Annotated in this window: 55 protein-coding genes; 31 read left to right on the top strand and 24 right to left on the bottom strand. The window is 64.0% G+C overall.

The genetic code is table 11. From position 1 onward, the window contains the following. The first annotated feature begins 128 nt into the window (after window positions 1-128). The 6 genes from gcvT (at window position 129) to NUH86_RS10315 (ending at window position 6,263) form a co-directional block, all read left to right on the top strand. Entirely contained in the window at window positions 129-1,280 is a 1,152-nt protein-coding gene (gcvT, locus tag NUH86_RS10340; protein ID WP_267249425.1) for a glycine cleavage system aminomethyltransferase GcvT, read from the top strand. Between the two features lie 21 nt (window positions 1,281-1,301). Then, window positions 1,302-1,673, top strand: a complete 372-nt coding sequence (gene gcvH / locus NUH86_RS10335; RefSeq protein WP_267249424.1) for a glycine cleavage system protein GcvH — start codon at window positions 1,302-1,304, stop codon at window positions 1,671-1,673. Window positions 1,674-1,719: 46 nt separating this feature from the next. After that, entirely contained in the window at window positions 1,720-3,078 is a 1,359-nt protein-coding gene (gene gcvPA / locus NUH86_RS10330; protein WP_267249423.1) for an aminomethyl-transferring glycine dehydrogenase subunit GcvPA, read from the top strand. Then, window positions 3,075-4,646, top strand: a complete 1,572-nt coding sequence (gene gcvPB / locus NUH86_RS10325; RefSeq protein WP_267249422.1) for an aminomethyl-transferring glycine dehydrogenase subunit GcvPB — start codon at window positions 3,075-3,077, stop codon at window positions 4,644-4,646. Before gcvPA ends, gcvPB begins: the two co-directional genes overlap by 4 nt. Continuing rightward, window positions 4,643-5,287: a DUF938 domain-containing protein gene (locus NUH86_RS10320; protein ID WP_267249421.1), complete on the top strand. Its 645-nt coding sequence runs from the start codon at window positions 4,643-4,645 to the stop codon at window positions 5,285-5,287. Before gcvPB ends, NUH86_RS10320 begins: the two co-directional genes overlap by 4 nt. Before the next feature lie 94 nt (window positions 5,288-5,381). Then, a complete protein-coding gene (locus NUH86_RS10315) occupies window positions 5,382-6,263 on the top strand; it encodes a hypothetical protein (protein WP_267249420.1) in 882 nt (293 codons plus the stop codon). Here the strand turns inward: NUH86_RS10315 and NUH86_RS10310 are convergent. The 3 genes from NUH86_RS10310 to NUH86_RS10300 form a co-directional block, all read right to left on the bottom strand. Then, window positions 6,220-8,211: an ATP-binding protein gene (locus tag NUH86_RS10310; RefSeq protein WP_267249419.1), complete on the bottom strand. Its 1,992-nt coding sequence runs from the start codon at window positions 8,209-8,211 to the stop codon at window positions 6,220-6,222. The two genes, NUH86_RS10315 and NUH86_RS10310, sit on opposite strands and share 44 nt — an antisense overlap. 122 nt (window positions 8,212-8,333) lie before the next feature. Beyond that, complete coding sequence (gene spt, locus NUH86_RS10305) at window positions 8,334-9,557, bottom strand: serine palmitoyltransferase (protein ID WP_267249418.1); 1,224 nt, start codon at window positions 9,555-9,557, stop codon at window positions 8,334-8,336. A gap of 144 nt (window positions 9,558-9,701) precedes the next feature. Then, window positions 9,702-9,944: an acyl carrier protein gene (locus tag NUH86_RS10300; protein WP_013847355.1), complete on the bottom strand. Its 243-nt coding sequence runs from the start codon at window positions 9,942-9,944 to the stop codon at window positions 9,702-9,704. Window positions 9,945-10,057: 113 nt separating this feature from the next. Here NUH86_RS10300 and NUH86_RS10295 point away from each other — a divergent pair, with 113 nt between their 5' ends. After that, complete coding sequence (locus NUH86_RS10295; protein ID WP_267249417.1) at window positions 10,058-10,579, top strand: Pycsar system effector family protein; 522 nt, start codon at window positions 10,058-10,060, stop codon at window positions 10,577-10,579. A 90-nt stretch (window positions 10,580-10,669) separates the two neighbouring features. On the opposite strand, the gene NUH86_RS10290 is transcribed toward NUH86_RS10295, so the two are convergent. Genes NUH86_RS10290 through NUH86_RS10275 form a run of 4 tightly spaced genes read right to left on the bottom strand, consistent with a single transcriptional unit; the run spans window position 10,670 to window position 15,372 of the window. Next, a complete protein-coding gene (locus tag NUH86_RS10290) occupies window positions 10,670-10,948 on the bottom strand; it encodes an ETC complex I subunit (protein WP_013847353.1) in 279 nt (92 codons plus the stop codon). A gap of 58 nt (window positions 10,949-11,006) precedes the next feature. Further along, entirely contained in the window at window positions 11,007-13,466 is a 2,460-nt protein-coding gene (gene hrpB / locus NUH86_RS10285) for an ATP-dependent helicase HrpB (protein WP_267249416.1), read from the bottom strand. 39 nt (window positions 13,467-13,505) lie between these two features. Continuing rightward, window positions 13,506-14,285: a TSUP family transporter gene (locus tag NUH86_RS10280; RefSeq protein ID WP_267249415.1), complete on the bottom strand. Its 780-nt coding sequence runs from the start codon at window positions 14,283-14,285 to the stop codon at window positions 13,506-13,508. 58 nt (window positions 14,286-14,343) lie between these two features. Further along, complete coding sequence (locus NUH86_RS10275) at window positions 14,344-15,372, bottom strand: polyprenyl synthetase family protein (protein ID WP_267249414.1); 1,029 nt, start codon at window positions 15,370-15,372, stop codon at window positions 14,344-14,346. A gap of 103 nt (window positions 15,373-15,475) precedes the next feature. On the opposite strand from NUH86_RS10275, the gene NUH86_RS10270 reads away from it, so the two are divergent. Next, window positions 15,476-15,754, top strand: coding sequence for a chorismate mutase (locus tag NUH86_RS10270; protein ID WP_267249413.1), 279 nt, complete (start codon window positions 15,476-15,478; stop codon window positions 15,752-15,754). Between the two features lie 3 nt (window positions 15,755-15,757). On the opposite strand, the gene NUH86_RS10265 is transcribed toward NUH86_RS10270, so the two are convergent. Further along, complete coding sequence (locus NUH86_RS10265) at window positions 15,758-16,654, bottom strand: DMT family transporter (RefSeq protein WP_267249412.1); 897 nt, start codon at window positions 16,652-16,654, stop codon at window positions 15,758-15,760. A gap of 52 nt (window positions 16,655-16,706) precedes the next feature. Continuing rightward, entirely contained in the window at window positions 16,707-17,075 is a 369-nt protein-coding gene (locus tag NUH86_RS10260; protein ID WP_267249411.1) for a YciI family protein, read from the bottom strand. Window positions 17,076-17,514: 439 nt separating this feature from the next. On the opposite strand from NUH86_RS10260, the gene NUH86_RS10255 reads away from it, so the two are divergent. The 6 genes from NUH86_RS10255 to NUH86_RS10230 all read left to right on the top strand — a co-directional run bounded on the left by NUH86_RS10255 (window position 17,515) and on the right by NUH86_RS10230 (window position 23,083). Then, the gene (locus NUH86_RS10255) at window positions 17,515-18,288 is read left to right on the top strand and encodes an SDR family NAD(P)-dependent oxidoreductase (protein ID WP_267249410.1); all 774 of its coding nucleotides are present in this window, start codon (window positions 17,515-17,517) and stop codon (window positions 18,286-18,288) included. 28 nt (window positions 18,289-18,316) lie between these two features. Further along, on the top strand, window positions 18,317-19,078 hold the full coding sequence (locus NUH86_RS10250; protein WP_267249409.1) for an SDR family NAD(P)-dependent oxidoreductase: 762 nt from the start codon (window positions 18,317-18,319) through the stop codon (window positions 19,076-19,078). Next, window positions 19,075-20,250: an acyl-CoA dehydrogenase family protein gene (locus NUH86_RS10245; protein ID WP_267249408.1), complete on the top strand. Its 1,176-nt coding sequence runs from the start codon at window positions 19,075-19,077 to the stop codon at window positions 20,248-20,250. Before NUH86_RS10250 ends, NUH86_RS10245 begins: the two co-directional genes overlap by 4 nt. Beyond that, window positions 20,199-21,317, top strand: coding sequence for a phosphotransferase (locus tag NUH86_RS10240; RefSeq protein ID WP_267249407.1), 1,119 nt, complete (start codon window positions 20,199-20,201; stop codon window positions 21,315-21,317). The genes NUH86_RS10245 and NUH86_RS10240 overlap by 52 nt, the downstream gene beginning before the upstream one ends. 2 nt (window positions 21,318-21,319) lie before the next feature. Next, window positions 21,320-22,474 (top strand): acetyl-CoA C-acetyltransferase, encoded by a 1,155-nt coding sequence (locus NUH86_RS10235; protein ID WP_267249406.1) that lies wholly within the window; start codon window positions 21,320-21,322, stop codon window positions 22,472-22,474. Between the two features lie 189 nt (window positions 22,475-22,663). Next, a complete protein-coding gene (locus NUH86_RS10230) occupies window positions 22,664-23,083 on the top strand; it encodes a GFA family protein (RefSeq protein WP_267249405.1) in 420 nt (139 codons plus the stop codon). Between the two features lie 181 nt (window positions 23,084-23,264). Here NUH86_RS10230 and NUH86_RS10225 read toward each other — a convergent pair whose 3' ends face one another. Next, a complete protein-coding gene (locus NUH86_RS10225) occupies window positions 23,265-24,380 on the bottom strand; it encodes an NAD(P)-dependent alcohol dehydrogenase (RefSeq protein ID WP_267249404.1) in 1,116 nt (371 codons plus the stop codon). A 130-nt stretch (window positions 24,381-24,510) separates the two neighbouring features. Between NUH86_RS10225 and NUH86_RS10220 the strand changes: the two genes are divergently transcribed. Both NUH86_RS10220 and NUH86_RS10215 read left to right on the top strand, forming a co-directional pair. Beyond that, window positions 24,511-25,158 (top strand): TetR family transcriptional regulator, encoded by a 648-nt coding sequence (locus NUH86_RS10220; protein ID WP_267249403.1) that lies wholly within the window; start codon window positions 24,511-24,513, stop codon window positions 25,156-25,158. A 23-nt stretch (window positions 25,159-25,181) separates the two neighbouring features. Further along, on the top strand, window positions 25,182-27,737 hold the full coding sequence (locus NUH86_RS10215) for a LuxR C-terminal-related transcriptional regulator (RefSeq protein ID WP_267249402.1): 2,556 nt from the start codon (window positions 25,182-25,184) through the stop codon (window positions 27,735-27,737). A 3-nt stretch (window positions 27,738-27,740) separates the two neighbouring features. Here the strand turns inward: NUH86_RS10215 and NUH86_RS10210 are convergent, their stop codons facing one another. The 5 genes from NUH86_RS10210 to NUH86_RS10190 are packed head-to-tail and all read right to left on the bottom strand — an operon-like array spanning window position 27,741 to window position 35,028. Further along, window positions 27,741-29,162, bottom strand: a complete 1,422-nt coding sequence (locus tag NUH86_RS10210; RefSeq protein WP_416365318.1) for an aldehyde dehydrogenase family protein — start codon at window positions 29,160-29,162, stop codon at window positions 27,741-27,743. Between the two features lie 12 nt (window positions 29,163-29,174). Beyond that, complete coding sequence (locus tag NUH86_RS10205; protein WP_267249400.1) at window positions 29,175-29,948, bottom strand: enoyl-CoA hydratase-related protein; 774 nt, start codon at window positions 29,946-29,948, stop codon at window positions 29,175-29,177. After that, window positions 29,945-31,426, bottom strand: a complete 1,482-nt coding sequence (locus NUH86_RS10200) for an acetyl-CoA acetyltransferase (protein WP_267249399.1) — start codon at window positions 31,424-31,426, stop codon at window positions 29,945-29,947. The genes NUH86_RS10205 and NUH86_RS10200 overlap by 4 nt, the downstream gene beginning before the upstream one ends. Further along, complete coding sequence (locus tag NUH86_RS10195) at window positions 31,423-32,640, bottom strand: CaiB/BaiF CoA transferase family protein (protein WP_267249398.1); 1,218 nt, start codon at window positions 32,638-32,640, stop codon at window positions 31,423-31,425. The genes NUH86_RS10200 and NUH86_RS10195 overlap by 4 nt, the downstream gene beginning before the upstream one ends. Before the next feature lie 15 nt (window positions 32,641-32,655). Beyond that, complete coding sequence (locus tag NUH86_RS10190; RefSeq protein WP_267252098.1) at window positions 32,656-35,028, bottom strand: TonB-dependent receptor; 2,373 nt, start codon at window positions 35,026-35,028, stop codon at window positions 32,656-32,658. Between the two features lie 255 nt (window positions 35,029-35,283). On the opposite strand from NUH86_RS10190, the gene NUH86_RS10185 reads away from it, so the two are divergent. Genes NUH86_RS10185 through NUH86_RS10175 form a run of 3 tightly spaced genes read left to right on the top strand, consistent with a single transcriptional unit; the run spans window position 35,284 to window position 39,031 of the window. Then, window positions 35,284-37,137, top strand: a complete 1,854-nt coding sequence (locus NUH86_RS10185; RefSeq protein WP_267249397.1) for an AMP-binding protein — start codon at window positions 35,284-35,286, stop codon at window positions 37,135-37,137. Further along, window positions 37,134-38,393 (top strand): cytochrome P450, encoded by a 1,260-nt coding sequence (locus tag NUH86_RS10180; protein ID WP_323748983.1) that lies wholly within the window; start codon window positions 37,134-37,136, stop codon window positions 38,391-38,393. The genes NUH86_RS10185 and NUH86_RS10180 overlap by 4 nt, the downstream gene beginning before the upstream one ends. Further along, on the top strand, window positions 38,393-39,031 hold the full coding sequence (locus tag NUH86_RS10175; RefSeq protein WP_267249396.1) for a glutathione S-transferase family protein: 639 nt from the start codon (window positions 38,393-38,395) through the stop codon (window positions 39,029-39,031). Before NUH86_RS10180 ends, NUH86_RS10175 begins: the two co-directional genes overlap by 1 nt. 190 nt (window positions 39,032-39,221) lie before the next feature. Here NUH86_RS10175 and NUH86_RS10170 read toward each other — a convergent pair whose 3' ends face one another. The 7 genes from NUH86_RS10170 to NUH86_RS10140 form a co-directional block, all read right to left on the bottom strand. Then, on the bottom strand, window positions 39,222-39,416 hold the full coding sequence (locus tag NUH86_RS10170; protein WP_267249395.1) for a hypothetical protein: 195 nt from the start codon (window positions 39,414-39,416) through the stop codon (window positions 39,222-39,224). Window positions 39,417-39,618: 202 nt separating this feature from the next. Further along, window positions 39,619-40,632 carry a tyrosine-type recombinase/integrase gene (locus tag NUH86_RS10165; protein ID WP_267249394.1) on the bottom strand — a complete coding sequence of 338 codons (1,014 nt, stop codon included), beginning with the start codon at window positions 40,630-40,632 and terminating at the stop codon, window positions 39,619-39,621. 118 nt (window positions 40,633-40,750) lie between these two features. Continuing rightward, a complete protein-coding gene (gene trmB / locus NUH86_RS10160; RefSeq protein WP_267249393.1) occupies window positions 40,751-41,482 on the bottom strand; it encodes a tRNA (guanine(46)-N(7))-methyltransferase TrmB in 732 nt (243 codons plus the stop codon). A 45-nt stretch (window positions 41,483-41,527) separates the two neighbouring features. Continuing rightward, window positions 41,528-42,031, bottom strand: coding sequence for a hypothetical protein (locus tag NUH86_RS10155; RefSeq protein ID WP_267249392.1), 504 nt, complete (start codon window positions 42,029-42,031; stop codon window positions 41,528-41,530). Between the two features lie 19 nt (window positions 42,032-42,050). After that, window positions 42,051-43,259 (bottom strand): methionine adenosyltransferase, encoded by a 1,209-nt coding sequence (metK, locus tag NUH86_RS10150; protein ID WP_267249391.1) that lies wholly within the window; start codon window positions 43,257-43,259, stop codon window positions 42,051-42,053. A gap of 58 nt (window positions 43,260-43,317) precedes the next feature. Then, window positions 43,318-44,925, bottom strand: coding sequence for an apolipoprotein N-acyltransferase (gene lnt / locus NUH86_RS10145; protein ID WP_267252095.1), 1,608 nt, complete (start codon window positions 44,923-44,925; stop codon window positions 43,318-43,320). An 11-nt stretch (window positions 44,926-44,936) separates the two neighbouring features. Further along, the gene (locus NUH86_RS10140) at window positions 44,937-45,572 is read right to left on the bottom strand and encodes a YqaA family protein (protein ID WP_267249390.1); all 636 of its coding nucleotides are present in this window, start codon (window positions 45,570-45,572) and stop codon (window positions 44,937-44,939) included. Between the two features lie 131 nt (window positions 45,573-45,703). Here NUH86_RS10140 and NUH86_RS10135 point away from each other — a divergent pair, with 131 nt between their 5' ends. The 3 genes from NUH86_RS10135 to NUH86_RS10125 all read left to right on the top strand — a co-directional run bounded on the left by NUH86_RS10135 (window position 45,704) and on the right by NUH86_RS10125 (window position 47,513). Next, entirely contained in the window at window positions 45,704-45,946 is a 243-nt protein-coding gene (locus NUH86_RS10135) for a hypothetical protein (RefSeq protein WP_267249389.1), read from the top strand. 69 nt (window positions 45,947-46,015) lie between these two features. Next, the gene (locus tag NUH86_RS10130) at window positions 46,016-46,780 is read left to right on the top strand and encodes a hypothetical protein (RefSeq protein WP_267249388.1); all 765 of its coding nucleotides are present in this window, start codon (window positions 46,016-46,018) and stop codon (window positions 46,778-46,780) included. 160 nt (window positions 46,781-46,940) lie between these two features. Then, on the top strand, window positions 46,941-47,513 hold the full coding sequence (locus NUH86_RS10125; protein ID WP_267249387.1) for a hypothetical protein: 573 nt from the start codon (window positions 46,941-46,943) through the stop codon (window positions 47,511-47,513). A gap of 455 nt (window positions 47,514-47,968) precedes the next feature. Here NUH86_RS10125 and NUH86_RS10120 read toward each other — a convergent pair whose 3' ends face one another. Further along, on the bottom strand, window positions 47,969-48,415 hold the full coding sequence (locus tag NUH86_RS10120) for an acetyltransferase (RefSeq protein ID WP_267249386.1): 447 nt from the start codon (window positions 48,413-48,415) through the stop codon (window positions 47,969-47,971). Between the two features lie 99 nt (window positions 48,416-48,514). Between NUH86_RS10120 and NUH86_RS10115 the strand changes: the two genes are divergently transcribed. From NUH86_RS10115 to gp17, 9 genes are all read left to right on the top strand, one after another. Continuing rightward, the gene (locus tag NUH86_RS10115) at window positions 48,515-49,795 is read left to right on the top strand and encodes a DNA-packaging protein (protein WP_267252094.1); all 1,281 of its coding nucleotides are present in this window, start codon (window positions 48,515-48,517) and stop codon (window positions 49,793-49,795) included. 354 nt (window positions 49,796-50,149) lie between these two features. After that, window positions 50,150-50,488, top strand: a complete 339-nt coding sequence (locus tag NUH86_RS10110) for a hypothetical protein (RefSeq protein ID WP_267249385.1) — start codon at window positions 50,150-50,152, stop codon at window positions 50,486-50,488. Window positions 50,489-50,597: 109 nt separating this feature from the next. Continuing rightward, window positions 50,598-51,725 (top strand): phage portal protein, encoded by a 1,128-nt coding sequence (locus NUH86_RS10105; protein WP_267249384.1) that lies wholly within the window; start codon window positions 50,598-50,600, stop codon window positions 51,723-51,725. Between the two features lie 2 nt (window positions 51,726-51,727). Then, window positions 51,728-52,048 (top strand): DUF6127 family protein, encoded by a 321-nt coding sequence (locus tag NUH86_RS10100; protein ID WP_267249383.1) that lies wholly within the window; start codon window positions 51,728-51,730, stop codon window positions 52,046-52,048. Further along, window positions 52,041-52,466: an HK97 family phage prohead protease gene (locus tag NUH86_RS10095; protein ID WP_267249382.1), complete on the top strand. Its 426-nt coding sequence runs from the start codon at window positions 52,041-52,043 to the stop codon at window positions 52,464-52,466. The genes NUH86_RS10100 and NUH86_RS10095 overlap by 8 nt, the downstream gene beginning before the upstream one ends. Before the next feature lie 96 nt (window positions 52,467-52,562). Further along, complete coding sequence (locus NUH86_RS10090) at window positions 52,563-53,675, top strand: phage major capsid protein (RefSeq protein ID WP_267249381.1); 1,113 nt, start codon at window positions 52,563-52,565, stop codon at window positions 53,673-53,675. A gap of 123 nt (window positions 53,676-53,798) precedes the next feature. Beyond that, on the top strand, window positions 53,799-54,284 hold the full coding sequence (locus NUH86_RS10085) for a head-tail connector protein (RefSeq protein WP_267249380.1): 486 nt from the start codon (window positions 53,799-53,801) through the stop codon (window positions 54,282-54,284). After that, window positions 54,281-54,487 (top strand): hypothetical protein, encoded by a 207-nt coding sequence (locus tag NUH86_RS10080; RefSeq protein ID WP_267249379.1) that lies wholly within the window; start codon window positions 54,281-54,283, stop codon window positions 54,485-54,487. Before NUH86_RS10085 ends, NUH86_RS10080 begins: the two co-directional genes overlap by 4 nt. Continuing rightward, entirely contained in the window at window positions 54,484-54,879 is a 396-nt protein-coding gene (gp17, locus tag NUH86_RS10075; protein ID WP_267249378.1) for a tail completion protein gp17, read from the top strand. Before NUH86_RS10080 ends, gp17 begins: the two co-directional genes overlap by 4 nt. 142 nt (window positions 54,880-55,021) lie before the next feature. Here gp17 and NUH86_RS10070 read toward each other — a convergent pair whose 3' ends face one another. Next, window positions 55,022-55,345 carry a hypothetical protein gene (locus tag NUH86_RS10070; protein ID WP_267249377.1) on the bottom strand — a complete coding sequence of 108 codons (324 nt, stop codon included), beginning with the start codon at window positions 55,343-55,345 and terminating at the stop codon, window positions 55,022-55,024.

Genomic DNA, 55,345 nt, shown 5'->3' with positions numbered 1-55,345 from the left:
GCCATCCGGTCGCTGGCCGGTGGTCAAAGCTCTCAGGTTCCGTGACAGAGGGGGTGGCAGATGCACTGGGTCCGGCTTCGGATGCGTGTGCCTGTGTCGCCTATCACTCGCACGGAAAGGCCGCCCCAATGTCCGGCACTGACGACATCGCCCATATCGAAGAAGAATTGCCGTTGCTGGCGCTGCCGCTGGACGCCTGGCATCGCGTCAGGGGCGCGCGCATGGTCGGCTTTGCGGGCTATCACATGCCGATCCAATATGAAGGCATCATGGCCGAACATAGCTGGACCCGCGAGCATGCCGGGCTGTTCGACGTCAGCCATATGGGCCAGCTCGCCTTCTCCGGCGAGGGCGTGGACGAGGCGCTGGAACATCTGCTGCCAAGCGACATCAAGGGGCTGAAGCCCTTCCGCCAGCGCTATTCGATGCTGCTGGACGAAGAGGGCGGCATATTGGACGATCTGATGGTGTCGCGCCTGGGCGATGGGGCCTTTGACGGCGCGGACATCTACATGGTGGTCAACGGCGCGACCAAATATGACGATATGGGCTGGATGATCGAGCATCTGCCCGATGAAGTCGTGATGAATCACATGGATGAGCAGGCGCTGCTGGCCCTGCAAGGTCCGGAAGCGGGCGAGGCGCTGGCGGCGCTCATCCCCCAAACCGCCGAACTGATCTTCATGCAATCGGGTCTCTTCACCTGGCGCGGCGCGGCGTTGTGGATCAGCCGTTCGGGCTATACCGGCGAGGATGGCTTTGAAATCAGCGTTCCCGCCGATCATGCGACGCTGCTGGCCGATGCGCTGTGCGACCTGCCGCAGGTGAAGCCGATCGGCCTTGGCGCGCGCGATTCGCTGCGGCTGGAGGCGGGGCTGCCGCTCTATGGACATGATCTGACGCCCGCCGTCAGCACTATCGGCGCGGACCTGGGCTTCGCCATCCAGAAGCGCCGCCGGGAGGAAGGCGGCTTCATCGGCCATGCGCGGGTGATGAAGGAACTGGCCGACGGGCCAGGGTCGAAGCGCGTCGGCCTGAAGATCGAAGGGCGCTTGCCCGCCCGCGAAGGCGCGGCCATCTATGCGGGCGACGTGCTGGTGGGGGAGGTCACTTCGGGCGGTTTCGCGCCGACCGTGGGCGCACCCATTGCCATGGGCTGGGTCAGCCTGCCTCATGCCGCGCTGGGCGAAGCGCTCGAAATCGAGGTGCGCGGCAAGCGCATCGCAGCCACGATTGCGCCGATGCCGTTCGTGCAGCACCGTTACCGCCGTAAAGCGTAATTTTCCGAGGGGAGTATCATCATGAGCCGTTATTTCACCGACGAACATGAATGGATCGATGTCGAGGGCGAAATCGCCACCGTCGGCATCACCGACTATGCGCAGGAGCAGTTGGGCGACATCGTGTTCGTCGAACTGCCCGCCGAAGGCGTCAGCTTCGAAAAGGGCGACGACGCCGCCGTCGTGGAGTCGGTCAAGGCCGCTTCGGACGTCTATGCGCCGATCTCCGGCGAAGTCGTCGAAAGCAACAGCGCGCTGGAGGACGAACCCGCGCTGGTGAACAGCGATGCGGAGGAGGACGGCTGGTTCTTCAAGCTGCGCATCGCGGACCCCAGCGAGCTGGAAGGCCTGATGAACGAAGCCGCCTACAAGAAGTTCGTGGCCTCGCTTTGATCAAATAATAAGCCCCTCCCTTCCAGGGAGGGGGGAGTTCTGGAAAATGCGCTACCTGCCCCTTACCGACACCGACCGCCAGGACATGCTGTCCGTCATCGGCGCATCGTCGGTCGACGACCTGTTCGTGGACGTTCCCGCCGAAGCGCGGCTTTCCGGCAAGATCGACGGCCTGCCCGACCATGCCAGCGAACTGGCTGTCGAGCGACATATGGCCAATCTCGCGCGGAAGAACCTATCGGCGGGTGAAGCGCCCTTCTTCCTGGGCGCAGGCGCCTACAAGCATCATGTTCCCGCCAGCGTCGATCATCTGATCCAGCGCGGCGAGTTTCTGACCGCCTACACGCCCTATCAGCCGGAAATCGCGCAGGGCACGCTCCAGGTGCTGTTCGAATTCCAGACCCAGGTCGCCCGCCTGCTCGGCTGCGACGTGGCCAACGCCTCCATGTATGACGGCTCGACCGCCTGCTGGGAGGCGATCGGCATGGCCCGCCGCATCACCAAGCGCGGCAAGGCGATCCTGTCCTCCGGCCTGCACCCGCATTATGTCTCGGTCGCCAACACCATGGCGAAATTCACCGGCGACGCGCTGGTGCATGAAGCGCCGACGCTGGACGCAGCGACCGACATCGACGCGCTGATCGCAGGCATCGACAAGGATACGAGCTGCGTCGTCGTCCAATATCCCGACATTCTCGGCCGCATCGCGGACCTGACCCCGCTGGCCGACGCCGCCCATGCCGCGGGCGCGCTGCTGGTCGCGGTCGTCACCGAGCCGGTGGCGCTGGGCGCTTGTCGGGCGCCCGGCCATATGGGCGCGGACATCGTCGTCGGTGAAGGCCAGTCCATCGGCGTCGGCCTCCAGTTCGGCGGGCCTTATCTCGGCCTTTTCGGCTGCAAGCAGAAATATGTCCGCCAGATGCCGGGCCGCCTCTGCGGCGAGACGGTGGACGCGGCGGGCAAACGCGGCTTCGTGCTGACCCTCTCGACCCGCGAACAGCATATCCGCCGCGAAAAGGCGACGTCGAACATCTGCACCAATTCGGGCCTCTGCGCGCTGGCGTTCAGCATCCACATGACCCTGCTGGGTGAAAGGGGGCTGCGCGAACTCGCCACGCTCAATCATGCGTTCGCCTGTCAGGCCGCCGACCGTTTCGCGAGGGTGCCGGGGGTCAAGCTGCTGAACGACAGCTTCTTCAACGAATTCACGCTGGTCCTGTCGAAGGACGCCCGCGAAGTCGTCCGCAACCTTGCCGACAAGGGCGTGTTGGGCGGCGTCTCGCTCGGCCGCCTGTTCCCGGACGCGCCGGAGATCGGCCATGGCCTGGTCGTCGCCGTCACCGAAACCGTGACGCCGGAGGATATCGAAACCCTTGCCAAGGCGCTTGAGGAGGAACTGGCATGACCATGTTGAAGGAAGGCCGTCCCAGCGCCCCCGTCGCCGTGAGCGAAGCCGGCAGCGCGCCCGCGACCGCCACCGGCAATCGCGCGCTGATGCTGGAAGAGGCGCTGATCTTCGAGATCGGATCGACCGATACGACCGGCGTCGATTTCGCGGAGGCGCCCAAGGTCGCCAGCCGCCTCGGCACGCTCGCCCGGACTGACGGCATCGGCCTGCCCGGCCTGTCGGAGCAGGAGACGGTGCGCCATTATACGCGCCTCAGCCGTCAGAACTACGCCATCGACCTGGGCCTGTTCCCGCTCGGCTCCTGCACGATGAAGCATAATCCGCGCCTGAATGAAAAGGTCGCGCGGATGCCCGGTTTCGCCGACCTCCACCCGCTCGCGCCTCAATCGACGGTGCAGGGCGCGCTGGCGGTGATCCATGAACTGGCCGCCTGGCTGGTGACGCTGACCGGGATGCATTCGGTCGCGATGAGTCCCAAGGCGGGCGCGCATGGCGAGCTGTGCGGCCTGCTGGCGATCCGCGCCGCTCTGGAAGCCCGTGGCGATGCGCGCAGCGTCATCCTGGTGCCCGAAAGCGCCCATGGCACCAATCCTGCCACCGCCGCCTTCTGCGGCTACAAGGTCGAGGACATTCCCGCGACCCCGGACGGCCGCGTCGACCTGGAGGCGCTCAAGGCCCGTTTAGGCCCTGACGTCGCGGCGGTGATGATCACCAACCCCAATACCTGCGGCCTGTTCGAGCGCGACATGAAGACGATCTCCGACGCGGTGCATGCCGCCGGGGCCTTCGTCTATTGCGACGGTGCGAACTTCAACGCCATCGTCGGGCGGGTCCGCCCCGGCGACCTGGGCGTCGACGCGATGCACATCAACCTGCACAAGACCTTCTCGACGCCCCATGGCGGCGGCGGTCCCGGCTCCGGCCCGGTGGTGCTGTCGGAGGCGCTTTCCTCCTTCGCGCCCCTGCCCTTCGTGGAGAAGCAGGGCGACAAGTTCGTGCTGATCGAGGAAGAGACGGCGGAAGAGCATCACGGCCAAACCTTTGGCCGCATGGTCGCCTTTCACGGCCAGATGGGCATGTTCACCCGCGCCCTGACCTATATCCTCAGCCATGGCGCGGACGGCCTGCGCCAGGTGGCGAGCGATGCGGTGCTGAACGCCAATTACATCCTGCGCAGCCTGGACGATGTGCTGGACGCGCCATTCGGCGGCAGCGGCCCCTGCATGCATGAGGCGTTGTTCAGCGACAAGGGGCTGGCTGAAGGCTTCACCACGCTGGACATCGCCAAGGGGCTGATCGACGAGGGCTTCCACCCGATGACCATGTATTTTCCGCTGGTCGTCCATGGCGCGATGCTGGTCGAACCGACCGAGACGGAAAGCAAGGCGGCGCTCGATCAGTTCATCCTGGCGCTGCGCAGCCTGGCCGACCGGGCCAAGGCGGGTGACGAGGCGCTGAAGGGCGCCCCCTATTTCGCCCCGCGCCGTCGCCTCGACGAGACGCTGGCGGCGCGCAAGCCGGTCTTGACCTGGACCGATCCGGTGCTGGCGCAGGCCGCCGAATGACGGACAGGCCGGAACCGTGGGAACCCGGTTCCGGCCCCGTCGCGGCGGGCAAACGTCATGCTCCGGCGACCGAACGCAACCGCGAGGCCATATTGGCGGTCCTTCGCGAGGAACTGCCATCTTCCGGCCTGGTGCTGGAGGTGGCGAGCGGCAGCGGCGAGCATGCGATCCATTTCGCGGCCGCATTGCCCGCGCTCGACTGGCAACCGAGCGATCCCGATCCGGCTGCGCTTGCTTCCATCACGGCGTGGAGGGCGGAGGCGGGTCTTCCCAATATATGTCCACCGGTCAGGCTCGATGCATGTGCCAAATGGCCGGTTGAAAGGGCGGACGCGATCCTCTGCATCAACATGGTCCACATCAGCCCCTGGGAAGCGACGCGCGGGTTGATGAAGGGGGCGAGGGCGGCGTTGCCGCCGGGCGGCCTGCTTTACCTCTATGGTCCTTATCTCCGTGAGGATGTGAAAACCGGGTCCGGCAATCTCGCCTTCGACGCATCGCTCAAGGTGCGCGATCCGCGATGGGGTTTGCGCAAGGTGGAGGATGTGATCGCCGCCGCGGAGGTCGAGGGGCTGGCGTTTCAGCATCTGGTCGAGATGCCCGCGAACAATCTGTCGTTGATATTCCGGCGCCGGGATTGAAAGACAGCCGCGCTCCTGCGAAGGCAGGAGTCCAGTTCCGCCCTTTGATCTGGACTCCTGCCTTCGCAGGATCGCGAAGTGCCCAGCAGGACCGATGCCCGAAACTTTTCTCTCCCTCGTCACCGCCGAACTCGCCGGCCCCGCCGATCCGCGAGCGGCTGCCATGGCTGGCGCTTTGGCGGCCAGATACCCTCATGCCTCGCGTGCGGTGCTCTTTTACGGCTCCTGCCTGCGGGAGAAGAATCTCGACGGGCTGATGCTGGATTTCTACCTGATCGTGTCGGACTATCGCGCCGCCTATGGACAGCGCTGGCTCGCGACGGCCAACCGGCTGATCCCGCCCAATGTCTTTCCGTTCGAACATAACGGCCTGATCGCCAAATATGCCGTCCTGTCGGAGGCTGACTTTGCGCGCCTCAACGGTCCCGCCGCCGACAATGTCTCGGTCTGGGCGCGTTTTGCCCAGCCTGCCCGGCTGCTATGGGCGGCGGACGACCTTGCCCGCCGGCGGGCCATCGGCGCGGTCGCTGGTGCCACGCCAACCCTGCTGTCGCTCGCCCGCCCGATGGCCGGGGAGAAGGACGTGCTGTCGCTTTGGCGGACCGGCTTCACCCTGACCTATGGCGCGGAGCTGCGCGCGGAGCGGAAGGGGCGTTCGCTTTCCATCGTCGACGCCGATCCCGACCGTTATCGCCGCTTCGGGGAGGCTGCGCTGGCGCGGGGCCTGCCGTCGTCGCTCGCCCCGGATCAGGCCGCCATTCGCTGGCGGCGGCTGCAAAGGCGGGGCAAATGGCTCTCCGTCATCCGCCTTGCCAAGGCCAGCTTCACCTATGCGGGCGGCATCGATTATCTCGCGTGGAAGATCAACCGCCACGCGGGCACGCAAATCGAGATCAAGCCCTGGCAGCGCCGCTGGCCACTGATCGGCGCGCTCACTCTGCTGCCGCGGCTGTTCCGGGGTGGTGCGATCCGCTGAAGGCGTTGGACAGCGCCTGGGCGAGGCCGGTCAGCGTATAGGGCTTGCGCAGCACTTCATGGCCTCCGAAATCCGTGCCTTCGGCGATGTCGCCCGCATAGCCGGTGACGAACAATACCGGCAGATGGGCGTAGACGGCAGGCAGGGTTCGGATCATTTCCGGCCCGGTCATGTCGGGCATCAGCACGTCGCTCATGATCAGGCCGATGTCGCGATGGCTGCCCAGCAGCTTCGCTGCCTTTGACGGATGATCGCAGGCGACCGGCAGATGGCCGAGTTCCGCCAGCGCCGCCATCGTCTGGTTGAGGACGCGGGGATCGTCCTCCACCACCAGGATGCGCGTCGGCGGATGCAGGACAGGTTCCCGGTCGGGCGCATGCCCGTCGACCGCATCCTCTCCCTCCGCGCTGATATGGCGGGGGAGGTAGATGTGGACGCTCGTACCTTCGCCGGGTTCGGATTCGATGCGGATTTCGCCCTCGCTCTGGTGCACGAAGCCGAAAATCTGGCTGAGGCCCAGGCCCGTTCCCTTGCCGACCGGCTTGGTCGTGAAAAAGGGTTCGAACACGCGGGAGAGGATTTGGGGCGTCATGCCGCAGCCATCGTCGCTGACGCTGAGCGTCACATATTCGCCGCCCGCGCACTCCCCGATTTCATGCGGGGCCAAGAGGGCCTGACCCGTCCTGATGAGCAGGCGCCCGCGCCCCTCCATCGCATCCCGTGCATTGACGCACAGGTTCAAAATCGCATTTTCCATCTGATGCTGGTCGACGAAGATCCGCCAGCCTTGCGCTTCCTTTTCGAATGCCATGGTGATCTGATCGCCGATCGACCGGTCGATCAGATCCGAAAGGCCCGCCACCAGCGCGTCGGGATCGACGGCGTTGGGCAATAGCGGTTCGGACCGGGCGAAGGCCAGCAGGCGGCGGGTGAGGGCGGCGGCGCGATTGGCCCCCTCCATCGCATTGTCCAGGTGGCGGCTGGCCTCCTGCGGTTTCAGGCGCAGCTTGCGCTTGGCCAGTTCCAGCCCGCCGACCACCACCGCCAGCATATTGTTGAAGTCATGCGCGATCCCGCCGGTAAGCTGGCCCACGGCGTCCATCTTCTGCATCTGGCGCAGATTTTCCTCGGCGGCGGTGCGTTCGGCGGTTTCCTTCTTGAGCCGCTCATAGGCGTCGGACAGTTCGGCCGTGCGTTCCGCGACCGCCGCTTCCAGCCGGTCGGCGCGCTCGGCCTCATCCTCCGCCTGCCGCCGGGCATTGCGCCGCTCGCTATAGGCGGCATTGGCGAACCATAGCGCGAACAGCACGCAGACCAGCAGGACCAGGCCGAAAAGCTGCGACGTCTTGCCGAACCACGCATTGCGGTCCCCGGCCAGGGACACGGCCTGGCTACGTTCCTGAAGCCGCGCATCTTCCGCCTGGATGACCCGGGTCAGCAGGGCCGCGATGCGCATCAAATCCCTGGACTTGCCCGCCTGATGGAACTGGGCGAGCGCGCCCATCTTCTGGTCGTAGGTGGTGCGCAGACCGATCTCGCTCAACGTCTTGCCCCGCTGGTCGAACGCCGCCTGCAGCGCCATCACATTGCCGCGCTGCCAGTCGGAATGGCGGGTGGTATAGGCCAGGGTCTTGAGCTGGCTGGCGGCGGTGCGCCACTGGTCCTGGAACAGCCGGCCCGTATCGGGGTCCAGGCTGATCACATAGCGGGCCAGCGTCACCTCGGCCCGCGCGGTCTTGGCCTCGAAAGCGCGGGCAAGGGCGATGACCTCGAAACTGCGGCGCTGTTCCTTCAGCGCGCGCTCATGGTCGCGCGCGGCGTGGCTGGCGCTGTACAGCAGCGTGCCGAGCGACCCGATCAGCAGGACGACCAGCACCAGCGGCAGAAAGCGCGCTATGATCGCTCGCCAACCGGTCGCATGCTCATCCATGAAAAGGCCGTCCGCCATCGACAGTTACACTAGATGAACAACATTAAGCGAGAAATGCCGCAGGGGGAAGGTTCCGATTTTCCGCGAAATTCCGTCTCGATAAATGCCCGCCCTGCCGTGTGTGCGATGGGCGCGCGCGATCAGCCGATCGCACCGGTCGCCTTGCCTGCCGCTTCGAACATTCCGATGATCTGGCCGACCTGCTCGTCGCTATGTTCGGCGCAAAGCGAGCAGCGCAGCAGGAAGGTGCCCGCCGGGGTCGCCGGGGGACGCGCCATGTTGACGTAGAGACCCAGTTCCAGCAGCGCCTGCCACATCGCCACCGCCTGGGCCTGGTCGGTCAAGATGACGGCGATGATCGCGGATTGCGGCGTTTCCGTGCCCAGCTTGAAGCCGAGGTCGGTCAGCCCCTTGTGCAGCCGCTGGCTGTTTTTCCACAGATGGGCGCGCTTCTCCCCCGCATGCATCAGCTTGCGGATGGAGGTCGCGGCGGTGGCGACGACGCTGGGCGGCAGCGACGCGGTGAAGACATAGGGACGGCAGACGAGGCGCAGCACCTCGAACTTGGGATGGTTGGACACGCAGAAGCCGCCCACCGTGCCGACCGATTTGGAGAAGGTGCCGACGACGAAATCGACGTCCTTTTCCACGCCCTGCTCTTCATAGACGCCGCGGCCATTGGGACCGAAAAAGCCCATGCCATGGGCCTCGTCCACCAGGATCATGCAATTGGGATGCTTGCGGATGGCCGCGACCATGGCGGGCAGGGGGGCGACGTCGCCCAGCATCGAATAGACCCCCTCCAGCACGACCAGCTTCAGCGCGTCGGCGGGCAGGCGGCCAAGGCGCTTGTCCAGATCCTCGACGCTGTTGTGGCGGAAACGGACGATCTCCGCATCGCCCAGGAAGCAGCCGTCATAGATGGAGGCGTGGCTGTCCGCGTCCAGCACGATATAGTCGCCCTTGCCCGCCAGGGTGGAGATCATGCCCAGATTGGCCTGATAGCCGGTCGAGAAGACCATGGCGCCGGTCGTGCCGTAAAATTCCTTGAGCGCTTCCTCGACTTCCTTATGGCCCTGATAGGTGCCGTTCAGCACGCGGCTGCCCGTCGTGCCCGCGCCGAAATCGTCCAGCGCCTTCTTGCCCGCGGCGACGACGTCCGGATCGAAGGTCATGCCCATATAATTATAGGTGCCGAGCAGGATCGTGTCCTTGCCCTTGATGACCGCCTGGGTCGGAGATTTCACCTCGTCCATCACGATCGCGAAGGGATCGCGCACGCCTGTCGCCAGCAGCGCCTCGCGCTCTGCGATCAAGGGGTCGAATTTGGAGAAGAGGTCGCGGGTCTGCGTGGCGTCGGTCATTGTCTCAATAGTCCCAAAACCGTTCGGGCTGAGCGAAGTCGAAGCTTCTTGCCGAGCGGAGCCGAGGCTCCACGCTTCGCCTTGGTTCAGCAAAAGGGCTTCGACTTCGCTCAGCCCGAACGGCGGTTGAATTTTCAGGCGGCTTCAGCCCTTGAGCTTCGCCACGGCGTCCACGAGCTGGCCGATGGTCTCGATCTCGGCCTGCATGTTCATGGTGATGATGATGTCGAATTCGTCTTCGATCGCCGCTACGAAGTCCATCACGGTCAGGCTGTCCCACTCCAGATCGCCCGCGAAGCTGGTGGCTTCGGTCAATTCCACGCCCTTTTTGTTGAAGGGAGCGATCTGGCTCAAAACGCTGTCGAAAATTGGCTGGCGATCCGTCATTATCCGTGGTGCTTTCCGTGAAAGAGCGGCTTTTGCCCTCAAGCGTCGCTGTTTGGCAAGGGAATAAGGCGGCAATCGGGCATGACTGTCGCCAAAAAGGGGAGGGGGAAAAGATGGACGCAACCAATGTTCCGGTGGCCAATGCGATCCACCTGCTGCGCACCGCGGTCCAGACCAATATGCAACTCAGCCAGATGGCCGATCAGAAGGCGAACATGCTGATCGGCGCGTCGATGGTGATCTTCACCCTGTGCGTCGCGCAGTTGCGGTCGGGCGCGCTGGTCTGGCCGGTGGCGCTGTTGGCGGTGGGCGTGTTCCTGGCCGCGACCTGCGCGATCCTGGCGGTGTTGCCCAGCGTCAGCCAGTCGCGCGGCAGCGTGGGGGAGGGCGACAATCTGCTGTTTTTCGGCATCTTCACCAGCCTCAGCGAGGCGGAGTTCAGCGATCGGATGATGGCGCTGATGTCCGATGACGATGCGCTGTGCCGGGCGATGCTGCGGGATATGTATCAGAATGGACAGGTGCTCCAGCGGCGGAAATATCGCTGGCTGGGCTATGCCTATCGCCTATTCCTGACCGGCGTGGTGGCGAGTTTTATCGCGCTGGTGGTGGATTTGGGGCTGGGGTGGCGTTGAGCGGAGCAGTTCACCGACCCTCAACGTCATGCTGAACTCGTTTCAGCATGACGGAGGATTGAGGGGGCGGTCTTCGAGCGCCCCGGCAAATTACCGGAAATTGTCCGCGTAGGCCTGAATTTTCAACGTCTTCGGCGCGGTCGGGATCACCGTATAGGCGATGCCCTCCCGCTCCGCATAGGCGCGCGCGGCCTCTTCGGAGGAAAAGCTCAGCTTGATCTGCTGCTTCATGTCGCCAGACCCGGCCCAGCCGGTCAGCGGATCGGGCTTCTTCGCCTCGGCGGGCGCATATTCCAGCACCCATTTACGGGTTAGCGCCTTGCCGGATTGCAGGGCGTTCTTCTGGATCTGATAAATGCGCGCGCTCATCGCGATAAAGACTCCTGAGGGAATTCGGTGCTGCGTTGCACCAGCGGGCGAGCGGAAGTCAAGGCTTGCCCCTGGTGTCGGCGCGTTTCGTGCGCAAAGTGGCGCTGGCCGCCGCCGGATCGTCGGGCCAGGGATGCTTGGGGTAGCGCCCGCGCATCTCCTTGGCGATCGCATTCCAGCTTCCAGCCCAGAAGCCGGGCAGGTCGCGCGTCGTCTGGATCGGCCGCCCCGCCGGCGAGGTGAGCGAGAGGACAAGCGGAATGCGCCGGCTGCCCACCACCGGATGCTCGGCCAGGCCGAACAGCGCCTGCACCCGCAATTCGACGCGGGGGCCTCCCTCTGCGGAATAGTCGATTTCATGATGGCTGCCCGCGGGCGAGCGGAAATCGGGCGGAGCGAGCCGGTCGACCTGCTGCTTGCCGTCCCAGCCGATCAGCCCATCGAGGACGCCGGAAAGCTGCGACCGATCGATGTCCGACAGGCGGCGCTTGCCTTGCAGGAGCGGCGGCAGCCATTCGTCCAGCGTTTCCATCAAGGCTGCGTCCGACAGCGCCTCCACCCCCGCAAATTCCGCCCGCATCCGGAGCGAACGCGCCGCGTCGGACCAGGGGAGCAGGTCCAGCCCGCCCTGGCGCACGCCTTCGGCCAGGGCAGCGACCACCGCTTCGGGATCGGGGCGGTCGTCAGAGCCGGAGGACAGCCTGACCGCGCCCAGCCGTCGTTCCCGCAGCGCCTCTATCCCGCCATTGGCGGAACGGAAGCGCACCGTGCGATGCTCCGCGATGCGGGCGCCGAACAGGGCGATGACCTCCGCCTCGCTGATCGGCGCGGCGGAGAGGATGCGGGCGCCAGCGGCGCTTCCTTGAACCTCTCCGACCGCCAGCCATTCCTCCCGCGCCAGGGGGTTGAGCGGGTCGAGCCGGAAGCCGCGCCCGCCGACGCTGGCCCAATCCGCGCCGTCGGCCGAGCGGCGCCTGGACACGCGGTCAGGGAAGGCGAGAGCGAGACAGATGCCGGTTTCATGACCGCCCCCGCCGCCTTCCCCAAGCGGGCGGGGGGCTAATTTGGCCCACCGCCTCGCCATGGCGCGTGCCGCATCGGCCCGCTTGCCGTTCTCCCGCCGCCAGCGCATCCGCCGCTGCGACAGGTCGGTATCCTGCCCGCCCACGCCGCGCTCGCCCAGCAAGACAGCGATCTCCGCCGCGATCTCCGCCAGTCCCATTTCACCCGCCCGCACCAGCATATGGCCGATGCGCGGTTCCAGCGGCAGCTTCGCCAGCGCCTTGCCATGTGCGGTGATCCGCCCGTCCGCGTCCAGCGCCTCCAGCACGGTCAGCCGTTTTCGCGCTTCCGCCACCGCGGCGGCGGGCGGCGCGTCCAGCCAGCGCAGGTCGCCCGGATCGCTCACGCCCCAGAGCGCGCAGTCGAGGATCAGGCTGGAAAGGTCGCTCTCCAAAATCTCCGGCGGGTCGAAGGGCGGCATGCCCGCCGTAGCCGCCGCTTCCCACAGGCGGTAGGCGACGCCCGGCCGCTGGCGCGCCGCGCGGCCCGCGCGCTGGGTCGCCGCCGCCTGGCTGGCCCGCTCTGTCACGAGCCGCGTCACGCCAGCCGCCCGGTCATAGCGGGGCCGCCGCGCCAGCCCGCTGTCCACCACGATCCGCACGCCGTCGATGGTCAGGCTGGTCTCCGCGATGGAGGTAGCCAGGATGACTTTCCGCCGTCCTTCCCGCGAAGGTCGGATCGCCGCCCGCTGCGCCGCCGGATCGAGCGACCCGTGCAGCTTGTGGACTTCCACCCCCGCTCCATCCAGTCGCTCCGCCGTCCGCTCGATCTCCGCCACGCCGGGCAGGAAGGCGAGCAGATCGCCCTCGGACTCCTCGCTCAGCGCACGGCGGATGGTCGCCGCCATCTCATCCTCGATCCGCCTTTCCGTTGCGCGCCCGACAGGACGCAGCTCCAGCGGCTGGATGCGGCCTTCGCTCTCCACCACGGGAGCGCCGTCCAACAGCGCGGCAAAGCGTGCCCCGTCCAGCGTCGCGGACATGGGCACGATGCGCAGGTCGGGCCGCAGCGCGCCCTGCGCGTCAAGGGCTAGCGCCAGCCCGAAATCGCCGTCCAGGCTGCGCTCATGCACTTCGTCGAACAGGACGGCGGAGATGCCTGAAAGCTCCGGATCGTCCTGAATCCGCCGGACGAAAATGCCCTCGGTCAGCACCAGCAGCCTTGTGGCCCTGGATGCCTTCGAATCCAGGCGCGTCGCATAGCCGACCATGCCGCCCACATCCTCGCCCATCAGTTCGGCAATGCGCTCCGCCGCCGCCCGCGCCGCCAGCCGCCGGGGCGAAAGCAGCAGGATCTGGCCCGTGCACCAGGGTTCGTTCAACAGGGCGGGGCCCACGGCGGTCGTCTTGCCTGCGCCCGGCGGGGCCACCAGCACCGCATTGCTTCCGTTTCGCAGATGAGCGAGCAGTTCGGGCAACACGGCGTTGATGGGCAGGGGGATGGGCGGGGCAGTCATGGCTGTCCCTCTCGCGCCATTCCCGGCCAAGTGCAAGGATCAGCCGAACAGCAGCGCGTGGATCGGGTTGCCGGGGTCCAGCAGCATCTTGGCCGTCAGCGCCAGCGACATGACGATCAGCAGGGGCCGGATCAAGCGGCTGCCGAAGCGCATCGCCAGCCGCGAACCGATCTGCCCGCCGGTGATGCTGCCCACCGCCATGGCCAGGCCGACGATCCAGATCACATGACCGCCCGCGATCATGGTGAGCAGCCCGGCCAGGTTGCTGGCGAAATTGGCTGCCTTGGTCTGCGCCGTGGCCCGCACGAGGCCAAGGCCGCCCAGGGCGATGAAGATAGTGGTGTAGAAGGCGCCCGCGCCCGGCCCGAAAAAGCCGTCGTAAAATCCGATGACGCCGATCAGCAAGCTCAGCAGCACCATGCCGATGCGCTGGTGCCGGTCCATTTCGCCGATCTTGGGCGAGAAGGTGAAATAGGCGGCCAGTGCGATCAGCAGCGCAGGCATCAGCCCGGCCAGTATCGACGGATCGACCCTCTGCACCAGCCACGCCCCGCCGACCGATCCCGCGAAAGCGGCGAATATGGGCCAGCGATAGGTCTTCAAATCCATATGCCCCGCCCGCGCATAGGCGACGCATGCGCCGAACGTACCGAGCGAGGATTGCAGCTTGTTGGTCGCGACGGCGGGAACAGGCGGGATTCCGGCGGCGAGCAGCGCAGGCAAGGCGATCAGCCCGCCACCACCCGCCATCGCGTCGATGATCCCCGCCATCAGTGCGGCGGCCATCAGAAAGGCGATGGTTTCAGGGGAGGGGATCATCAAGTCTCCCGGATGCAGGGCGCTAACGGAATGTTGAACGGGTTAGCGCGCCAAACCCTCAATAGGCCCGCGCAATGGCGAACTCGACCGCTTCGGTCAGCGCCGCCTTGGCCTTGCCATTGTCGAACATGCCGAGCGCGTCGATGGCCCGCTGACCATAATGCCGCGCCCGCGCCAGCGTGTCGGCAATCGCGCCTGTCTTGCGCAGCAGGGCGGTGGCATGGGCGAGATCCTCGTCGCTCACGCGGTTGCCCGCGATGGCGGCCTTCCAGAAGGCGCGTTCCTCGTCCGATCCCCGCGCATAGGCCAGGATCACCGGCAACGTCACCTTGCCGTCGCGGAAGTCGTCGCCCGCATCCTTGCCCATGGTCGCGCCGTCCGATTCATAGTCGATGGCGTCGTCGATGAGCTGGAAGGCGATGCCCAGATTGCGGCCATAGACGTCCAGCGCCTGTTCCTCCGCCTCATCGCGGTCGGCCACCACGGCGGAAATCCGGCAGGCGGCGGCGAACAGGGCGGCGGTCTTCGCGCCGATGATGTCGAGATATTGCTCTTCGCTGGTGTCGATCTTGCGCTGGGCGGTGAGCTGGTTGACTTCGCCCTCCGCGATCACGGCGGAGGCGTTGGAAAGAATTTTCAACACCTTGAGCGATTCCGCCTCGACCATCAGTTCGAAGGAGCGGGAGAAGAGGAAATCGCCCACGAGGACGCTGGCGCTGTTGCCCCAGATGATGTTGGCGGTCTTGCGGCCCCGGCGGAGGCCCGATCCGTCGACCACATCGTCATGCAGCAGGGTGGCGGTGTGGATGAACTCGACCGCGGCGGCCAGCTTGTAATGGCGCGACCCGGCATAACCGACCAGATCGGCGCAGGCGAGCGTCAGCATCGGCCGCATCCGCTTGCCGCCGCCCGCGATCAGATGGCCCGCCAGTTCGGGGATCAGCGGAATGCGCGACTGCATCCGGTCCAGGATGACGGCATTTACGTGATTCATGCCCTCGGCGACCAGCGCCATCATGGGGGCGAGCGAAGGCGCGCTGCTGGCGCGGCCGATGGGATGGACATTGCCGGTGGCGGATGCTGTCATGACAAGCGCCATGTGGCGGCGCGAAATGCTAAAGGCAAGCGGGAATAGCTTGCGTGCGCGAGCGGAAGCGGCAAAAAGCCCCCCAATTGATCGGAGGACCACAGTGGACGAGACTTTGAAGCGCTATCGCGAGAGCATCGACAATATCGACGCGGCGCTGGTCTTCATGCTGGCCGAGCGGTTCAAGATCACCCAGGCCGTGGGGGAGCATAAGGCGACCCATGACCTGCCCCCCGCCGATCCGGGCAGGGAGGAAAGTCAGATCGCCCGTCTGCGCCAACTCGCGACCGACGCCAATCTGGACCCCGACTTCACCGAGAAATTCCTGCGCTTCATCATCGATGAAGTGATCCGCCACCATGAGCGGCTGCGCGAGGGCTGAGCGTCAGGCCGGTTCGGCAATGTCCTGACCGCGCGTGGGCCGTGACGACCGGCCCAGCATCACCCCGCCCAGCGCCAGCGCGAAGCCGAGAAGCTGCACCGGCCCCAGCCGCTCTCCGAACAGCAGCCACGCCTCGATCGCGGCCAGCGGCGGCACCAGCAGTAACAGCATCGACATGCGCGTCGGCCCCTGGTGCCGCGCCAGCCATACCAGCAGCGACAGGCCGCCCGCCGACAGGCCCAGCACCGACCAGCCAAGGCCCAACCACAATATGGGCGTGCCGTCCCAGCGATAATCCCCCACGAACAACATCGCCGCCACGGCGATCAGCGCGCCGCCCGCATTCTGCACCGCGCCCGAAATCGCGATGCCGTCGCCGGCTATCGCTCCGCGCTGGATCAGCGTTCCGCCCGCCATGGCCAGGATGGCAACGATCCCCGCGACCGCGGGCCATATGGCGACTGATCCCGCGCCCGACCGCTCGATCGCGGGAAGCAGTACGCAGCCGACACCGATGATCGCGACGGCCATCCCGCCCCAACTGCGCGGGGGCAGCCTGTCGCCCAGGAAGGCGACGCTGGTCACGGCCACCATCAGCGGTTGCAGCGATCCCAGCAGCGCCATGATGCCGGCGGGCATGCCGTTGTTCACCGCCCACCAACTGAGCGTCAGATAGACGCCGTGCAGCATCGCGCCTGCCATCAGATGCGATGCCAGCCGCCGTCCACGGGGCAATGCCTGCCGCGCATGCAGCGCCGCCCCGGCCAGCAGCAGCGTCGTCAGTGTCAGCCGCACCGCCAGGATAAGGTCCGGCGCGGCATGGGGCACCACGGCGCGGGCGACGATGAAGCCGGTCGACCAGATGAGGACGAAGAGAAGGGAGGCTAGCGCGGCGATCATGGTCGCGCCTTTGGCCTATCGGCATCCGGCTGTCGAGGTTCGCGGCGGGAACTCAGGTCAGATCGGCCAGATCGTAGAGCGGCCTGATTTCGATCTCGCTCGGTCCCGGCATGGGATTGGGGCAGCGCTTCACCCACACGACCGCCTCTTCCATATCCTTGACCTCCCAAAGCCAGAAGCCCGCGACCAGTTCGCGGGTCTGGGCGAAGGGACCGTCGATGACTGTCCGACCGGGGCCGTCAAATGCGACGCGCTTGCCCCGCGACGAAGGCGTCAGGCCGTCGGCGGCGATCAATATGCCTGCCTTGGCCAGTTCATCGTTGAACCGCCCCATCGCCTGCATCGCCTCCATGCTTTCGGGGGTCGTGACGAAACCCTGTTCGCTGTCTTCAGTGGCCTTCACCAGCACCATCACGCGCATCCGCTGTCTCCCACGCACCGCCCTGGAGTGTTTTCCAGGCAGGTCGAACCACCTGCCGGCTCGAAATCATCATTCCATATATGTTCCAGCAATATGGCGCGACCCGCGATCCTAGAGCGTGATCATGTTAGATTGAAGGGTATCCGCTATTGGTGAGGTATTTGGCGCATTCTGTTGGCGGGAAGGCGCGCAGCCGAACGACACATTGTTGAGCGCCAGTTCCGGGCAGGATTTTCGGCTGTAGGTGTAAAATGTGCGGAGCATGGATGCATGCAGCACCGCGGCGACCAGGCTTTCCAGTCCCGCTCGCCGGTCATCATCAACTGTTCGTGATTGGCCCCGCCAAAGGGATGGGGTGCCCTTGGTGGCGGCCTTCTAGTCATCACTGAAAGCTGTCGACGCACGGCATGTCGACACGAATTTGGATGGTTGATGAGTGATGTCACAATTTTCCTTCGATCTGACTGGACGAACGGTCCTCATAACGGGTGCGTCGTCGGGCATTGGCCGCCGGTTCGCGCTTATACTGGCCGCAGCTGGCGCCCGGGTTGTGGTTGGCGCCCGGCGCACATCGCTTCTGGACGAACTATGTGCCCAGATTCGCGCTGACGGCGGCCAGGCGCTCGGCATTCCCATGGACGTCGCGGACGAACAGTCGACGATCGCCGCCTTCGATGCCGCCGAGGCCGAATTCGGTCTGGTCGACACGGTCGTGGTCAATGCCGGCGTCAGCCCGGCCGGAAGCGCACTCGGTCTCTCGGTCGATGCCTTCGATGCCACCATGGCGATCAACTTGCGCGGAGCATTCCTCAGCGCGCGCGAGGGCGCGCGACGGATGATTGCCGGCGGGATCAGCGAAACCGGGCGCGGCCGGATCGTCCTTATCGGATCCGTGACCGGGCAGCACAGTTTCCCGGGACTTGTGGCCTATGGCGCTTCGAAAGCGGCGATCACGCAAATGGGTCGGCTTCTGGCAAAAGATTGGGCGGGCAAGGGCATCAACGTCAACACCATCGCCCCAGGCTACATGGCGACCGATATGACGAGTTCGCTCTGGGAAGTCGAAAAGGGGCGCAAGCTTCTGGAGGGCTTTGCGCGTCGGCGCCTGATGGGGGTCGATGCTCTCGATCCGATGCTCCTCTATCTCTGTTCTGATGCCAGTGCGCCGGTGACCGGCGGCCTATTCACAATCGACGATGGTCAGACGCTCTGACCAGTCCCTCAATCAAGGAACGAAACTCATGGAATTAGCGGGCGTAGCCGCAATCGTCACAGGCGGTGCATCGGGATTGGGCGGGGCGACCGCGGCGCGGCTGGCGAGATCTGGTGCCAAGGTCACGATCTTCGATCTGAACGCCGATCTTGGCTCGGCTCATGCAAAGGACATTGGCGGGCTCTTCCTTCCCGTCAATGTCGCAGATGAAGCGCAGGTGCGTGATGCGGTCGCCCAGGCAGAGGCCGAGCATGGGGTGGCCCGCGTGCTAGTGAACTGCGCCGGTATCGGAACGCCCGCCAAGGTGATCGATCGCGAGGGCAAGGCTTTGGCACTTGCCGACTTCACCCGCACCGTTTCGGTGAATCTCATCGGCTCTTTCAACGTCCTTTCGAAGTTCGCCGAGCGGCTGCACTCCGCCGACCCGATCGGTGAAGAGCGCGGCGTCATCATCAACACGGCAAGTGTCGCCGCATTTGACGGCCAGATCGCGCAGGCCGCATATTCCGCATCCAAGGGCGGTATCGTCGGCATGTCATTGCCTATCGCGCGTGAGTTCGCACGCTACGGCATCCGGGTGATGACGATCGCGCCCGGCATCTTCTGGACGCCCTTGCTTGCCGCCTTGCCGCAGGAAGCGCTCGACTCGCTTGGCCAGCAGGTCCCCTTTCCCAGTCGCCTTGGCCAGCCCGACGAATATGCCCAGCTCGCGGAAAGCATTATCACCAACCCCATGCTGAACGGCGAGACCATCCGTCTCGATGGCGCCATCCGGATGGCGCCCAGATGACCGGCGCAGGCATCGAAAAGGCGATCGAGATCGCCGGTCGGGTCGAGGCTTTCGTCCGTGCCGAAATCATTCCTTATGAATCGGATGAACGGCGCGATCATCACGGTGCGCCGACGGACGAGCTCGTGGCCGAGATGCGAGCCAAGGCCAAGGCGGCAGGCGTTCTCACACCGCATATCCTGGCCAATGGCGTCCATCTCTCGCAACGGGAGACGGCGCTCGTTCTGATCAAGTCCGGACTTTCTCCTCTCGGCCCGCTCGCCGTTAACACGATGGCGCCCGATGAGGGCAACATGTACCTGATTGGAAGAGTCGGGACGGCGGAGCAGCAGGCGCACTTTCTGTCGCCGATGGTAGTCGGCAGCGCTCGGTCGGCTTTCTTGATGACCGAGCCCTGGGAGCTTGGCGGCGCCGGCTCCGACCCGTCAATGATGCAAACGACGTGCTACCTCGACGGCAATCACTGGGTCATCAATGGACGCAAGCGTTTCATTACCGGCGCGCAAGGCGCAAAGGTCGGCATCGTGATGGCAAAGTCCGAAGACGGTGCGTGCATGTTCCTGATTGACTTGCCGGATCCGGCGGTCCGGATCCATCGGGTTCCCAACACAATCGACAGTTCGATGCCGGGCGGCCACGCCGAAATCGCGATCGAGGATCTGCGTGTGCCAGCCGACCGGATGCTGGGGCAGTCGGGCGAAGGCTTCAAATATGCCCAGGTCCGGCTCTCGCCGGCACGCCTCTCGCACTGCATGCGCTGGTTGGGTTCTTGTATTCGCGCGCATGAGATCGCGACCGATTATGCCTGCCGTCGCCAGGCCTTCGGGAAGACGCTGATCGACCACGAGGGCGTCGGGTTCATGCTCGCCGAAAACAGGATCGACCTCCAGCAGGCCGAGCTGATGATTCTGTGGTGCGCCGATGTTCTCGATGGCGGGTCGCTTGGAACCGTCGAAAGTTCGATGGCGAAAGTGGCGGTGTCCGAAGCGCTGATGCGAACTGCCGACCGGTGCGTCCAGGTGATGGGCGGCAGCGGAGTCACGGGCGACACAATCGTCGAGCAGGTCTTTCGAGAAATTCGGGCCTTCAGGATCTATGACGGCCCGACCGAAGTCCACAAATGGTCTCTCGCCAAGAAGATCAAGCGCGACTGGGACAAGGCGCAGTCGTGAGCGCGGCCGGACAGGACGCCAATCTCGGCACGACGCCGGTACGCGAAGGCTATGCCTTTGACGAACAGGCGCTTACCCGCTGGATGAGCGACAATATCGCGGGTTTTGAAGGTCCGATCACGGTCGAGCAGTTCAAGGGTGGGCAGTCCAATCCCACCTACAAGCTTACATCGCCTTCGGGCGTCTATGTCCTGCGCCGGAAGCCTCCCGGGCAGTTGCTCAAGGGCGCCCACGCCATCGAGCGCGAGGCGAGAATACTCCAGGCGCTCGGACAGGCCGATTTTCCGGTCGCGCGGGTCCATGGCTTGTGCACTGACGACGGCGTGATCGGCTCCTGGTTCTATGTCATGGACATGGTCGAAGGGCGCATCTTCTGGGATGCGACCATCCCGGAGGTCAGTGCTGATGAGCGCCCCGCCTATTTCGACGCGATGAACGCGACGATCGCGCAGCTTCACAGCCTTGATCCGACCGCGATCGGGCTGGGCGACTACGGCAGTCCGGGCAATTATTTCGCTCGACAGATCGCGCGATGGTCGCAGCAATATCTTGACGACACTGACGCAGGCCGCGACCCGAACATGGATCGGCTGGTCGCGTGGCTCCCGGCCAATATCCCGGCGGACGAGGGCGAGAGCAGCATCGTCCACGGAGACTTCCGCATCGACAACATGATCTTCCATCCCACCGAACCCAAGGTGCTCGCGGTGCTCGACTGGGAACTCTCGACCCTCGGCCACCCATTGGCGGATTTTGCCTATCATGCGATGATGTATCACATGCCGCCGCATATCGTCGCAGGGCTCGCCGGAGCGGACATAGCGGTACTGAACATACCGACCGAGGCCGACTATGTCGCGGCTTATTGCCGCCGTACCGGTCGTGACGCCATCGTTGGCTACCGTTTCGCGCTGGCGTTCAACTTCTTTCGCCTCGCGGCGATCTTTCACGGCATCAAGGGCCGCGCGATCCGCGGCACCGCGGCGTCCGCGCAGGCGCGTGAGCGCGCTGCGTCCTTTCCCGAACTCGCGGCCCTGGCGGTTGCTCAAATTCCAGAAGGATCATGATTATGGCACAAGCATATATCGTCGATGCCGTGCGAACGGCGGGCGGCCGTCGCAATGGCCGTCTTTCCGGTGTTCATCCTGCCGATCTGGCCGGTGACGTACTTTCGGCGCTTGTCGCGCGTACCGGTATTGATCCGACGTCGATCGAGGATGTGGTGCTCGGTTGCGTGACGCAGGTGGGAGAACAGTCATTCGCCTTTGCGCGCAATGCAGTGCTTGCCTCCACCTTGCCGGCTTCGGTGCCGGCGGTGACCGTCGACCGTCAATGCGGCAGTTCCCAGCAGGCCGTCCAGTTCGCCGCCCAGGCGGTACTGTCAGGCACGCAGGATGTGGTGATCGCCGCAGGTGCGGAGAGCATGTCGCGCGTGCCGATGTTCTCCAACCAGACCGGCGATGCGGGCCCGATTAGCGAGCGTATCCGCCAGCGATTTGGCGTGGAGAGCTTCAGCCAGTTCGAGGGCGCCGAGATGATCGCGCGCAAATATGGCTATTCCCGCGAGGCGCTCGACCGCTTCTCGTTGCACAGCCATCAGCTTGCAGCGGCCGCAATCGCGGCAGGAGCATTCGAGCAGGAGATCGTACCGGTTAGCATCGAGACGCCGGATGGGCCCGGCGTTCATCTGGTCGACGAGGGTGTTCGTTCGGACACATCACTTGAGAAGCTCGGGTCGCTAAAGACGCTGGTTGAAGGGGGCGTCATCACTGCTGGCAATTCCAGCCAGATTTGCGACGGCGCTTCGGCATTGCTCGTTGTCAGCGAACGGGCGCTGAAAGATCATGGCTTGACCCCTCTTGCCCGTATCCATGCGATGGTCGTCACCGCCGGCGATCCGGTAATCATGCTCGAGGAACCGATCGCCGCGACGCAGAGACTTCTTGAACGCGCCGGCATGTCGATCGACGACATCGACCTGTATGAAGTGAATGAGGCCTTCGCGCCCGTGCCGCTTGCTTGGCTCGACAGTCTCAAGGCCGACCCGGAGCGCCTTAACGTGCATGGCGGATCCATCGCGCTGGGCCATCCGCTTGGCTCCTCGGGAACGAAGCTGATGGCGACCCTGGTCCATGCGCTTCGCGGACGCGGCAAGCGCTATGGCTTGCAGACGATGTGCGAGGCGGGCGGCATCGCCAATGCCATGATTATCGAAGCGCTTTGAGACGCCTGGAGACATCGGAATGGAGGAAGGTGAGAATGACCTGCTCGACTCTTCAGATCGTCGCCCCCAGCGATCGCGCCTTGCTTGCCAGCTTATTCTCTCACGCAGTGATGACGGCGTGGTCGTCAGAATCGCTTCCGAGGACCTACCAGCGGCGGGGATGTCGCGTTTGATACAGGAGAACAGCCGATGACGACCGCAGAAACGGCGAGCGGTTCATGCTTATGCGGAAGGATTACCTACGCGCTCGCGTCCACCCCTCTGCTGACAGGGATTTGCCATTGCACGCATTGCCAGAAGCAGAGCGGTAGCGCCTTCTCCGTAAACCTGGTGGTCAAGCGCGCCGACCTTGCGATCTCCGGAGAGATGGCATCCTTTGCTGATCGTGGCGAGAGCGGCGCGGAGATCTACCGGCGTTTCTGCGCGGCGTGCGGTTCACCCATCCTGACCGAATCCTCGAATGGGTCGGACATCGTCTTTCTGAAGGCGGGAACTCTCGACGATAAACGCAGCATTGCGCCGACGATCCAGATATGGTGTCAAAGCGCCCAGCCTTGGTGCTCTAAGACGCTGGAACTGGAAAGTTTCGACCGAAATCTTCCGAGCTGATATCGCCCGGATCGAATGCCCTAGAGCGATTCCCAGTCAGATGGCATCATCTGACGTTTAAGAAATCGCGGTAAAACAACGGAATAGAGCGGTCGATCTGATTCAATCAGATCGACCGCTCTAGCGGGCGCTCCAGGATCCGGCACGGTCGATCCTGGCGCACCTTCGCAGCGTCGTGCCTCTATTGGACCGGATCGGGCATCGTCAGGACCGCCTTCACGATCTTGCCCTCATGATGGTCCCGCACTGCCTCGTTGATTTGATCGAACCGATACCTGCTGATGAGCTTGTCGAAGGGGAACCGGCCCGCGAGATAGTGCGACAGGAGTTCGGGGATGAAGCTGTCGGGCTCACTATCGCCCTCGATGATCCCCTTGATGGTGTAACCGGACAGCAGCACCGTTGAGGCGAGCCCGGGAAGCCCTTGCGTCGGATTGGAAGGAACGCCGAGCAGGCCGAGCGTGCCATGGGGCCGCAGGCTGGCGAGCGCACTCTCCATCACGGGGCCGGCTCCGGTCGTATCCAGGGCATAGTCGGCGCCAGCGCCCGTCAGGCCGCGGACCATCTTGTCCACCCTCTCGACAGTTGGGTCCAGAACATGCGTTGCGCCGAGTTCCATCGCTAACGCGCGCCTTTCCGTTATCGGATCGGAAACGATGATGGTGGCGCATTCCGCCAGAACTGCGCCCAGAACCGCGCTGAGCCCGACCGATCCTCCCCCCAGAATGACGATGGATGATCCTTTCGGGCAGGCCAGCGCGCGCAAGACAGCGCCAGCCCCGGTCTGCACTCCGCATCCCAAGGGACCAAGCAGGTCAAGGGGAATTGCCGGATCAACCTTCACGACGTTCGCCTCATACGCCAGCGCATAGGTCGCAAAGGACGATTGCCCGAAGAAGTTGCTCGAAACCGGCGCGTCGTGACGATGCAGCGACTTTGAGCCGTCCGGGCGACAGCCGGTGTAGTTCAACGCCAACGCCTGTTCACAGTAGGTGGGTTCTCCCGCGACGCAGCGGGCGCACACGCCGCAAGAACGAAATGTCAAAACAACATGGTCGCCCTCGGCGACCTTCGAAACATTGGCGCCGACGCGGACGACGACACCGGCGCCCTCGTGCCCGAACACCGCCGGCAGCGGCACTGGCAGGATTTGATCCCGGGCCACAAGGTCGGTGTGGCAAAGTCCGACCGCTGCGATGCGGACCAGGATCTCATCGGCGCGAGGTTCGTCAAGCTGCAGGTCGGCAAGCTCGAAATCGGCTTTAGGCGCCGTGGCGATTGCCGCGGTAATCTTCATGGGTCGCAAATCTCCAAGGTCGGTCGCGTGCACCTTGGCATTGAGAGCAGCGCGACACCCTAGCCGAAAGGAGGGCAAGCGACTTGCCAAAGTTTATATATGCGCATAAATAAAATAGAGGAGGATTTGGATGGCCAGAGTCGGGGTCCGGGTTGACGAGAACGGCCGCGTTGCAGCGCGAGAGCGGTTGCTGGATGCGACCAGCGCGCTCCTGAGCGAACGCGATACGCTCGAGATTTCCCTCAATGAGATTTCCGTACGGTCCGGGCTGAACCATGGGTTGGTGAACTATTATTTCGGCGGAAAGGAAGGCTTGCTTCTGGCGCTGCTTGAGCGCGATGCAACCAGGGCTCTCAACGAGCTCGAGTATCTTGTCGGCCAGCAGATCGCGCCATTAAGAAAACTGGAACTGCATATCCGAGGCGTAATCAATGTCTACTTCCGCTACCCCTATATCAACCGCCTGATCAACCGCCTGCAGTCGGACAACGCAAACACCGCACGCGAACTGGCGCGGATATTCATCGCCCCGCTTCAAAGGTATCAGGCAATGATCATCGAGGAGTGTCGAGAAACAGGCGGAATTACACCCATCGAACCGCATCTATTCTACTACACCGTGATCGGCGCGTGTGAATTTCTCTTTCACTCGCGCAATACACTTCCCTATCTGTCCGGCCCCCCGGAGATCACGCCAGATCTCAAAGACGCTTACGCTGATCATCTCGTACGAATTCTTCTTGATGGACTGAAGACCAGAAGCGAGCGTCCCGTTTAGAGGGCCTCGAAGGAGTAGGATCAATGCTCAAGACCCTGGCGCGAGCCACAAAGCCAATGTCCTTTACTGTGCCGCTTTCGACGCCCCACGATCCTGCCGGCGGCTTTGTACCGACCCGGGCTTTCGCGCGTCTCCAGCAGGGCAAGGCCAGTGTTACGCTCCTTTCGGCTCCCCCCGGCTATGGCAAGACGACGCTTTTGCGCGCCTACGCCCGCTCCATTGAACACGCAGGCGGCTGCGTCGATTGGTGTCAACTGGATCGAATCGTAGCCGGCGGTCAGCCTGGCGAGAATGCCGACATCATTTTCATCGATGATGCGCAGGATGCTGATCCGGGCAAGTTCGCGCGCCTGATCCGTACCATCACATCCAATGATGCTGCGCAGCGATATGTGATCGCAACGCGGACCCTGCCCGACATGGATTGGATAGGCCTGATGGCCAAAGGCCGGATCGAGATTCTCGACGTCGAGATCCTCGCCTTGAATGACGATGAGGTCGGCGCGATCCTTGAACTCTATGCCGGATGTAGGCCGACCGCCGACCAAGCGGGAAAGGTGGCACGTTGGATCGAAGGCTGGCCAATCGGAGCGCAATGCTATGGCATGCTTGCCCGGCGCCGTGGCGGGTGGGCGAACATCGACATCCGCGAGGTATATCCGCGCGAGGACCTCGGCCATTATCTTAATGAGAGCATATATTCCGAGCTGGACGACGCCATGCGCCGCTTCCTGCTCGACCTCGCCGATCTGGGTCGATTCTCGCCAGCCATGCTGCGCGAGGTCATCGATCCTTCGGCCGAGCTTCTTCTGCAGCGGGCCAGGCTCGAAAACGTGATGATCGTGCCGGCAGCAGGCGGTGGCGAGTGGCTGCGATTGCACGGAATATTCCAGCAGTTTCTCGAGGCGAAAAAGCGCCAGGCGGGCGCCGCGAAAAGCATAGACCTCCTTCGCGCAGCGAGTTCATGGTGCGAACGACGCGAAGCTTTTTGCGATGCGATCGATTATGCGTTCGGAGCCGGTGATTGTCAGCGGGCGCAGGCCCTGATCGTCGCACACGCGGCGCATATCGCGCATGGCCTCGGTGAACTGCCAAAAATGCTGGTGTGGACCGAACAGCTGGAGGAGCTGGGGCAGTCGATCTCGATTCCGTTAAGACTCTGGAAAATATGGGCGCTGGTGCTGGCGTTGCAGGTGGATCAGGCGCGAGCCGAACTTGAGATCCTCGACCGCCAGATGCCCGACGACGCGCCGAGCCTCTGGCTGGCCCATCGCGACAGGCTTCGCGTCAGTCTGGCAGCCCGTGGCGATAACGTGCCGGCGCTCATCGAGCTTGCGGACAGCTGGATGGGGCGTTGGGAAGATCTCGATGCCTTTCACACCGCTGCCGTTTGCGTCTTGCGCGCATTTGCCCATCATCGGCTGGGCGACCGGCACGCTGCCCGGCGGGATCTGATGATCGCCCGCCAGCGAGCAGGAGAGGCAGGCGGGTTATATGGCCAACTCTGGGTCGCGAAGGCCGAGGCCTATCTCGAGTTCCAGTCGGGACGCGTGACCCGGGCGAGAGAGATCATTCTGTCCGCTATCGCCCGCGCCCATGAGTCCGACGAGATGGCGGCGTCGACAATCGGCACCGTTCACCTTCTCGCCGCAAGGATATTGGTCGAGACAGGAGAGGCTGCACGCGCACGGGAACATCTTGCCGCTGGCCATCTCCATGTCGGCGACAATGGCTTGATAGAAACGCATATAGCGGCGCTCGAAGCGGCGACATTGCTCGCAGAGGACTCCGATGGCGTCGATGCGGCATTATGCGAAACCCACCACCGTCTGGTTCGCGGGCTGCGTTACGGCGTTAGTGCCGATCTTCTGGCAGTGGCCTTGCAACTCCGGAACGGTCGGGCGGCTGACGCATCCGACGACTTCCGGGCAGCATTTTCTCGGGACGAGGCGGGGGGATGGCTGCATTGCGCTACCGGACTTGACATCCCCGGCTATATGACGCCGGACATTGAGCAGGCCTATGCCTGGGTGGCGCTTGGCGAAGGCAAGATCGCGGAGGCCGCGGCAATCGCCAGCAAGTTGCTTGTCCCCGCCGAGTTGGCGGGACATGCGCGCGATCATATTTCGCTCCTCATGCTTTCAACGACCTGCTCGGCAAAGCTTGGAAGAATGGGAGACGCCAAGCGCAATTTCGAGCGCGCAATCCGTATGGCCAGCGACAGGGGTTTCTGCCGGACGATTGTTGATCATGGATGGGGCCTGACGACCCTCCTTGCGGAAACCGAACTGGCGTCAGCCATAGCGGCAACCGGCGCACCTCTTCTTGCTGCCCTCCGCATGCGCTATGGCATAGCCGTTGATGGCAGTGATGCGCAGATCCTCGTCGACCGGCTGACAGCGCGCGAGCACGAGGTTCTCGTACTGCTGGATACAGGGCTTACCAGTCAGAAGATCGCCGATCATCTGGATCTGGGACTGTCGACGACAAAGTGGCACATTCAGAATATCTACAACAAGCTCGACGTCCGCAATCGGTCGGGCGCGCTCGCGCGCGCGCGGCGACTGGCCTTGCTGTAACGATCAGGCCGCCTTGGCCGGCTTCACCGTGATCGTCTGCGGCACGGTATATTCGAGCAATCCGCCAAGGCCGTTCTCGACACCGAGCCCGGATTGCTTGTGCCCTGCGAATGCTTGAAATGGCGTCAGATGTTGCACTTCGTTGATCCACACCGTGCCGGTTTCGAGACGCGCCGCGATCGACAGCGCTGCGTCGGTATCGGCGGACCAGACCGAGCCCGCCAGGCCATATTCCGACGCATTGGCCCGGGCGATGACGTCTTCCACTTCGCTGAACTTGATGAGGGGCAGAATTGGCCCGAACGCCTCCTCCTGCACCACGCGCGAATCCTCCGGAGGATTGTCCACGATCGTGACCGGGATGAAATATCCCGGGGAGTCCTGCGCGACATCGCCGCCGGTGAGAAAGCGAAAACCCCGGTCCTTGCAGTCCTTGATGATCTCCACGACCCGGTCGTACTGCAGCTTGTTCTGTACAGGCCCAAGCTCAGTTCCTTGCTCCGAACCATCGCCCATCTTCACCGTCTGAGTATATTCGGTCAGTGCCTTGGCAAGCCTGTCATAAATGGCTTCATGGACATACATACGCTTGGTGGCGATGCAGATCTGAGCGGAATTGCGGAACGCTGCCCAGAACAGGTCCTTCGCGACGGCATCAACATCGACATCCGGCATGATAATCGCTGCATCGTTCCCACCGAGTTCCAGCGTGACGCGCTTCAGATCGGCGGCGGCCGACGCCATCACGCGCTTGCCGGTGGCGGTCGATCCGGTGAAGCTGATCTTGTCGATGCCGGGGTGAGCGGTCACCTTGGGGCCGAGCGCATCGCCGCCTGAAATGATGTTGAGTACACCGTCGGGAATGACGCCGCTCAGCAGCTCGCCAATTCGCAACATTGTCAGCGGCGTGAAGGGCGATGGCTTCAGGACCATCGTATTGCCCGCTCGAAGGGCGGGAGCGATTTTCCAGAACGACAGGAATACCGGAAAATTCCAGGGAGAGATGCCGGCGACCACCCCTATCGGCACATGCCGCGTTTCCGAGCGCCGCTCGGCCGTGTCTTCATTGACCTCGACCGGGATTTCCATGTCAGCCAGCGACGACAGCCAATAGGCCGAGCCCATAATCTCTACGCGCGCTTCGTCATGCGGTTTGCCCTGCTCGCTCGTCAGCAGGCGAATCAGTTCGTCCGCGTTCGCGACCAGTACGCCCGCAGCCTCCTTGAGGACCTGTCTGCGCTCGCTGTCCGACGTGGCCCGCCAACCGGGATAGGCCGCGCGGGCGCTCGAGACGGCCTCATCAAGCTGCTCGGTAGAACAATCCGGGGCGGTCGCAAGCGGCGCGCTCGTTGCCGGGTTCACAACCGTTATCACTTCGGAGCTGTCGACTGCCTTGCCGGCGATCGTCATGGAATAATGTTTCATCGGTGACATCCTTTAGCGACCGGTCCAGCGCGGTGCGCGCTTCTCGATGAAGGCGCGAGGGCCTTCCTGATAATCTTCCGTAAGCGCCAGCTTTTTACCCATGGCAGCAGCCGCGGCTTCTAGTTCGTCCTCGGAGCGATTGAAGGCATCGCGAGCGATCGCTAGGCTTTCCCTGACCGCAATCGGTGCGTTCGCCGCGATGATCTCCGCCAGGGCCAGTGCCTGCGCGGCGACATCGTTTTTCGCGACGACCCGATTCACCAGTCCGAAATCCAGCGCGCGTTCGGCGGACAGTGGTTCACCCGTCGCAATCAGTTCGAGCGCGACGGCGCGCGGCAATGCCCGTGGAAGCCGGTAAAGACCGCTCGCGAGGGCGGCCAGGCCCCGTTTGACCTCGGGAAGCCCGAATTTCGCGTCGTCCGAAACCACTGACATGTCGCAGGCCAGAAGGATTTCCGTGCCGCCGGCCAGCGCAACGCCGTTGACGGCGGCGATCCAGGGCTTTTTCCGCGCCGCCCGAACGAAGCCGGCGAAACCGCCCGCGCGCGTCACCAGATCACGGATCCGGCCGGCGGAAATTTCCTTGAGATCGGCGCCGGCACAGAATGCGCGATCGCCGGCGCCGGTGAGAATGACGCAACGGATATCATCGTCCGCTTCGGTCTCGATGACCGCCTGTTCCAGCGCCCGGGCGACCGCGCCGTTGATCGCGTTGCGCGCATCGGGACGATTGATGGTGACTCGCGCCACATGCGGGACAGGCTGTTCAACAAGGATTTCGGTCACGAAAGTCTCCATTCCAATAGCCCATCCTCGGCAGTCGTCACTGTTCCGCGCGCGCCGATCGGCGAGTGGAGCCGGTCGGTCAGACGCGCAAGGGTCGGGAGGTCGGTGGCGGGAACGCGCGCCATTGTGCGATGTCCCTCCGGTGTGCGCAAAATGACGATCCCCCGATCGACGGCATTTTCCCGTCCATAAAGGACAGTAAAGCTTTCGACCTCGGCGCTGCCGCTATGGCTTTCGACAATCCGCGGCACCGGACCCCGCAAGGCGTCAGCCTTGCCGTCCACCCGGTAATCGACCGCCAATTGCTCAGCACCAGGCTGGCTCGAAAGAATGACGGCGTGATGTTTGGTCACGAAATCGCCCTGGCCGTACAGCAGTCCGCTGCCGGAGCTTTCCCTCAGTCGTCGAACCATCGCACAGGTCGCGTGCAGCATATAGCTGTTGAACGGGCCGCCGAAGAAGGTGAGACCACCCGTTACCGTAGGCTCGACATCCTCGCCGAGCCCCAGGGTGCGCCGCGCCATCTTTGGCACGCAAGGAAAACAGCTATAGAGTTCGAGCTGGTCGAAAGCGCCGCCGTTCAGCGCCGTGGCGGCTTCCAGAACGACTTGCTGCGAGGGCGAGGCATAATAGCAATCGCGGTCCAGATAATCCTCTGGCTCCTTCGAAGCGGCGCCGCCGACGAGATAGGTCATGCGGGCAGGATCGATACCGAGCGCGCGCGCCCTCTCCTCTGTCATGACGAGTACGGCCGCGCCCTGGTTCACAGTCGGATTGGCGACCATCAGCTTGTGGTAGGGCCAGGCAACGAGCGGATTCCGGGATGTGACCGTGCCGATTTCGTCTGGAGATACGGGCTGCTGCATCCAGGCATAGGGATTGTGCGACGCGACCGCCGCGTATCGGGACCATAATAGTGCGGATTCGGCCTGCGCCTCCGCCGGTGTCATCCCCCAGGCATGCAGGGTCGCATTTTCGAACAAGGGGTAGATATAGGTCGGCTGGGCCACGCCGTGCGCGCGGCCCATCGCCGAAAGCATTTCCTCGACGCGCCACGGATGTTCCATGACCTTGGCTTTTGCCGGCCATGGCAGGTCAATGCCTGCATTGCGGGCCTTCTTAACACTGCTGCGAGCTTCGGCGCCGCAGACCAATGCTATCCGGGATTCCCCTTGAGCGATGCGCAAGGCGGCATCGTGGAGGACCCTGAGCGGACTTTCACCGCCGCCGGCATGATAGATCGCACGGTCAGGTACGATCGCCAGCCGCTCGCACAGTTTGCGCGCGGTATCCTCGTACCGCCAGGTGATCTGATGAATCACTTCAACCGCATCGATCTGATGCAGCAGGGCAAGACCGCTATCCTGCTCTGCTCTTCTGGCGGAGGAGGCCATCAAGTCGAGTGGATCGAGACCCAGGGATGGCTCTGTCGGCCGATCCCTGATCTCACCGACACCAACTATGACCACATTGGTCATTCGGCAGCACCCATAGTCTTGCTCAACCCGATGTCCGTCAGGATTTCATCGGTATGCTCGCCCAGGCGTGGCGGATCACGGCGCACCGATGCGGGTGTCGCGCTGAATCGCACGGGGTGGCGCAGCGAAATATAGGTTCCCTCGCTGGGATGCTCGCGCTTCTCGAAAAATCCGACAGCATTGAGATGCTCGTCGTCAAGCACCTCGTCCAGCCGGTTGACCTTCATGCAGGGGACGTTGCGCTCCGTCAGCGCGGTCACCCATTCGGCAGTCGTCTTGGTCTTTGCGACCTCCTCGATCATCGCGTAGATTTCGCTGATGTTTTCAGTGCGCAACGCATAGGTGGCGTAGCGCGGATTCTTGGTGAAAGTCCCCGGGGGTAGTCCTCCGATTTCAAAGAAATCATCCCACTGCGAATCGGAGTAGGGGAGGATCGCCAGATAACCGTCCTTTGTCGGGTATGGCTTGCGGTTTGGATTGAACACCCGGCTGTAGCCGTAACCTCCGGTCGGCGGTTCGAACGTGTGACCGTAGAGATTTTCGCTCATGTTGAAGTAACTGAAGCACTCGAACATCGGAACTTCGACGAACTGCCCTTCGCCGCTGCGCTGCCGGTGGAACAGTGCTGCCATGGTCGCGTAGGCTCCGAAAAGCCCCGAGGATTTGTCGGCGATCAAGGACGGCTGATATCGCGGCGCCGGGTTACCATCGACCCGGCTCATCAGATCGGTGCCGCCCGCGGCAGCCTGGATGAGGTCGTCATAGGCTTGCTTCTTCGCATAAGGGCCGTCGGACCCGTATCCGGAACAATGAACGTAGACGATATCCGCTTTCAGCGCCTTGACGGCCTCGTAGCTGAAGCCGAGCTTCTCAAGCCCTCCCATGCGGACATTGGTTATGAAAATGTCCGCAGTGGCAATGAGGCGGCGCAGCGCCTCGCGGCCATCCTCCTGCTTCAGGTCCAGAAGCACTGATCGCTTGTTGCGATTATAGTGCATGAAGATCGGCCCCATCGCCGGGGTCTTGGCCGACTTGCCTGTGTAGCGAAAGATATCGCCCCCATTGTCTGCTCGGGTTCCAGGCGCCTCAATCTTGATGACATCGGCGCCAAGGTCACCGAGGATCTGGGAGGTATAGGCACCGAAGAGGACGCTGGTCATGTCGACGACACGAATGCCGTCGAGTGCACCGGGCAAGGCAATGGGGACGTTCACAGGGACCTCAATCAATCAATATTTGAACGAAGCGACCAGACCATAGGTCCGCACCATTCCGGGCACGCGGATGGACGTGTCTGTCAGGATGTCGGTCGCCGTGTAATAGTTCTCGTTGAAAAGGTTGCGTGCATAGAGGCCGATGCTCCAGCGGTCGTCCTGACGATGCAGGGCGATATTGGCATTCACGACCGTGTACGCCTTCAAGTCGAATACCGGATCCTCGTCGAGCGAGCCGACCGTCTTACCTTGGTAATTGCCGTTCGCACCGAACTGGATGGCAAGGGTGTCATTGATCGGCATGTCGTATGAGACAAGCGCGTTGAGCTGATATTTCGGAGTGAAAGGAAAGGCCGACCCCTTGAAATCCTGCGCTTCGCCGAAGCGGTTAAAGCCATTGAATTCAGTGACCTCGGTATGGGTGTATGACGCACCGAACTTGATGAGCAGTTCGCGTGTCGGCGAGATGGTGATGTCCGTTTCGGCGCCATAGACTTCCGACTTCGGTACGTTGACGATGCGTGTCAGCGACACGAAGATCGGATCGAGGATTTCACCGAAGACCTGCTTGTCGCGATAGTCGTAGTAGAAGCCGGCGGCGTTGAATTGCACCAGTCGATCGAACAGTCCGAGCTTTACGCCCGCCTCATAGGCAGTCACCTTCTCCTGCGTCGCCGGGACGAGCTGGGTTACGACATTCGCCGCGACGACCGGAAAAGCGCCTGACTTGTAACCACGGCTGACCGACGCATAGGCAAGCACTCGGCTATTCGGCGTCCAGGTCAACGCAAGGCGACCGGACACATTGTCCTCCTTGAGCTGGCTGGAGACCAGGCCTGCCGCACCGGAGAAGTCCGCTTTGTAGGTCAGGCATTCATTTGGGCCGATACCGGGACTGGAAAACGGACGTCCAGTCCTGGCGGCGACAATCGCTGCCACGCCGGTGTTCCAGACGGGAGCGGTATTGTTATTGTAATCGGCCGAGCAGCCTTCGAAATCGAGCTTGTCGTTCGAATAACGAATCCCCCCGCTGACCTTGAACTGATCCGAAAGCGCCCAGTCCGCGTTGGCGAAAGCCGAAAGCGATCGACTCGTCTGGCGCGAAAGGTTGCGGAAATTATCGAACCCGTTCGCAATCTGCGCAGACGTATAAGTCGTCTGCGGGATCGTCTGCCCGACAAAGGCGAGCGTGTTGAGGATCGAAGAGTCGCGATAATAGCCGACCTGGTCATCGCGGATCTTGTCGCGGGAATAATAGCCGCCAACGATCCAGTTGACCGCGCCAGTGTCGCCGGTCAACCGCAGTTCCTGAGAAAAGGATCGGATACGGCCGTCCGACAGATATTCCGATGGCTCGAAGGTGGTGCCATCCACATCATTCATGTCGTGGCGCTTCACGTCGGAATAGCCGGTGAGCGAGGTGAAGGTCAGCGCATCGTTCAGTTCATAGTCAATCCGGCCAGATGCCGACCAGAAGCGGGAGTCCGCTTTGTAGGGCGGCTTGCCTGCATAGCTTGGCCCCCAGCTTGCCTCTCCCGCTTTCCAGTTCGTCCGGACCTGATCCGCCAGACCCGGCACGGCAAATGGGGGGGAGTCGGGATTGAAGGCGACTGCCTGGACCGCAATCGTGTCGGAGTTGTCCTCCCAGTACGACCCGCCAAGCGTCACCTTCAAACGGTCGGTGGGCTCCCAAAGAAGCGTGACGCGCCCACCCATCCGGTCTTTCTCGCCCAGGCGTTCGCCAGGCACATTGACATTGCGCTGCCACCCCTTGTCTGAGGTATCCCAACGTCCCGCGATGCGGATGCCGAGCGTGTCAGTCAGCGGGCCGCTGACGAAACCTTCGAAGTTGATCGTCTCGAAATTGCCGACCTCGGCCGTCAAACCAGCATGAAAGTCTTTGGTTGGCTTTGCCGTGATGAAGTTGACGAGGCCGCCGGTGGTGTTCCGGCCATATAATGTGCCCTGAGGCCCCTTCAAAACCTCGACGCGCTCAATGTCGTAGGAAGGGCCATTGCTCATATAGGGGTAGGCGTAAGCCACTTCGTCGACATATATGCCAACGGGCGACGTCGACGAGAGATTGGGCGTATTGAAACCGATGCCGCGCACTGTGTAGATCGGCGTGTTGGCGCTCGACCGGCTGAAATTGAATGCAGGCACGAGTTGTGAAATCCCGGCCGCATCGGTCACGCCGGCCTTCGTGAGAATGTCGCCGCCGAAGGCCTGGATGGAGAGCGGCACCTTGTTGATGCTCTCCGACCGGCGCTGCGCGGTCACGACGATCTCTCCAGCGCCGACATCAGCGCTCTGATCTCCTGCTGCAGCTTGCGCAGCGGCCGCCTCGGCCTGGTCCTGCGCATGTGCTGCAGCCGGCAGAGCGGCCATCGCGATTGCCAAACACGAAACCGTTGTCACATATTTTCTCCCAGACATATCCACCCCCCTTTTTGTCGGCCAAGCCCGAATGACTTTGTTGCTGCCTTGCCTAGGCGCATTCGCAGCACTGCAACCCCGTAAAAAGGACGGGCAGTTTCCGGATGGTGCGCAAGGAAGCGTTGATGGCCCATCCTTTCGAGTGGGCATACGTCCAATCGGTTGAGTCATATAGTTCGCGAAGAAAAGCGAGCGGAGAGCGATGAAATGGCGGGAGGCCCGACACCGAAGGATATCAGAGAGGCGTTCGCCGCGATCGGGGTGGACGATCTGCCGGGCGTAAGCGTCTATGATGCTATTCGGCGGAAGGCGTTGCAGTTTCCCGACAAGATCGCGGTCATCGACCTGCCCAGCGCGGACCTCAATGCGACGCCGATATCGACTACATATGAAACACTGCACGCGTCGATCTTGCGCGCGGCAAACCACATGCTGGACCTGGGGCTTTGCGACGGCGACCGCATCCTCTATCTGGCGCCCAACGGTCTTGCAGGCCTGACCGGATTTTGGGCAGCCCAGTTGCTGGGTGTTGTCGTCCCGGTCAATCCGTTCCTGGATTCGGGCGCCATAGGCGAAATTGCGCGCGCCACCGGCGCGCGGGCCGTCATGTCCGCGGGCGAACACAGCGTCTGCGGCAGTTACGGGCTGGCCTGTGCCTTGACGGCCGCCAATCCGACCCTGGCTTTCCATCTCGTATTGGGAGAAGGCGCCGGCGATCGCGCCATCGACCTTCTCGGAGCGTCCGCCCCATTCCCGGCCGACCGGTATCTGGGTAAAGAGCCGAGTCTGGACGAAATAGCCGCCTATTTCCCCACCGGCGGCACGACCGGCGCGCCGAAAGTCGCACGGCTGTCGAATAGAAGCCTTTTGGTCGGGGCACACAGCAGCGCGGTGGCGAGCAGCCTCGATGCCGATCATGTCGTGCCGCTTGCCTTGCCCATGTTCCATGTCGGAGGCGGTGTCATTGCCTCAACACGCACGCTGATGCTTGGGCAAACCCTGGTGATCCTGACGCCGGCAGGTTTCCGGACACCCGATCTGGCCGTGAATTTCTGGGCGCTGGCCAACAAATATGGCTTTACTCAATTGATATCGGTGCCGACGGTGTTTTCGGATCTGCTAACGACCCATGCGGGCGAACAGACGAGCATCCGCCATTTCATAGCCGGCGCGAGCAAGTTGCCGGCAAATCTGTGTCGATCTTATGAGAAGCTCTTCGGTCATGGCATCTATGAGGGCTATGGCATGACCGAGACGGCCGGCTTCTGCTGCGTCAATCCGATCGCGTTGCCTCCCCGGCCCGGAAGCGGCGGGATCGTGGCGCCTCTCTACGAGGTGAAAATCGTTTTGCTCGACGATGCCCATCGGTTCGTCCGCGAATGTGGGGTAGGTGAAGTCGGAAACATCGCGGTGTCCGGGCCTGCTGTGTTTGATGGCTATGTCGATACGGCCCAGGATTCCAGCAAGTTCATCGCCGGCATGCCAGGTGCGCCGTGGATCGATGCCGGTGACCTGGGGCGCTTCGATGCCGACGGTTATCTCTGGATCGCGGGTCGCGAGAAGGATCTCATCATTCGAGGCGGGCACAATATCGATCCGGCGCCGATCGAGGAGACCTTGCTGGATCATCCGGATATCCTCGATGCTGCGGCCGTCGGTATGCCCGATGCGCGGGTCGGCGAATTGCCGGTGGCATTTGTTCAACTCGCGGATGGTGCGCGGCTGGACGAGGCGGCGCTGCGGAGATTTTGCCAAGAGCGGCTACCTGAACGTGCCGGAACTCCGATGCGCATATTTCAGCTCGACGCTCTTCCGCGAACAGCGATGCGCAAGATTTTCAAACCCGAATTGCGCCGCCTTGCGGCCGCCGTAGCGGTCGAGAGCCTGCTGAGCAGGAGCGCCGCTACGGATCAGATAAGCTGGCAGGTCGTATCCGACGACAAGGGGTGCCTCTCCGTGGAAATCATCGGTGACCTCGCCGACCGCGGCTGGCGCGAAGGCATCGAAGACGAACTGAGCCAACTCAATCTTCAGGTCACTTTCAGCGAGACGCATGCATGACAGAACTCCTCACGCCTGAATCATTGGCGCGCCCATCGACATTTGCGAAGCCCGACCAGGTCTATGATCTTTACGCCCGACTGCGACGCGACACACCCATCGCGAAGGCAGAGCCACGCGGATACCGCCCCTTCTGGGTGATGACCCGTCATGACGATATAATGGCCGTCGAGCGCGATGCCGAGACATATGCGGCAGGAGATCGGACGGTCCTTCTGCCCGAGAAGGTAGAGGCGATCTATGAGGCCAAATATGGCGACCGGAACGGCGTAAAGCCGTTGACGCATATGGACGGAGCCTACCACCGGGCGCATCGAAGCGTCACCATGGACTGGTTCGGGCCGAAACACTTACGAAAATTCGAACCGCAGATCGCCGCGATCGCGAAGGAGTTTGTCGACCGGATGGAAGACCTTGGCGGGAACTGCGATTTTTCGGCAGATATCGCCTATTGGTATCCGCTGCGGGTGGTGATGACGCTCATGGGTGTCCCGCAGGAAGATGAGGCGTATGTGCTGCGTCTGACACAGCGTCTCTTCAGTCCGGCTGACAAGGATTTGAAGACCCAGGATGGCGAACCACAATCCGCCGCGCCGGGCGGAAGTCGCGATGTTTTCGCTGAATTCGGCGACTATTATAAATCGCTTACGGATGATCGCCGCAAGAACCCGCGTGATGACATCATCTCGACGATAGCTAACGGCGTCGTGAATGGGTGTCCGATGGCCGAACGGGAGATGACATCTTATTATGTTATCGCATCAACTGCAGGTCACGACACCACTGCGGCGTCCATAGGAGGCGGTCTGCTGGGGCTCATCCAATTTCCCGAACAACTCGCGAAGTTGCGCGCCGACATCGGTCTTCTCGGTTCCGCGGCCGAGGAGTTCGTCCGGTGGACGGCGCCTGTGAAGCACTTCATGCGCACACCGCGGCGAGACGTGACCTGGCATGGCACGACGATTGCGGCAGGTGAGGCGATCATGCTGTGCTATCCATCGGCATGCCGGGATGAATCGGTCTTTCCCGATAGCGATCAATTCCGCGTAGATCGCAAGGGAAATCCCGCACATCTGGCCTTCGGCTACGGTCCGCACTTCTGCCTTGGCAAGTTCCTGGCAACGATGGAAATCCGGGCCTTCTATGCGGAACTTCTCCCGCGCCTGAAGCATGTCGAGCTTGCAGGCGAGCCGACTTATATCGAATCCACCTTTGTAAGCGGCTTGAAGAGCCTCCCTGTTCGGTTCCGCTTCTAATGGCCGTCGAGCGAACCCTCTATCATAGCGCGGACTCGCGTTCCTTCCGCGCCCTTTGGGCGCTGGAAGAGGTGGGCATTCCTTATACGCTCGAACTTCTCGATTTTCCGCCACGACAGACGAACCCTACCTATCTCGAGAAGAATCCCCTCGGCACCGTTCCTCTCTTTGTCGAGGGAGAGCTTCGGATGACCGAATCCGCTGCGATCTGCCATTATCTTGGTGCGCGCTATGGCTCGGATGGCGTCGTGCCCGAGGTGGATGACCCGAGTTTTGGAGCTTTCCTCAATTACCTGCACTTTGGGGAGGCAACGCTCACATTTCCCCAGGCAATCGTCCTTCGCTACGGTCGCCTCGAACCCCAGGAACGGCGTAGCGCCCAAGTGGTGAGCGATTACAGTCGCTGGTTCCTGGCGCGGGCGCGTGGCATCGAGATGTTCCTCGAACGGGGCGATTATGCTACTGGCGATGCTTTTACCATGGCCGACATCTCGGTGGGTTATGCGATTATGCTGTCTCAGTTCACGGGCCTGTTTGATCAGTTGACCGATCCGGTCCAACGCTATTGGGATCGCTTGCGCAAGAGGCCGGCCTTCATGCGGGCGACAGTAGCGCAGAGACCCCATGGACGCCTGTAGGGCGCGCGCATCTCCATGCTCCAGCCCATGACATCTTCTAAACAGAACGCCCGGCGGAAAAATGACGAGGTTTGTCGTTGGTCCGAGGGCAGAGATTTCTCTCCGCCCTCCGAAAATGCTGGTTCCGTCCCTCCTCGATCGTGCCAAGGTCAATCGCGGCTGATTTCGGCGAGAGGTTTTGAAACCGGCGTCAGACAGGTAGACCATGCAGCTTTCGCAGGCTCTTGTCGAAGGCCGGGGCGGGAACGAACCGTCGCAGCAGGCTCACTTTTCGCGCCATCTTCCCTGCAGCATAACGTGCCTTTGGCGACGGATCAGTTGCGGCTTTCACGATCGCGGCAGCCACAACGTTGGGATTGTCGCCCGCCTTGATCGATGTCCGCATGATGGCATCCATGTTGGCGCGCGCGGAGTCATAAAGGTCGAGTTGCCTGTCGGGCTTGATGGCGTTTTGCTCGAATGCAGTGCGCGTATAGGCTGCTGACGCGCAGAACCCGGCAGATCGTCTCTACTGACCACACATGGCGCCAGCTCTCCACGAACGCGAACCTCACGGTCGCTGGCTCGCGAAGAATTGCGTGGCCTTCCTAAGAAACAGCCATATCGGGCTCTGGCGGCAATAGCTGGAGTGAGAAGCCGAAGGTCTTGGCGCGGCGCTGGAGATTGCCGATCACCCGGCTGCGATATCGTTCCTCATATTGTGAGGCGCCGGGGTCGTGGTACGCGATGCCGTACCGCAAGCTGTTGTAGAACAGCACAGCTATCTTGCGGGCGGTGGTCGTACTGGTGGGCTCTCCATTTTTCGTGCGGTCGCCCGACAGCTTCAGTTCTCGCTGGTTTCGGTCAAATTCCGCCCAGTGGAGCCCTGCAATTTCCTCCCTCCGCTGCCCGGTAACAATCAGTAGGCGAACGATCGGACCAAAGCAGCGGTGACATTTTAAGGCTTGGACCCAGATCCGTCCGAGTTCTTCGTCCGAAAGCCACCGTTCTCTTGGTTTGACCGGTGGCGGCGTCTCCATGCCTTCCATGGGGCTCCGCTCGATATCGCCTCTACTCACCGCCCATTTGAATAGTCGTCGCAGAACAGCAAAGACATTTCGGCGGTTTGCCACCTGCTCCACGGGCATGTGGTCGAACACATCCACCACATCTGTCCGCGTAATTGTCGGCAAGGCCTTTTCCTCCCTAAGGCGGGGCTTGATGTGGAGGCTGAAAAAGCGTGTGACCAGCGTCTTCCAACCCTTGCCCTTGCAGTTCCCCGCAAAGCGATCAGCGTAGTTTGAAAAAGTCAGATCGACGGCTTCGCGCCGCCGCTGCTTGTCGGATTTTACAGGATCAATTCCCTGGGCGACCAGAAGTCGCATGCGGCTAGCTTCCTCGCGCGCTGTGGCAGGCGTCCATGGTGAGCCATGGGACCCAATAGTGTATCGTCGTGTCTTGGCCTCTCGTCCGCCCATCCGATATTGAACGACATAGGAGGCGACTCCACGTGACGTGGTCTTTAGCCCAAAGCCCCTCAAATCTTCGTCCCATAGAAAGCCATCGACGCCTGCCGATAGCAGCGCATCCAGCGTTCGTTTGGTGATCCTTCCGGTGGCCATGACGATACCTCAGGTACCATAAAAGTAATCACCGTGGCGGAAAACATGGGTTATCGTGGGGTAGCGCGGCGTAGGTAAGATACTGGAAAATAACGATCCTGTGCCTCATCGCATTGATCTATTTACGCCGGTAGCGGAAGTACCAGACTTCGTGGCCCAGGCGGCGGGCCTTGGCTTCGTAGCGGGTTTCGGGCCAGCCGCCGGGGCGGACCTGGAAATCCTTGGGAGAAGTGGCCAGCCATTCGAAATCGGGGTGGCCGTTCATCACCATCAGCGCCCAGCGCAGATAGATGGGGTGATCCGTGCCGAAGCGGAATTCGCCGCCGGGTTTCAGTTTCTTCGCGATCATCGCCACCGGGCCGGGGTTCATCATGCGGCGCTTGGCATGGCGCGCCTTGGGCCAGGGGTCGGGATGGAGGAGGTAGACGAAGCTGAGCGCGCCGTCGGGGATGCGGCTCAGCACCTGAAGCGCGTCGCCCATGTGGAGGCGGACATTGCCCAGCGCCTGGTCGCGGACATGGCCGAGCGCGGTGACGACGCCGTTCAGGAAAGGCTCGCAGCCGATGAAGCCATGGTCGGGCAGAAGATCGGCGCGATAGGCGAGATGTTCGCCGCCGCCGAAGCCGATCTCGAAATGCAGCGGGCGGTCATAGCCGAAAAGGTTCGCGGCGGTGACCTCTCCCTCTGCGGGGACGGAGAGGGCGGGGAGCAGCGTGTCGACCAGTTCCTGCTGGCCTGCGCGCAGCTTGTGCCCCGACTGGCGGCCATAGAGGCGGTTGAGCGTGGTGGGGTCGCCGGATTTCTGCCCGGATTCTTGCCCAGATTCGTGCCCAGTTTCGTACGCTGTCATGGGCGCGCCGATAGCGGGCCGGGGCGGTGGGGGCAAGCCGCCCCTTTATCGGCAGGGCTTTCCCGCATAGGCGCGGCGATGGAAGGCGTAGTTGCGGCCGTTCCAGCGCAGGACGGGAAAGCAGAAGCCGGGGCCGCCGACCGACAGATCGGGCCAGCCGCCCGCTCCCTTGCCGGGCAGGAATTCGGGGATGCCGGTTTCATGCGCCATCAGTTTCCAACCGCCGTCGGCTTGTTGGCTGAGCAGCCAGAAAGCCTGGCCGGTATTGCCGTAGCAATAGCCGCTGGATTCGGAGACGACGGCTTCCGGACGGCCATCGCCATTGAGGTCACGGCGTTCGTCTATCGTGGCGGGCGAAGGCGGTTGGCCGGATTCGTCGCAGCCGCTGGTCCAGCCGCGACCGATATTTTTGAGGCCAGCGGCGCGGAAGATCGCGGCGTCGTCGGCGGCGGCCTTGGCCGGGGCGGCGAGGGCGGGGGATGGGACGGAAGCGGCAAGCGCCGCCCCCATGGCCAGGGTGGCGATGGTCGAGCGGTGCTTCCGTCCCATGATTTCCCCCATTATTGCATCAGGCGATGGCGGCCTTGAGCTTTTCTACCAGATCGGTGCGTTCCCAGGGGAAGAAATCGCCTTCGGCCTTCCGCCCGAAATGGCCATAGGCGGCTGAGGGCTGGTAGATCGGCTTGTTGAGGCCAAGATGGGTGCGGATGCCGCGCGGGGTGAGGCCGCCCAGTTCCTCGATGCCCTTGATCGCCTGTTCGATCCGGTCGTCGCCCACCGTGCCGGTGCCGTGGGTGTCGACATAGAGCGACAGCGGTTCAGACACGCCGATGGCGTAGGCGAGCTGGATCGTGCAGCGGCGGGCGAGGCCCGCGGCGACGATATTCTTCGCCAGATAGCGGGTGATATAGGCGGCCGAACGGTCGACCTTGGTCGGATCCTTGCCGCTGAACGCGCCGCCGCCATGGGGCGAAGCGCCGCCATAGGTGTCGACGATGATCTTGCGGCCGGTGAGGCCTGCGTCGCCGTCCGGGCCGCCGATTTCGAAGCTGCCGGTCGGGTTGATGTGATAGACGGTTTCGTCGGAGAGCAGGTCGCCGGGCATGACTTCCGCGACGACGCCCTTCACGTAATTTTTGAGTTCGGCTTCCTTCGCGCCTTCGTCATAGCCCGGCGCATGCTGGGTCGAGACGACGATGGCGGTGGCGGCGGCAGGTTTGCCGTTTTCGAAGCGGAGCGTCACCTGGCTCTTGGCGTCCGGTTCCAGGAAGGGGGCGCGGCCGGAGTGGCGGTCGGCGGCCATCTTGGCCAGGATCTTGTGGCTATAGTCCAGCGTGGCGGGCATGAGGTCGGGCGTTTCGTCGCAGGCGAAGCCGAACATGATGCCCTGGTCGCCCGCGCCCTCATCCTTGTTGCCCGCGGCGTCGACGCCCTGCGCGATGTGCGCGGACTGGCCGTGGAGGTTGTTTTCGAAGCGGAACGTTTCCCAGTGGAAGCCGTCCTGTTCGTAGCCGATGCGCTTCACCGTTTCGCGGACGGTGCGTTCGATCTCTTCCTGCGCGCCGGGCGCCCAGGCGTCGTTTTCATAGACGCCCTTGCAGCGGATTTCGCCCGCCAGCACCACGAGCTGGGTCGTGGTCAGCGTTTCGCAGGCGATGCGGGCTTCGGGGTCTTTCGACAGGAACAGGTCGACGATGGCGTCGGAAATCTGGTCTGCGACCTTGTCAGGATGGCCTTCGGAAACGGATTCCGAGGTGAAGAGATAGTTGTTGCGCATGGGACTCCCGTTAGCAGGCTGTGCGGACAAGCGACATAAAGAAAAGTTTATGTGGCTATTAGCGGGTCGTTTTGCGGGTGGCAATGGCCCCTGAGAAGAAGGCGGCTGCGAGCAGTGTCAGCATCGAGGCGAACGGCGCCCAGTTGCCGAGGCGGGCGAAAAGCGTCGGCGGCAGCGCGGGGGGCAGGGCGGTGTCGAGGAAACCGGCGCGGTGGTGGGCGATGCGGCTGAGGATATGGCCGCGCGCGTCGACCACCGCCGAGACTCCGGTGGGAGTCGAGCGGATGATGGGGATGCCCTCCTCCAGTGCGCGGAGGCGGGCTTGGGCCAGATGCTGGACCGGACCCCAACTGCCGAACCAGGCGTCGTTGGAGGGGTTGAAGAGGAAGGCGGGGCGGTTGGCTTTGTCCACCACCTGGCCGGAGAAGATGATCTCGTAGCAGATCTGCACGCCCATCTTGAGTGGGGGGCGGCCCAGAGTGGCGGGCAGGGTCAGGCTCTGCGGGCCGGGGCCGGGCCAGAAATCGACGGCGCCGGGGACGAGGCGGGAAAGGCCGAGCGGCTGGAGAAACTGGCGCATCGGCAGATATTCGCCATAGGGGACCAGGTGAGCCTTGTCGTAGCGGCCGAGCAGGCGGGCCTTGGGGTCCACGATGAACAGGCTGTTGTTCGCGCCGGAAAGGGCGCTTTCCGTGATGCCGTCTTTTTCGACCTGCTTGAAATAGACCTTGGTCGCGCCGGTCATGAGGAGGTCGCCGGGGCCGAGCAGTCCGGCCAGGCGGGCGCGCCAGTCGGGTTCCAGGTCGAGATAGGCGGGGATGGCGGCTTCGGGCCAGAAGATCAGGCGCGGGGCCGGGCGCGGGGTGCCGGCGAGGGTGGCGAGGGTGCGGAAGTGGGCCTGTTCCAGTTCTGGCGAATATTTCTCGTCCTGGCCGATATTGGGTTGGACCACGCGGATGCGCGGTGCGCCCGCAGGTGTTGGCGGGGCGGGGGAGAGATGGCCCCAGAGGGCGAGGGCGATGAGGGGCGCGGCGAGGGCGGCGGCTTGGCGGAACTGGCGGCGGAAGGTGAGGAGCAGCGCGCCAGATGCCAGGATGGCGAGGGCGGCCAGGCCGTAGGTGCCGATCAGGGTGGATGCGATCGCGATGCCGGTGGGGAGGAGGGTGACGCCCAGCGGATTCCAGGCAAAGCCGGTGAAGGCGGTGGCGCGGAGATATTCCGAGGCGAGCCAGGTGGCGGCGAAGAGGAGGATGAAGGGGAGGGCGGAGGCCTCGCTGCGCTCGGTACCCACCCCCGGCCCCTCCCTTGAAAGGGAGGGGAGTTTTGGGAGGAGGTAACAGGCCGCGAGGGTGGCGAGGCCGGGATAGACCGCCAGGTAGAGGGACAGGAGGATTACCGCGCCGTAGCCGAACCAGTGGGGCATCGCGTCCTGGAAGGTGAAGGCGTGGGCGATCCAGTTGAGGCCCAGGGTGAAATGGCCGACGCCGAACAGCCAGCCGCGTGAGAAAGCGCTGCGGCGGTCGGGTGCGCGCTGGATGAGGAGGATGAGGAGCGCGAGGCAGGCCAGGGTGACTGGCCAGAGTTTGAGCGGTTCGAAGCCCGTCGCCGACAGAAATCCGGCGAGCAGGGCGGTGAGCTTTGGGAAGCGGGACGGAATGTCCTTCATGCCGTTGCGGGTCAGCGCAGGGTGGCCATGGTGGCCTGGCTGCACTTGTCGTTCTTTTCCCCGCCGCCGGACAGGGCCGAGGCTGCGATGAAGCCGCCGATCACCAGGACCAGGAAAGCGGCGGAGAGCAGGCCCAGATATTTCTCGATGAATGCCTTGATGGGGCGTCCGAACTTCCAGAACAGGAAGCCGACCAGCATGAACTGGAAGGCGCGGCTGAGGATGCTGGCCCAGAGGAAGGTGAAGAGCGACAGGCCGATGAAGCCCGCCGTGATAGTGATCAGCTTGAAGGGGATGGGCGTTGCGCCCTTGATCAGGATGATCTCCGCCCCGTAAATGCGCAGATAGCAGGCGGCGACCGGGAATTTGGCGGCGAGGCCGAGGGCTTGCAGGATTTGCTGGCCGACCGTTTCGTAGAGGAAATGGCCGATGGCATAGCCGAACAGGCCGCCCAGGACCGACGCGATGGTGCAGATCAGGCCGAAGCGGATCGCGCGTTCCGGGCGGGCCAGGCACATCAGGCCCAGCAGCGGGTGCGGCGGAATGGGGAAGAAGCTGCTTTCCATGAAGGAGATTGCGAAAAGCCAGCGTTCGGCGTGGGCGTGGGCGGCTTTAGCCAGCGTCCATTGGTAGAGCTTGGTGAGCATCGGGTTGAGGCCCTAGCCGAAGAGCTTTCAGGCTGCCAGTGATTTTGCCATTGCCAGCATCTGGATGTGGGCTTGAGATGGGCTTGATCGGCATGGCGGACCCGCATTAGGTTTCGGCAAAGGAGACGGATATGCTTGGCATGGGAGAGGGCGGTTGCCCGTTTGAATTCAACACCGATCCGGCGACGTTCAAGGTCGGCGATTCGGTCAGTTACCGAGTGACGGGCAGTCTGGAAGGGATGCCCTTTGCCGGGGTGCTGCTGGAAGTGCATGCGGATCATGTCGTGCTGACGTCGGACCCGGACGATAAGGCCAGCCGGATGCGGGCTACCCGGGAAAGCCGTCCGCTCGTGCGGGAAGAGGATATCTGCTGACCGGACGGCGTTGACGGGGCGGCGGCGTCTGGGCATGACCCCCTGCGACTCCCCGCCCGGCGCATTCATGTGAATTTGACTTCTTCATCCCCTTCGAAATGGCGCGAGCGCGGTGGCGGATTGCTGTTCGCGCTGCTGTTCAACGGGCTTTTGCTGCTGGCGTTGCTGACGCTCGCGCCTGAGCCGATCGTGCGGCTGCCCGACTTTCGCAATCCCGTGACGTTCGAGATGGCACCGGGGCCGAAGGCGGAAAAGGCGAAGGCCAAGGCCGAGAAGAGCGAGAAGAAGAAGAAGCAGGAGAAATCGGCGCAGCGGAAGGCGCAGCCGGTGGTGAAGCCCAACCCGCCCGTGGTGACGCCGACGGAGCAGCAGCCATCGCCCCTGCCCTTTCTGGTGATGGACCGCCAGCAGATGGCGTCGGCGGATATCGGCAAGATGGCGAAGAAGGGGGCCGCCGACGGCGCTTCGGGGCAGGGGGACAGCGCGGCGGTGGCCGGGCCGGGCGAGGGGCCGGGCGGGGTGCAATTGTTCGAGGCGGAATGGTATCGGCGGCCTACGGCTGCGGAACTGGGCGGCTATCTGCCCGCCAATGCGCCGGGCAATGGATGGGGCCTGGTCGCGTGCAAGACGGTCGATCATTATCATGTCGAAAATTGCCAGGCGCTGGGCGAATCGCCCCTGGGGTCGGGCTTTGCCAAGGCGGTGCGGCTGGCGGCCTGGCAGTTTCTGGTGCTGCCGCCGCGGGTCAACGGCAAGGTGATGGTCGGCAGTTGGGTGCGGATCAGGATCGATTATACGCGGTCGGTCGCCGGATCGCCGGACATGGGGCAATGAATTAACCCATATGGAACATTTTTCTTGACATCGTGACGCTGTTCTGGCACATGTTGCGACAGTGGAAAAATGCGCATCGCCGGTGAGGCGGATGGGGCTGGTCCGGCGGGACCGGCCTTTTTCATTTTCGGCGGCTTTCATTCGGGCGGGGGGGATGGATATGGCGGACAAGCCGAAGGAGGCGGGCACGCGCGCGCGCTTCACGGGCCGGGCGAAGGGCCCCGACCGGGTGCTGGTGCTGGGCAATAGTCAGCAGGGCGAGGCGGGGAGCGGCGCGCAGATGCGGGCGCAGCGCAAGGACGCCTGGACCGCCGAATTGCGGGCGCGATTTCTGGAGACGCTGGCCCTGACCTGCAATGTCAGCGAGGCGGCGCGGGCCGCGGAGAAGAACCTGTCGAGCGCCTATTATCTGAAACGGCGCGATCCGGCCTTTGCGCGGGCCTGGAAGCAGGCGCTGAGCGTCGGGCATGAGGAATTGAAGGCGCTGATGCTGCGGCAGGCGCTGTTCGGCACGGAGCAGGAGGAGATCGTGCTGGATGGCGAAGGCGCGGTGAAGAGCCGGAAGATCAAGCGCGGGCATCCGCATATGGTGCAGGCGATCCTGTTCAGGGCGCATCAGCAGGAAGTGGCGGAGATGCTGGAGCAGGAGGGGATCGAGAAGCCCGATGGCGCTGATGCGGTGATGCGGTTGAGGAAGGCGCTGGAGTTGGTGCGGGAGAGGCGTGGGGGGTAGGGGCTTTTTTGGGTGGAGGGCGGACATTCCAAATCCCTCTCCCTTGAGGGTCGGCCAGAGGCGCGTGACTCTGGCCGAGGTTGCGCAGACTTGGCAGCTTGCTGCCTTAGTCGTAGCTGGGTGAGGGGAGCGAACAGGTCGATCATGCCCCCGGCATGATCTAAGGGCTGCGGGGCAGCCCTTACCTGTTCGCTCGATCCACAGGATCGCGCGGGCCGCAGGCCCGCTCCCCCTCATCCAACTCCGCCTAGGCTCCTTCGTCGCCAAGGCTTCGTATCCTTCTCCCTCAAGGGAGAAGGAATGTCTTGGGTTGGTCGCTTGCGGGCCGGCCGCTTCGGGGACGCGGCGAATGACCCTGTCGTGACGGGCCTCGCTGCGCTCGACTACCCACCCCCGGCCCCTCCCTTTCAGGGAGGGGGGAGGATGGCGGCGGCTGGTCGTTTTCGGGCATTCCGTCAGGGCGCGTGGCGCAGGTGGATGAGGGGGTAGGGGCGGCCCTGGCCGTCCTGGTCCGAGCGGCCGGTGCGGGCGAAGCTGAGGGCTTCGTAGAAGGCTATCGCGCCGTCATTCTGTTCGTTGACGTCGGTGGTGAGCGTTGGGTGCATCGACAGGGCGTGGTCGACCAGGCGGCGGCCTATGCCCTGGCCGTGCCAGTCGGGGTCGATGAACAGCGCCTCCATATGGGTGCCCTCGATCAGCATGAAGCCGATGGGCTGGTCGTCCGTGTCGGTGGCGAGCCAGGCGGGACTGAGGGGGAGGAAGGTGGCGACTTCCTCCTCTATGGCGGCGCGGTCGGCGGGGGTGAGGAAATCATGGGTCGCGTCGACGGCTTTGCGCCAGATGTCGAGCAGGCGGGCGCCGTCGGCGGCGCGGGCGGGGCGGATGGAACTCATCGGCGGCATATAGGGGCGCGGGCCGGGCGCGCCAAATGAAGCACCGGGAAAATCGATGAATGGAGGCGGCGCGTGGGGCAACTGTCGGATTTCGAGCGGTTGGCGCTGATGCCGGAGGCGGAGCGGGAGCGGGTGCTGGCGGGGCTGAGCGGCGCGGCGGCGGATGCGCTGGCGCATGACTGGCGATGGCTGGCGCGGCCGGAGCAACTGGCGCCCGAAGGGGACTGGCGCATCTGGCTGATGATGGCGGGGCGCGGATTCGGCAAGACGCGGGCCGGGGCGGAATGGGTGCGGTCGGTCGCGGAGAGCGATCCGGCGGCGCGGATCGCGCTGGTCGGGGCGACGCTGGGCGAGGCGCGGGCGGTGATGGTGGAGGGCGCTTCGGGCGTGCTGGCCGTCGCGCCCTGGTGGAACCGGCCTGCCTTCCTGCCTGCGCTGCGCAAGCTGGTGTGGCGCAACGGGGCGGTGGCGACCCTGTTCGGGGCGGCGGAGGCGGAAAGCCTGCGCGGGCCGCAGTTCAGCCATGGCTGGGCCGATGAGATCGCCAAATGGGCGGGCGGACAGGCGGCCTGGGACAATCTGATGATGGGGATGCGGCTGGGCATCGCGCCCCGCGTGCTGGCGACGACGACGCCCCGGCCCGTGGCTCTGGTGCGGGGGCTGGTGGAGCGGATCGGTTCCGACGTGGTGGTGACGCGGGGGCGGTCGGCGGACAATGTCGCGCATCTGGCCGACGGGTTTCTGGCGGCGATGGAGCGCAATTATGGCGGCACGCGGCTGGGGCGGCAGGAACTGGACGGCGAGCTGATCGAAGAGGTGGAGGGCGCGCTGTGGAGCCGGGATCTGCTGGAGCGGTGCCGGGTGGCGCATGTGCGGGGCGCTCTGGTGCGGGTGGTGGTGGCGGTCGATCCGCCTGCTTCGGCGCATGGGGATGCGTGCGGGATTGTCGTGGTCGGTTTGGGGGGTGACGGGCGGGCCTATGTGATTGCCGACGCGACCGTGGAGGGCGCGACGCCGGAGGGTTGGGCGCGGGCGGTGGCGGCTGCGGCGCTGGTGCATGGCGCGGATCGGGTGGTGGCGGAGGCCAATAATGGCGGCGCGATGGTGGAAAGCGTGTTGCGGGCGGCGGAGGCCGGATTGCCGGTGCGGCTGGTGCATGCGAGCCGGGGCAAGGTGGCGCGGGCGGAGCCGGTGGCGGCTTTATATGAGGCCGGGCGGGTGGCGCATCGGGGCGGCTTTGCCGAACTGGAGGACCAGTTGTGCGGGTTGATGCTGGGGGGCGGCTATGTCGGGCCGGGGCGGTCGCCGGATCGGGCGGACGCGCTGGTCTGGGCGCTGACGGAGTTGATGCTGGGGCGGCGTGGGGAGGCGCGGGTTCGGGGGTTTTAGGGGTGGGGAAGTGGGTGAAGCTCATGCGAAGCGGGCCTGTGGCCCGCGCGATCCCTTGGATCGAGCGAACAGGTAAGGGCTGCCCCGCAGCCCTTAGATCATGCCGGGGGCATGATCGACCTGTTCGCTCCCCTCACCCAGCTTCGACTAGGCAGCAAGCTGCCAAGTCTGCGCAGCCTCGGCCAGAGTCACGTGCCTCTGGCCGACCCTGCAGGGAGAGGGGTAAGGGGTAAGGGGTAAGGGGTAAGGGGTAAGGGGTAAGGGGAGAGGCATAAGCTGTTGCGGGGGCGGAATGAGGGAACAAGGGTTTAGGTTCTGCGTAGTCCATCCGTGTGATTTTCAAGGAGATGGGTCATGAAATGGGCCGGATGGATGATGGTTGCGGGTGGGCTGGCTTTGGTGAGCGGGCCGGTGATGGCGGCTTCGCTGAGCAGCAAGGAGCGGGCGCGGGTGGCTCGCGCCGCGCCGCGGGATCGGGATGATGTGCGCTATTGTCTGCTCCAGGCGAAGAAGGGGCGGGACAGGGGGACGGTGATCGGGGCCGCTGGTGGTGCTGGCGTCGGAGCCCTGGCTGGGGGGAATTTGGGCGAGTCCTTGCTGGCCGGTGCGGCGGGGGCTGTGGCCGGGCGCGTGATCGGCAAGAGCGAGGGGACGAATTCGACCTGCGATCGGGTTTTGGCTCGCAATCCTTAGAGTGGGGGAGAGGGGGCTGCCCCCTCTCCAGCTTTCGCTAGGCAGCTTGCTGCCAAGCTTCACCATCCTCCCCCAATGGGGGGAGGATTTTTTGTTGGGGTGGGCTTTTATGAAATTTTTCGGGGTGAAGGCGGCGCGGGAAAGTGCGCGGCCGGTTTTGGCGCGGGCGTGGGGTTCCGGTGGCGTGGCGCTGGGGGAATGGCCTGCCAGCTATGAGGCGCAGGTGCGGGCCGGGGTGGTCGGCAATCCGGTGGCGCAGCGGGCCTTGCGGCTGGTGGCGGAGGGGGCTGGCGGGACCGCGCTGGCCGTCGGCGGCGTCGGCGAGGAAGAGCGGCGGCGGGTGAAGGGGTTGGTGACGCGCTGTTCTTCGGGGCAGTCGCTGGTGGAGACGTTGGCGAGCCATTTGCTGCTGCATGGCAATGCCTATGTGCAGTTGATGGTCGGCGCCGATGGGATGCCGGTGGAGCTATATGCGCTGCGGCCGGAGCGGGTGAGCGTGGAGGCGGATGCGCGGGGATGGCCGTCCGCCTATCTGTATCGCGTGGGGGAGAGCGTGACGCGGCTGTCGCCGGAGGATGGGAGCGGGCGGACCGGGATCATCCATCTGAAGGCGCTGCATCCGCTGGACGACCATTATGGTCTGGGTTGCGTGGGGGCGGCTGCCGGGGCGGTGGCGATCCACAATGCGGCGACGGTGTGGAACAAGGCTTTGCTGGACAATGCGGCGCGGCCTTCGGGGGCGATGGTCTATGATCCGGGCGACGGGTCGGTGATGGCGCCGGACCAGTATGAGCGGGTGAAGCGGGAGATGGAGATCGCCTTTTCCGGCGCGGCCAATGCCGGGCGGCCCATGTTGCTGGAGGGCGGGCTGGACTGGAAGGCGATGAGCCTGACGCCCGCCGAGATGGATTTCGTGGGCCTGAAGGCGGCGGCGGCGCGGGAGATTGCCCTGGCCTTTGGCGTGCCGCCGATGCTGATGGGGCTGCCGGGGGACAATGCTTACGCCAACTATCGCGAGGCCAATCGGGCGCTGTGGCGGCAGACGATCCTGCCGTTGATGGCGAAGATTTGCGGCGGACTGGCGCAGGGGTTGCAGGGATGGTGGCCCGATTTGTCCCTGAATGTCGATCTGGATGCGGTGCCTGCCCTGTTCGAGGAGCGCAGTGCGCTTTGGGAGCGGGTCGGTGCGGCGGATTTCCTGTCGGCGGAGGAGAAGCGGGCGGTTTTGGGGGTTTAGCCATGAAATATGATGGAGAGATGCTGGCGCGGCTGGTCGCGCAGGCCGAGGCGCAGCCGGTGGGGATGGATATCGTCATGATCCGCGCGCTGATCGAGGAGGCAAGCGAACTGGGCGTGGGGCGGGCGCTGGAGCGGCTGGGGCTGGCGGATCGCGGGGCGGGCGATGATGTGCGGGAGTTGCGCGAGCTGCTGGGGGCATGGCGTGACGCGAAGAAGGCGGCGCGGGGGGCTGTGGTCGCCTGGGTGACGCGGGTCGTGATGGCTTTGCTGCTGTTGGGCATGGCGGTGAAGCTGGGGCTGGCGGGGCTGGTGCATGAGTGACGTGCGGTTCGCCGGCTATGCGGCGGTGTTCGACCGGGTGGACCGGGGCGGCGACGTGGTGCGGGCGGGGGCCTTTGCAGGCGTGGCGGCGGGGGTGCCGCTGCTGTGGCAGCATCGGCCCGGCGAGGTGATCGGGACGGTCGAGAAGGTCGAGGAGGATGCGCGGGGGCTGCGCGTGATCGGGCGGGTTTCCGGGCGGACTGCGGCGGGGCGGGAGGCCGGGCGGGCGCTTCGGGAGAGGGCGGTGGATGGGCTTTCCTTTGGCTATCGGGTGCGGGAGGCGCGGGGTTGTGCGCCGCGTGAGTTGCTGGAGTTGGAGGTGGTGGAGGTGAGTGTCGTCACGCATCCGATGCAGGATCTGGCGCGGGTGATTGCGGTGGAGGGGGTGGAGCAATCCCCCTCTTCCAACTTCGCCTAACCGGCAGAGCCGGTAAGGCTTCGTATCCTTCTCCCCCCGGGGAGAAGGTTTTGCAGGGGTGCTCCGTTGGGGCGCCCCTTTTTCGTGGGAGTGGCTATGACGGATCAGTTGGAAGCGAGCTTTGATGCGGTGGTGCAGGGTGAGCGTATCGCTGGCCTTGAGAATGAGGTGGCGGCGTTGAAGGGGGCTTTGCTGGTTCAGCAGAGGCCCGCGCTGGATGGCGTGAAGGGCGGGGCGGTCGATCCGCGTCGGGCGGCCTTTGTCGAGCGTTATGTGCGGCAGGGGCTGGAGGCCGGGGTGGAACTGAAGAGCTTTTCCGGGGCGAGCGGTGGCGCGGGCGGCTATGCCGTGCCGCGGGAGATCGACCAGATCATCGATGCCACGCTGAAGGGGATTTCTCCTATTCGCGCCATCGCCAATGTCGTGCGGACGGGGTCGGCGGGTTATCGCAAGCTGGTGACTTCGGGCGGCATCGTGTCGGGCTGGGCCAGCGAGACGGGGGCGCGGACGGAGACGGCCACCCCTGTCTTCAACGAGATCGTGCCGCCTTCGGGGGAGCTATACGCCAATCCGGCGGCGAGCCAGGCGATGCTGGACGATGCGCAGTTCGATGTCGAGGGCTGGCTGGCCGGGGAAATCGCCCGCGAGTTCGCGGTGGCGGAGGGGGCGGCCTTCGTCAACGGCAATGGCACGAACAAGCCCAAGGGGTTCCTGACCTATACGGCCACCAATGAAGTGGACGGCGTGCGCGCCTTCGGCTCGTTGCAATATGTGGCTTCGGGGGCTTCGGGCGCTTTTGCGGCGGCGGGTCAGGACAAGCTGATCGATCTGGTGCAGAGCCTGCGCGCGCCCTATCGGCAGGGGGCCTGTTTCGTGATGAATTCGGCCACGCTGGCGGTCATTCGCAAGATGAAGACCAGTGACGGGGCGTTTATCTGGCAGCCTTCGCTGATCGCGGGGCAGCCGGCGACCTTGCTGGGCTATCCGGTCGTGGAGGCGGAGGATATGCCGGATATTTCGGCGGGGTCTTTGTCGATCGCCTTCGGCAATTTTCAGGCGGGCTATGTGGTCTCGGAGCGGAGCGAGACGAGCATCCTGCGCGATCCGTTCAGCAACAAGCCGTTCGTTCACTTTTACGCGGTGAAGCGGATAGGCGGGGCCGTGGCGAATTCGGAGGCGATCAAGCTGATGAAGTTCGCGGCGTCGTGATCTCCCCCTCTTCCAACTTCGCCTAACCGGCAGAGCCGGTAAGGCTGCGTATCCTTCTCCCCCCAGGGGAGAAGGTTTTTGGGGGCGTCCTGTGGGCGTCCCCCTTTTTGTTGGGGAGGGGCCATGTTGGCGGATCTCAAGGCCTGGTTGCGGATCGGGTCGGACGATGAGGATGGCGTGCTGGAGCGGTTGCTGGGAAGCGCTTCGGGGCTTTGCGAGCAGTTTATCGGGCAGTGGCTGGTGGTGCGGGAGGCGGCCGAGACCATCGTAGCGGATGGGAGCTGGCGGCGGCTGACGGCGCGGCCGGTGGTCGCGATATTGGGGGTGGAGGTGGAGGGTGTGGCGTTGGCGCCCGGGGCCTATGCGGTCGATATCGACGCTTCGGGGGATGGCTGGGTGCGGGCGCGGCTGGTGGACGGGCCGGGCAAGGTGACGGTGCGATACCGGGCGGGTCTGGCGGCGGATGTCGAGGGGCTGCCCGACGCGATCCGGCAGGGGATCGTCAGGCTGGCGGCGGAGCATTTCGTGGCGCGGGACGGCGAAGTGGCGACGCCGCCCGCCGTGGTGAGCGCGCTGTGGCGGCCATGGCGGCGGATGCGGCTGGCATGATGGCGCGGTTGATGGCGCTGGTGGAGGAGCGCGTCGAGGCGCGGCGGCGGGGGATCGCGGCGGCGGCTTTGGAGGCCGGGGTCGAGGAGGCTTTGGTCGAGGGTGAGGTGGTGCGCCTGTCCGGGGCTGGCCTCAAGCGGCGGTGGATGGGCGATCTGGCGCTGCGGGAAGCGGGCCGGAATAACGGAAGGGCGTGGCGATGAGCGCGGAGGTGGCGGTGCGCGGGGCGGTCGTGGCGGCCCTGCGCGGGGATGCGGAATTGATGGCGGGGTTGAACGGGCTGTTCGACGGCGCGCCGGGGCGGGCTAGCGCGCCCTATGGCGTGGTGGGGGACTGCGTGGCGCTGGAATGGGGGGCGAAGGATGTCGATGGGCGGGAACTGGTGGTGACCGTCAGCCTGTACGACGCGGGGGAAGCGCCTGCGCGGCTGGCCGCTTTGCTGGGGCGGGTCGATGCGGTTTTGCGGGTGTTGGAGCCTGGCGGGGGCTGGCGGGTCGTCGGGGCGCGGCTGGCGCGGTCGCGGGTGGCGCGGACGGGCGCGCGGGACGCGTGGCAGGCTTTGGCGGATTATCGGATGCGGGTGGTGCGGGTTTAGGGGTGTCCCGATCAAGACGTGTGGGGATAGGGGGCGAGGGATTGGCGCGGCATCGGCGGCGATTTTAGCGGCCAGGCCTGAAGCTCGCTACGCTCGCACCCACCCCTGACCCCTCCCTGGAAGGGAGGGGAATGTGGGGGTGTCAGGACTTCGAATAGTCTTCATATTCTCCGACGATCTTGTCCCTATATTCGCTGATCTGGTCGTCGGCGTCGGATTGGGCATCCTTTTCCGACATGCCGCTGGACTTGTCGTCCGCGACGATGGCGGCGCGGAAGGCGGCTTCCTTGTCGCCGCACTGGGCCTTTAGCGTGGACTGGAAATCGCCGAGCGTCAGTTTCTTGTCGATGGCGGGCTGAACCTGTTTCGACAGGCATTCCGAATAGGCCTTTCGGCCATTGCCGACGGCGTCGCCGCTTTGCGGGGCGGCGGCGAGCAGCAGCATCAGGGGGGCGGTCACGAACAT

The sequence above is a fragment of the Sphingobium sp. JS3065 genome (genome assembly GCF_026427355.1).
GTDB lineage: Bacteria > Pseudomonadota > Alphaproteobacteria > Sphingomonadales > Sphingomonadaceae > Sphingobium.
Note: the sequence above shows the minus strand (reverse complement) of the source record. Positions and strands in the feature narration are given on the sequence as shown.

Excerpts from the sequence above, each read along its gene's own strand:
- NUH86_RS10070 (WP_267249377.1), bottom strand. The coding sequence starts at position 55,345 with ATGTTCGTGACCGCCCCCCTGATGCTGCTGCTCGCCGCCGCCCCGCAA.
- NUH86_RS10265 (WP_267249412.1), bottom strand. The coding sequence starts at position 16,654 with ATGATCGCCGCGCTAGCCTCCCTTCTCTTCGTCCTCATCTGGTCGACC.
- NUH86_RS10095 (WP_267249382.1), top strand. The coding sequence starts at position 52,041 with ATGAGTGACGTGCGGTTCGCCGGCTATGCGGCGGTGTTCGACCGGGTG.
- NUH86_RS10290 (WP_013847353.1), bottom strand. The coding sequence starts at position 10,948 with ATGAGCGCGCGCATTTATCAGATCCAGAAGAACGCCCTGCAATCCGGC.
- NUH86_RS10250 (WP_267249409.1), top strand. The coding sequence starts at position 18,317 with ATGGAATTAGCGGGCGTAGCCGCAATCGTCACAGGCGGTGCATCGGGA.
- NUH86_RS10125 (WP_267249387.1), top strand. The coding sequence starts at position 46,941 with ATGGCGGACAAGCCGAAGGAGGCGGGCACGCGCGCGCGCTTCACGGGC.
- NUH86_RS10080 (WP_267249379.1), top strand. The coding sequence starts at position 54,281 with ATGATGGCGCGGTTGATGGCGCTGGTGGAGGAGCGCGTCGAGGCGCGG.
- NUH86_RS10230 (WP_267249405.1), top strand. The coding sequence starts at position 22,664 with ATGACGACCGCAGAAACGGCGAGCGGTTCATGCTTATGCGGAAGGATT.
- NUH86_RS10275 (WP_267249414.1), bottom strand. The coding sequence starts at position 15,372 with ATGACAGCATCCGCCACCGGCAATGTCCATCCCATCGGCCGCGCCAGC.
- NUH86_RS10255 (WP_267249410.1), top strand. The coding sequence starts at position 17,515 with ATGTCACAATTTTCCTTCGATCTGACTGGACGAACGGTCCTCATAACG.
- NUH86_RS10175 (WP_267249396.1), top strand. The coding sequence starts at position 38,393 with ATGGCCGTCGAGCGAACCCTCTATCATAGCGCGGACTCGCGTTCCTTC.
- spt (WP_267249418.1), bottom strand. The coding sequence starts at position 9,557 with ATGACCGACGCCACGCAGACCCGCGACCTCTTCTCCAAATTCGACCCC.
- gcvPA (WP_267249423.1), top strand. The coding sequence starts at position 1,720 with ATGCGCTACCTGCCCCTTACCGACACCGACCGCCAGGACATGCTGTCC.
- NUH86_RS10215 (WP_267249402.1), top strand. The coding sequence starts at position 25,182 with ATGCTCAAGACCCTGGCGCGAGCCACAAAGCCAATGTCCTTTACTGTG.
- NUH86_RS10300 (WP_013847355.1), bottom strand. The coding sequence starts at position 9,944 with ATGACGGATCGCCAGCCAATTTTCGACAGCGTTTTGAGCCAGATCGCT.
- trmB (WP_267249393.1), bottom strand. The coding sequence starts at position 41,482 with ATGACAGCGTACGAAACTGGGCACGAATCTGGGCAAGAATCCGGGCAG.
- NUH86_RS10180 (WP_323748983.1), top strand. The coding sequence starts at position 37,134 with ATGACAGAACTCCTCACGCCTGAATCATTGGCGCGCCCATCGACATTT.
- gcvT (WP_267249425.1), top strand. The coding sequence starts at position 129 with ATGTCCGGCACTGACGACATCGCCCATATCGAAGAAGAATTGCCGTTG.
- NUH86_RS10245 (WP_267249408.1), top strand. The coding sequence starts at position 19,075 with ATGACCGGCGCAGGCATCGAAAAGGCGATCGAGATCGCCGGTCGGGTC.
- gp17 (WP_267249378.1), top strand. The coding sequence starts at position 54,484 with ATGAGCGCGGAGGTGGCGGTGCGCGGGGCGGTCGTGGCGGCCCTGCGC.
- NUH86_RS10200 (WP_267249399.1), bottom strand. The coding sequence starts at position 31,426 with ATGACCAATGTGGTCATAGTTGGTGTCGGTGAGATCAGGGATCGGCCG.
- NUH86_RS10220 (WP_267249403.1), top strand. The coding sequence starts at position 24,511 with ATGGCCAGAGTCGGGGTCCGGGTTGACGAGAACGGCCGCGTTGCAGCG.
- NUH86_RS10320 (WP_267249421.1), top strand. The coding sequence starts at position 4,643 with ATGACGGACAGGCCGGAACCGTGGGAACCCGGTTCCGGCCCCGTCGCG.
- NUH86_RS10110 (WP_267249385.1), top strand. The coding sequence starts at position 50,150 with ATGAAATGGGCCGGATGGATGATGGTTGCGGGTGGGCTGGCTTTGGTG.
- NUH86_RS10210 (WP_416365318.1), bottom strand. The coding sequence starts at position 29,162 with ATGAAACATTATTCCATGACGATCGCCGGCAAGGCAGTCGACAGCTCC.
- metK (WP_267249391.1), bottom strand. The coding sequence starts at position 43,259 with ATGCGCAACAACTATCTCTTCACCTCGGAATCCGTTTCCGAAGGCCAT.
- NUH86_RS10090 (WP_267249381.1), top strand. The coding sequence starts at position 52,563 with ATGACGGATCAGTTGGAAGCGAGCTTTGATGCGGTGGTGCAGGGTGAG.
- gcvH (WP_267249424.1), top strand. The coding sequence starts at position 1,302 with ATGAGCCGTTATTTCACCGACGAACATGAATGGATCGATGTCGAGGGC.
- NUH86_RS10280 (WP_267249415.1), bottom strand. The coding sequence starts at position 14,285 with ATGATCCCCTCCCCTGAAACCATCGCCTTTCTGATGGCCGCCGCACTG.
- NUH86_RS10190 (WP_267252098.1), bottom strand. The coding sequence starts at position 35,028 with ATGGCCGCTCTGCCGGCTGCAGCACATGCGCAGGACCAGGCCGAGGCG.
- NUH86_RS10225 (WP_267249404.1), bottom strand. The coding sequence starts at position 24,380 with ATGAAGATTACCGCGGCAATCGCCACGGCGCCTAAAGCCGATTTCGAG.
- NUH86_RS10155 (WP_267249392.1), bottom strand. The coding sequence starts at position 42,031 with ATGGGACGGAAGCACCGCTCGACCATCGCCACCCTGGCCATGGGGGCG.
- NUH86_RS10135 (WP_267249389.1), top strand. The coding sequence starts at position 45,704 with ATGCTTGGCATGGGAGAGGGCGGTTGCCCGTTTGAATTCAACACCGAT.
- NUH86_RS10115 (WP_267252094.1), top strand. The coding sequence starts at position 48,515 with ATGCCGGAGGCGGAGCGGGAGCGGGTGCTGGCGGGGCTGAGCGGCGCG.
- NUH86_RS10165 (WP_267249394.1), bottom strand. The coding sequence starts at position 40,632 with ATGGCCACCGGAAGGATCACCAAACGAACGCTGGATGCGCTGCTATCG.
- NUH86_RS10260 (WP_267249411.1), bottom strand. The coding sequence starts at position 17,075 with ATGCGCGTGATGGTGCTGGTGAAGGCCACTGAAGACAGCGAACAGGGT.
- NUH86_RS10235 (WP_267249406.1), top strand. The coding sequence starts at position 21,320 with ATGGCACAAGCATATATCGTCGATGCCGTGCGAACGGCGGGCGGCCGT.
- NUH86_RS10240 (WP_267249407.1), top strand. The coding sequence starts at position 20,199 with ATGGTCTCTCGCCAAGAAGATCAAGCGCGACTGGGACAAGGCGCAGTC.
- NUH86_RS10295 (WP_267249417.1), top strand. The coding sequence starts at position 10,058 with ATGGACGCAACCAATGTTCCGGTGGCCAATGCGATCCACCTGCTGCGC.
- NUH86_RS10100 (WP_267249383.1), top strand. The coding sequence starts at position 51,728 with ATGAAATATGATGGAGAGATGCTGGCGCGGCTGGTCGCGCAGGCCGAG.
- hrpB (WP_267249416.1), bottom strand. The coding sequence starts at position 13,466 with ATGACTGCCCCGCCCATCCCCCTGCCCATCAACGCCGTGTTGCCCGAA.
- lnt (WP_267252095.1), bottom strand. The coding sequence starts at position 44,925 with ATGAAGGACATTCCGTCCCGCTTCCCAAAGCTCACCGCCCTGCTCGCC.
- NUH86_RS10170 (WP_267249395.1), bottom strand. The coding sequence starts at position 39,416 with ATGCGGACATCGATCAAGGCGGGCGACAATCCCAACGTTGTGGCTGCC.
- NUH86_RS10120 (WP_267249386.1), bottom strand. The coding sequence starts at position 48,415 with ATGCCGCCGATGAGTTCCATCCGCCCCGCCCGCGCCGCCGACGGCGCC.
- NUH86_RS10140 (WP_267249390.1), bottom strand. The coding sequence starts at position 45,572 with ATGCTCACCAAGCTCTACCAATGGACGCTGGCTAAAGCCGCCCACGCC.
- NUH86_RS10315 (WP_267249420.1), top strand. The coding sequence starts at position 5,382 with ATGCCCGAAACTTTTCTCTCCCTCGTCACCGCCGAACTCGCCGGCCCC.
- NUH86_RS10105 (WP_267249384.1), top strand. The coding sequence starts at position 50,598 with ATGAAATTTTTCGGGGTGAAGGCGGCGCGGGAAAGTGCGCGGCCGGTT.
- NUH86_RS10310 (WP_267249419.1), bottom strand. The coding sequence starts at position 8,211 with ATGGCGGACGGCCTTTTCATGGATGAGCATGCGACCGGTTGGCGAGCG.
- NUH86_RS10085 (WP_267249380.1), top strand. The coding sequence starts at position 53,799 with ATGTTGGCGGATCTCAAGGCCTGGTTGCGGATCGGGTCGGACGATGAG.
- NUH86_RS10185 (WP_267249397.1), top strand. The coding sequence starts at position 35,284 with ATGGCGGGAGGCCCGACACCGAAGGATATCAGAGAGGCGTTCGCCGCG.
- gcvPB (WP_267249422.1), top strand. The coding sequence starts at position 3,075 with ATGACCATGTTGAAGGAAGGCCGTCCCAGCGCCCCCGTCGCCGTGAGC.